At 61.3% G+C, this 57,671-nt stretch carries 37 protein-coding genes, 2 tRNA genes and 1 pseudogene (2 of these 40 cut by a window edge); 22 read left to right on the top strand and 18 right to left on the bottom strand.

From position 1 onward, the window contains the following. The 4 genes in view from FNH24_RS24900 to FNH24_RS24915 are tightly spaced (at most 2 nt apart) and all read right to left on the bottom strand, a layout consistent with a single transcriptional unit that may run on beyond the window. Nucleotides 1-29: the 5' portion of an ABC transporter ATP-binding protein gene (locus FNH24_RS24900; RefSeq protein WP_152364912.1), read on the bottom strand. It extends 862 nt beyond the left edge of the window; 29 of the gene's 891 nt are visible here — the first part of the coding sequence; its start codon is at nt 27-29; its stop codon lies off the left edge, out of view. After that, nucleotides 22-903 (bottom strand): ABC transporter permease, encoded by an 882-nt coding sequence (locus tag FNH24_RS24905; protein WP_152365076.1) that lies wholly within the window; start codon nt 901-903, stop codon nt 22-24. The genes FNH24_RS24900 and FNH24_RS24905 overlap by 8 nt, the downstream gene beginning before the upstream one ends. A gap of 2 nt (nt 904-905) precedes the next feature. Next, nucleotides 906-1,997: an ABC transporter permease gene (locus FNH24_RS24910; protein ID WP_152364913.1), complete on the bottom strand. Its 1,092-nt coding sequence runs from the start codon at nt 1,995-1,997 to the stop codon at nt 906-908. Continuing rightward, nucleotides 1,994-3,820 carry an ABC transporter substrate-binding protein gene (locus FNH24_RS24915; RefSeq protein WP_152364914.1) on the bottom strand — a complete coding sequence of 609 codons (1,827 nt, stop codon included), beginning with the start codon at nt 3,818-3,820 and terminating at the stop codon, nt 1,994-1,996. The genes FNH24_RS24910 and FNH24_RS24915 overlap by 4 nt, the downstream gene beginning before the upstream one ends. Nucleotides 3,821-4,106: 286 nt before the next feature. Here FNH24_RS24915 and FNH24_RS24920 point away from each other — a divergent pair, with 286 nt between their 5' ends. The 3 genes from FNH24_RS24920 to FNH24_RS24930 all read left to right on the top strand — a co-directional run bounded on the left by FNH24_RS24920 (nt 4,107) and on the right by FNH24_RS24930 (nt 5,297). Beyond that, on the top strand, nt 4,107-5,042 hold the full coding sequence (locus tag FNH24_RS24920; RefSeq protein ID WP_152364915.1) for a VanW family protein: 936 nt from the start codon (nt 4,107-4,109) through the stop codon (nt 5,040-5,042). A 30-nt stretch (nt 5,043-5,072) separates the two neighbouring features. Continuing rightward, nucleotides 5,073-5,144: transfer RNA gene (locus FNH24_RS24925), tRNA-Gln, on the top strand. 80 nt (nt 5,145-5,224) lie between these two features. Beyond that, a tRNA-Glu gene (locus FNH24_RS24930) sits at nt 5,225-5,297 on the top strand. Nucleotides 5,298-5,373: 76 nt separating this feature from the next. On the opposite strand, the gene FNH24_RS24935 is transcribed toward FNH24_RS24930, so the two are convergent. Both FNH24_RS24935 and FNH24_RS24940 read right to left on the bottom strand, forming a co-directional pair. Further along, the gene (locus FNH24_RS24935; RefSeq protein WP_152364916.1) at nt 5,374-6,804 is read right to left on the bottom strand and encodes a tyrosine-type recombinase/integrase; all 1,431 of its coding nucleotides are present in this window, start codon (nt 6,802-6,804) and stop codon (nt 5,374-5,376) included. Beyond that, nucleotides 6,801-7,013 (bottom strand): helix-turn-helix transcriptional regulator, encoded by a 213-nt coding sequence (locus FNH24_RS24940; RefSeq protein ID WP_152364917.1) that lies wholly within the window; start codon nt 7,011-7,013, stop codon nt 6,801-6,803. Before FNH24_RS24940 ends, FNH24_RS24935 begins: the two co-directional genes overlap by 4 nt. 589 nt (nt 7,014-7,602) lie before the next feature. On the opposite strand from FNH24_RS24940, the gene FNH24_RS32500 reads away from it, so the two are divergent. The 4 genes from FNH24_RS32500 (at nt 7,603) to FNH24_RS24960 (ending at nt 12,740) form a co-directional block, all read left to right on the top strand. Beyond that, the gene (locus tag FNH24_RS32500; RefSeq protein WP_281351079.1) at nt 7,603-7,734 is read left to right on the top strand and encodes a hypothetical protein; all 132 of its coding nucleotides are present in this window, start codon (nt 7,603-7,605) and stop codon (nt 7,732-7,734) included. Nucleotides 7,735-7,825: 91 nt separating this feature from the next. Further along, nucleotides 7,826-9,586, top strand: a complete 1,761-nt coding sequence (locus FNH24_RS24950; RefSeq protein ID WP_152364918.1) for an ABC transporter ATP-binding protein — start codon at nt 7,826-7,828, stop codon at nt 9,584-9,586. Beyond that, nucleotides 9,586-11,418 carry an ABC transporter ATP-binding protein gene (locus FNH24_RS24955; protein WP_152364919.1) on the top strand — a complete coding sequence of 611 codons (1,833 nt, stop codon included), beginning with the start codon at nt 9,586-9,588 and terminating at the stop codon, nt 11,416-11,418. Before FNH24_RS24950 ends, FNH24_RS24955 begins: the two co-directional genes overlap by 1 nt. 515 nt (nt 11,419-11,933) lie before the next feature. Next, nucleotides 11,934-12,740, top strand: a complete 807-nt coding sequence (locus FNH24_RS24960) for a TrmH family RNA methyltransferase (RefSeq protein ID WP_152364920.1) — start codon at nt 11,934-11,936, stop codon at nt 12,738-12,740. Nucleotides 12,741-12,751: 11 nt separating this feature from the next. Here FNH24_RS24960 and FNH24_RS24965 read toward each other — a convergent pair whose 3' ends face one another. Further along, nucleotides 12,752-13,654, bottom strand: a complete 903-nt coding sequence (locus tag FNH24_RS24965; protein WP_217428497.1) for a phytanoyl-CoA dioxygenase family protein — start codon at nt 13,652-13,654, stop codon at nt 12,752-12,754. A gap of 1,102 nt (nt 13,655-14,756) precedes the next feature. Between FNH24_RS24965 and FNH24_RS24970 the strand changes: the two genes are divergently transcribed. Both FNH24_RS24970 and FNH24_RS24975 read left to right on the top strand, forming a co-directional pair. Continuing rightward, on the top strand, nt 14,757-16,079 hold the full coding sequence (locus tag FNH24_RS24970) for a condensation domain-containing protein (protein ID WP_152364922.1): 1,323 nt from the start codon (nt 14,757-14,759) through the stop codon (nt 16,077-16,079). Nucleotides 16,080-16,670: 591 nt separating this feature from the next. After that, nucleotides 16,671-18,773 (top strand): amino acid adenylation domain-containing protein, encoded by a 2,103-nt coding sequence (locus FNH24_RS24975; protein WP_152364923.1) that lies wholly within the window; start codon nt 16,671-16,673, stop codon nt 18,771-18,773. Between the two features lie 104 nt (nt 18,774-18,877). On the opposite strand, the gene FNH24_RS32705 is transcribed toward FNH24_RS24975, so the two are convergent. Next, nucleotides 18,878-19,126, bottom strand: coding sequence for a phosphopantetheine-binding protein (locus FNH24_RS32705; RefSeq protein WP_152364924.1), 249 nt, complete (start codon nt 19,124-19,126; stop codon nt 18,878-18,880). 661 nt (nt 19,127-19,787) lie between these two features. Here FNH24_RS32705 and FNH24_RS24985 point away from each other — a divergent pair. From FNH24_RS24985 to FNH24_RS32710, 4 genes are all read left to right on the top strand, one after another. Continuing rightward, nucleotides 19,788-28,022, top strand: a complete 8,235-nt coding sequence (locus FNH24_RS24985) for a non-ribosomal peptide synthetase (RefSeq protein ID WP_152364925.1) — start codon at nt 19,788-19,790, stop codon at nt 28,020-28,022. Further along, nucleotides 28,012-33,723 (top strand): type I polyketide synthase, encoded by a 5,712-nt coding sequence (locus FNH24_RS24990; protein WP_152364926.1) that lies wholly within the window; start codon nt 28,012-28,014, stop codon nt 33,721-33,723. The genes FNH24_RS24985 and FNH24_RS24990 overlap by 11 nt, the downstream gene beginning before the upstream one ends. 10 nt (nt 33,724-33,733) lie before the next feature. Continuing rightward, complete coding sequence (locus tag FNH24_RS24995; RefSeq protein ID WP_161606301.1) at nt 33,734-34,423, top strand: thioesterase II family protein; 690 nt, start codon at nt 33,734-33,736, stop codon at nt 34,421-34,423. Nucleotides 34,424-34,541: 118 nt separating this feature from the next. Next, nucleotides 34,542-35,312, top strand: a complete 771-nt coding sequence (locus tag FNH24_RS32710; RefSeq protein ID WP_425486910.1) for a thioesterase II family protein — start codon at nt 34,542-34,544, stop codon at nt 35,310-35,312. Here the strand turns inward: FNH24_RS32710 and FNH24_RS25005 are convergent. Beyond that, a complete protein-coding gene (locus FNH24_RS25005; protein ID WP_343031907.1) occupies nt 35,307-37,226 on the bottom strand; it encodes a JmjC domain-containing protein in 1,920 nt (639 codons plus the stop codon). The two genes, FNH24_RS32710 and FNH24_RS25005, sit on opposite strands and share 6 nt — an antisense overlap. Before the next feature lie 276 nt (nt 37,227-37,502). On the opposite strand from FNH24_RS25005, the gene FNH24_RS32715 reads away from it, so the two are divergent. Then, complete coding sequence (locus FNH24_RS32715) at nt 37,503-38,402, top strand: TauD/TfdA family dioxygenase (RefSeq protein ID WP_425486911.1); 900 nt, start codon at nt 37,503-37,505, stop codon at nt 38,400-38,402. 370 nt (nt 38,403-38,772) lie between these two features. Here FNH24_RS32715 and FNH24_RS25015 read toward each other — a convergent pair whose 3' ends face one another. Further along, nucleotides 38,773-39,030, bottom strand: coding sequence for an MbtH family protein (locus FNH24_RS25015; protein WP_281351080.1), 258 nt, complete (start codon nt 39,028-39,030; stop codon nt 38,773-38,775). Nucleotides 39,031-39,071: 41 nt separating this feature from the next. Between FNH24_RS25015 and FNH24_RS32720 the strand changes: the two genes are divergently transcribed. Together FNH24_RS32720 and FNH24_RS25025 are read left to right on the top strand one after the other, a co-directional pair. Beyond that, complete coding sequence (locus tag FNH24_RS32720; RefSeq protein WP_152364931.1) at nt 39,072-39,710, top strand: 4'-phosphopantetheinyl transferase family protein; 639 nt, start codon at nt 39,072-39,074, stop codon at nt 39,708-39,710. A gap of 220 nt (nt 39,711-39,930) precedes the next feature. Then, nucleotides 39,931-40,575 carry a class I SAM-dependent methyltransferase gene (locus tag FNH24_RS25025; protein ID WP_152364932.1) on the top strand — a complete coding sequence of 215 codons (645 nt, stop codon included), beginning with the start codon at nt 39,931-39,933 and terminating at the stop codon, nt 40,573-40,575. Between the two features lie 291 nt (nt 40,576-40,866). Here the strand turns inward: FNH24_RS25025 and FNH24_RS25030 are convergent, their stop codons facing one another. After that, nucleotides 40,867-42,258, bottom strand: coding sequence for a DUF6271 family protein (locus FNH24_RS25030; RefSeq protein WP_152364933.1), 1,392 nt, complete (start codon nt 42,256-42,258; stop codon nt 40,867-40,869). A 1,093-nt stretch (nt 42,259-43,351) separates the two neighbouring features. Here FNH24_RS25030 and FNH24_RS25035 point away from each other — a divergent pair. From FNH24_RS25035 to FNH24_RS25055, 4 genes and pseudogenes are all read left to right on the top strand, one after another. After that, the gene (locus FNH24_RS25035; protein WP_152364934.1) at nt 43,352-44,665 is read left to right on the top strand and encodes an ATP-binding cassette domain-containing protein; all 1,314 of its coding nucleotides are present in this window, start codon (nt 43,352-43,354) and stop codon (nt 44,663-44,665) included. 26 nt (nt 44,666-44,691) lie between these two features. Next, the gene (gene glf, locus FNH24_RS25040; protein ID WP_152364935.1) at nt 44,692-45,849 is read left to right on the top strand and encodes a UDP-galactopyranose mutase; all 1,158 of its coding nucleotides are present in this window, start codon (nt 44,692-44,694) and stop codon (nt 45,847-45,849) included. A gap of 1,029 nt (nt 45,850-46,878) precedes the next feature. Continuing rightward, nucleotides 46,879-48,039, top strand: a pseudogene (locus FNH24_RS25050) (IS256 family transposase). A gap of 95 nt (nt 48,040-48,134) precedes the next feature. Further along, the gene (locus FNH24_RS25055; RefSeq protein ID WP_152364936.1) at nt 48,135-48,362 is read left to right on the top strand and encodes a hypothetical protein; all 228 of its coding nucleotides are present in this window, start codon (nt 48,135-48,137) and stop codon (nt 48,360-48,362) included. Nucleotides 48,363-48,807: 445 nt separating this feature from the next. Here FNH24_RS25055 and FNH24_RS25060 read toward each other — a convergent pair whose 3' ends face one another. Beyond that, nucleotides 48,808-49,716 carry a hypothetical protein gene (locus FNH24_RS25060; protein ID WP_152364937.1) on the bottom strand — a complete coding sequence of 303 codons (909 nt, stop codon included), beginning with the start codon at nt 49,714-49,716 and terminating at the stop codon, nt 48,808-48,810. 487 nt (nt 49,717-50,203) lie between these two features. After that, nucleotides 50,204-50,977, bottom strand: coding sequence for a YfbU family protein (locus FNH24_RS25065; RefSeq protein ID WP_152364938.1), 774 nt, complete (start codon nt 50,975-50,977; stop codon nt 50,204-50,206). A 139-nt stretch (nt 50,978-51,116) separates the two neighbouring features. Between FNH24_RS25065 and FNH24_RS25070 the strand changes: the two genes are divergently transcribed. Further along, nucleotides 51,117-52,160: a helix-turn-helix domain-containing protein gene (locus FNH24_RS25070; protein ID WP_152364939.1), complete on the top strand. Its 1,044-nt coding sequence runs from the start codon at nt 51,117-51,119 to the stop codon at nt 52,158-52,160. A gap of 239 nt (nt 52,161-52,399) precedes the next feature. Continuing rightward, nucleotides 52,400-53,293, top strand: coding sequence for a hypothetical protein (locus FNH24_RS25075; protein WP_152364940.1), 894 nt, complete (start codon nt 52,400-52,402; stop codon nt 53,291-53,293). Here FNH24_RS25075 and FNH24_RS25080 read toward each other — a convergent pair. The 5 genes from FNH24_RS25080 to FNH24_RS25100 all read right to left on the bottom strand — a co-directional run. Then, nucleotides 53,290-53,916 (bottom strand): hypothetical protein, encoded by a 627-nt coding sequence (locus FNH24_RS25080; protein WP_152364941.1) that lies wholly within the window; start codon nt 53,914-53,916, stop codon nt 53,290-53,292. The two genes, FNH24_RS25075 and FNH24_RS25080, sit on opposite strands and share 4 nt — an antisense overlap. After that, the gene (locus FNH24_RS32725; RefSeq protein WP_152364942.1) at nt 53,913-54,245 is read right to left on the bottom strand and encodes a helix-turn-helix domain-containing protein; all 333 of its coding nucleotides are present in this window, start codon (nt 54,243-54,245) and stop codon (nt 53,913-53,915) included. Before FNH24_RS32725 ends, FNH24_RS25080 begins: the two co-directional genes overlap by 4 nt. A 1,018-nt stretch (nt 54,246-55,263) precedes the next feature. Further along, nucleotides 55,264-55,914 carry a class I SAM-dependent methyltransferase gene (locus FNH24_RS25090; protein WP_152364943.1) on the bottom strand — a complete coding sequence of 217 codons (651 nt, stop codon included), beginning with the start codon at nt 55,912-55,914 and terminating at the stop codon, nt 55,264-55,266. An 11-nt stretch (nt 55,915-55,925) separates the two neighbouring features. After that, a complete protein-coding gene (locus tag FNH24_RS25095) occupies nt 55,926-56,846 on the bottom strand; it encodes an alpha/beta fold hydrolase (RefSeq protein WP_152364944.1) in 921 nt (306 codons plus the stop codon). 56 nt (nt 56,847-56,902) lie between these two features. Next, nucleotides 56,903-57,671, bottom strand: partial view of an ATP-binding protein gene (locus FNH24_RS25100; protein ID WP_152364945.1) — the 3' end only. The gene runs 1,838 nt beyond the window's last position; 769 of the gene's 2,607 nt are visible here — the last part of the coding sequence; its start codon lies beyond the right edge, outside the window; its stop codon occupies nt 56,903-56,905.

Below are 57,671 nucleotides of genomic sequence, written 5' to 3' on the forward strand. Positions count from 1 at the left end.
CCCGGGCGGGTTTCGGTTGACTCAGACACCGGCCACGCTCCTCAGTCGGGGGTTGTAGACCTCTTCCAGCCCGATGTTGATCAGGTTCAGCGCCGCGAACAGCAGGGTCAGCAACCCGATCGGCGCCACGAACATCGGCCAGGCGCCGAGGGTCAGTGCGCCGGTGTTGATCGCGTTGAAGATCAGGTGGCCGAGGTCGATCACGCCCGACGGGCCGAGACCGATCACCTCGAGTCCGATCAGGCCGAAGATCGCGCCGAGCGCCGAGTTGGCGAAGCCGACCCCGATGTAGGGCAACAGGTTCGGCAGCAACTCCTTGACGATGATCTCCAGGTCCCGGGCCTTGCTGACCTTGGCCAGCTCGACGTACGGCCGGGATCTGAGACTGAGCACCTGCGATCTGATCGTCTTAGCCGCGAACGGCCAGGCGAAGATCGACAGCATCAGGCCGACCTGGAACAGCGTCACCTCCCGGGTGTAGGCCGACAGGGCGATCAACAGCGGGAAGGTCGGGATCACCAGCAGGATGCCGGTGAAGGTGGACAGCACCGAGTCGACCCAGCCGCCCTTGTAGCCGGCGATGAAGGCGACGATGACGCCGGCGACGGTGGAGATCACGCCGGCGATGGCGCCGATCTGCAACGACACGCCGGTGCCCTTGACCACCATCGCCAGCACGTCGCGGCCGAACTGGTCGGTGCCGAACGGGTGCGCCCCGGACGGCCGGAGCCACTTCTTGTAGGCCGCGATCTCCACCGGGTCGGCACCCTGGCCGATCGCGCCGACGATCAGCGGCCCGGATAGGGCGAACAACACCATGGCCGCGATGATGATCAACCCGGCCAGCAGCTTCGGACTGCCGGTAATGGTGCGGCCGATCGCGACGAGGAATTTGATGATCATGATCACCGCCAGTATTTGACTCGGGGATCCAACAGGGGGAGCAGCAGATCCAGGATCAGATTCGCGGTCAGCACGAAGAAGATCGAGATCGTCGTCACCGCCAGCACGGTGTTGAAGTCGAGCTGGTTGATCGCGGTGACCAGGGTGAAGCCGAGGCCCGGATAGTTGAACAGCTGCTCCACCAGCAGATTGCCGTTGAAGATGAAGCCGAGCGAGATGCCGAAGCCGGTCACCTGCGGCAGATAGCAGTTGCGCAGCGCGTACCGGGTCAGGATCCGGTTCGGATGCAGCCCCTTGGCCTCGGCGTAGTGCAGGTAGTCCTCACCGAGGATCGGCACCATCAGCATCCGGGTGGACAGCAGCCAGTTGAACACGCCGATGATCACGATCGACAAGGCCGGCAACAGCCCGTGGGTGATCAGGCTGCCGATGAACTCCAGACTGAACCCGACCGGGATGGCGGAGTCGTACGCCGACCGGTTCGGCAGGATGCCCAGCAGGTAGGAGAAGACGTAGACCAGGATCAACGCCAGGAAGTAGAACGGCACGTGGCCGAGGGCGATCGAGGTTGTCGTCGCCACCTCGGCGCCGAGCTTGCCCCGGCGCCAGCCGGCCACGGCCCCGGCGAGGATGCCGAGCACGAAGGCCAGCACGGCGGAGATGCCGAGCAGTCCGACCGTCCACGGCAGTGACTGCGCCACCACCTCGAAGGCCGGCGTCGGGTAGTTGATCAAGGACGGGCCGAGGTCCTGCTCGAAGATCAACCGCTGCAGGAACCGGAGATACTGCACGAACAGGTTGCCGTCGAGACCGAACTCGGCCCGATAGCGGTCGATCACCTCCTGGCTGGCCTGCTGGTTGTAGACGTAGTTCTGTTGCAGCGTCTGGATGAACGTCTGCACCGGGTCGCCGGGGATCAGCCGGAAGAAGAAGAACGCGATCGTCAGCGATCCCCACAACTCGACCAGGTAGAGCCCGAACCGACGGATTCCGTACGCCGCCAGGGGATGCGCGGCGAGGAGGCTCCGAGGGCCGCCGGATTTGGGCTGCTGGGACGGTGTCCGGTCCGGAGCCGAAACCGGGGCAGCCGTCACGGCGCCACCTGACCGGTCGGCTCCAGCCGGCCGATGACGAACATGAAGTGACCCCACCAGTTCAGCGGCACCTGGTAAAGATCTTGATCGGTCGGCCAGCCCTTCCAGAACGTGGTGTTGTAGTACTGCGGGTAGCCGGTCTGGATGATCGGGACCACCGGCAGGTTCTGGAAGTAGATCTCCAGCGCCTGATCCAGCAGCGGCTTCGCCTCGGGCGAGGTCGGGTCCATGTTGGCCAGCTGCTTGGACAGTTGATCAAGCTGCGGGTTCCGGAACCGGGTCTTGTTCTTGTCCACCGCGTTCTTGCCGATCGGCTGGGCGCGATCGCTCTCGAGATCGCGATACAGCTGCTCCGGATCCTGCGAGATGTGGCAGACCCAGTTGTCGGCGATGTCGAACTCACCGCGCTGGAACTTCTCGTCGTGCACCGAGCCACTCAGGCTGCGCATCGTGGTCGGCACGCCGAGCTTGTCCAGCTCCGTCTTGAGCAGGGTGCCGATCACGTACTCCGGACCGTCGACGGCGACCGGAGTGATGATCTCCACGGTCGCCGGCTTGCCCTTGTAGGCCCGCTTGCCGTCCGAACCCTTGGGGGCGATCTCGTCCAGCAGCTGGGCGGCCTTGGCCGGGTCGTAGGTCAGCTTGTACTTGTCCGCGATCGCCGGATTCTTCCACTGCTCGAGGCTCGCGTAGTCGGCCCACGGATATTGGGCGGGCGCGGTCTCGACCGGCCAGACCGAGGTGCCGATCTTGGGCCGGTCCAGCAGGTAGCTGACCACCCAGTGCATCTTCGGCTCCGAGATCAGCCCGCGGGACGGATCGTTGTTCAGCCAGAGCGCGCGGGGGCACGGGTCGTTGAACTGGGTGGTGATCAGGTTCGGGTAGCCCTGCGACCGGAGCTGCTTGGCGTGTTCCTCGTTGACCGAGCCGACGTCGATCTGGGCCCGTTCGAAGGCGAGCGCCGCCGCGTCGGCCTGCTTCGCGGTGCTCTGGTAGATCACGTACTCCGGCTTGGGATCGAGGGCTCCCTTGTTCCAGTAGTCCGGGTTCTTCTTCCAGACGAACATCTTCTGGTTCTGGATCGCGTCCTCCAGCACGTACGGGCCGGTGCGGATCGGCGGGTTGTCCTTGAACTTGGTCGGGTCCTGGTCCTCCCAGATGTGCTTCGGCCGGACGTCGAAGGAGCCGAGGATCGTGGTGATGAAGCCGTAGTGGATCCGCGGGTTCGACTTCTTGAGCTGCAGCACCGCGGTCTGCGGGTCCGGCGTGGCGACGTCCTTGAGGAACTCCGCCCAGTCACCGCCACCGCCGAGCAGGTCCTTCCGGTCGCGCAGCAGGCGCAGCGTGAACTGCAGGTCGGCGGAGGTGAACGGCTCGCCGTCGCTCCACTTGGCCCGCGGCTCCAGCTTGAGCGTGAGCTCGGTGAAGTCGGGGTTGTAGCTGTAGTCCTGGGCGAGCCAGTTGATCCGTTCGCCGGTGGCCAGGTTGAGGTAGAAGAGGTACTCCTTGCAGAAGACGTCGAAGCCCGAGCCGGAGGGCGAGCCGTTCGGGACGAACCCGTTCCAGCTGTTGAAGACCGTGTACTCGGTCTGGGCGACGATCAAGGTCTGCTCCCGCGGCGTCGGGATGTTGGCCTTGGCGATCTTCACGGTGCCGGTGGGTTTCGGCGAGTTCTCTCCGGTCGGCTGGTCGGAGTACGACCCGCCGTCGTCGGTCGAGCAGCCGACCAACCCGGCCGCGGCGGCGGCCGCGCCGACACCGAGCAGGCCGCGGCGGCTGAGTTGGTAGCGGAGGACATCCTGCACATCTTCAGAGCGGGTCATGGCAGACCATCCCTTCGGTCGGGGCGCAACATTGCGGAGATCCGAGACTCCGAGTTGGTTAAATCAATCTCTTTGAGTTGTTCTGGTCAAGAGGTATCTCATCGCCCGCGACTGCGAGTGTCCGAAGTATGGAACTTGTTATCTCGCCGAACCGGGTCCCGGACCGGCCCTGAGGCGGGTCCCGGCCACGGAAATGTGCACCCGACGTGCAACCTCCACCTACGGTCGACGCGTATCTGTCTCAGAAGGGGTGGGGGACCGAGGCACGGCGGGGAGGACGAAAAGTATGCGGGTCGAGTTCGAAACGCCCGGCGGCGGAGCGGTTGCGGCTGCGGACGATGAGTTCGAGCTGCCGCCGGCGCTGCGGGACCGCAGTCCGCGGTTGACCGAACGGGTGCCGGCGCTGTTCCCGGCCGCGGTCGCGCTGCACCGGGCCCGCCGGCGGGTGGCCTGGGCCGCGTCCGGCATCGACTGGGCGACCCGGCAGGCCACCGACGAGCTCCCGGTCCGGGTGAAGCAGCACAAGTCGCTGTTGCTGCGGACCCTCGGTGAATCGGAGATGCGGCTGCAGCACAACAAGGTGACCAACCTGCGAATCGCCGCGGAGCGGATCAACGGCCTGGTGCTGGAGCCCGGGCAGGAGTTCTCGTTCTGCCGGACCGTCGGCAAGGCGTCCCGGCGGAAGGGCTACGTCGAGGGCATGCTGCTGGACAACGGCGAGGCCAAGGCCGGCGTCGGCGGCGGCATCTGCCAGCTGGCCAACCTGCTGCACTGGATGGTGTTGCACACGTCGCTGGTGGTCACCGAACGATCCGAGCACGGCTTCGACCCGTTCCCCGACAACGGCCGGGTGCTGCCCTGGGGCGTCGGCTGCGCGATCTACTACAACTACGTCGACCTCCGGTTCCGCAACGACGGCCCGGGGTCGTACCAGCTCAAGGTCTCGGTCGGCGACCGCTACCTGGAGGGCGAGATCCGGTCGGACCGGGCTCCGGCCCACTCCTACAAGGTGTTCGCCGTCGACGAGCGGTTCGTGCCGCGCGGCGACCAGTGGTTCCGGATGAACGAGATCTGGCGCAACGTGATCGACCGCCGGACCGGCGACTACGTCCGGCGCGAGTTGATCAAGAAGAACTGCGCGCTGGTGAAGTACGTGCCGGCCGGGGTTTCCGATCAGACGCGCCGAGGTTCCGGTTTGAGTGGGGACGAGGTCGTACAGTAATGTTCTTCCTCGTGCCGCCTTGGCGGCCACTGGGGTATGGGGTAATTGGCAGCCCGACTGATTCTGGTTCAGTTAGTCTAGGTTCGAGTCCTAGTACCCCAGCGACGGAAGACTTCCGATTCGCTGGCAGCGGGGGATTTTGGTAGTCTTTCCGGGCTGATCGGCAACGATCAGCAGCTAGGGGCCCCGTTGTGTAGCGGCCTAGCACGTCACCCTCTCAAGGTGGTAGCGCGGGTTCGAATCCCGTCGGGGCTACGAGCGGTAAAACGCCCGTCACCAGGCACAACGCCTGGTGACGGGCATTTCGCAATGTCCGGCTGGAAGCGGGTATCTACGGGTGTTCTCGGTCAATACGCGGTGAGGTTTTCCCTGGAGCTCGTGACGGCTGCCGGCGGGCGAGGGCGGCCTCGATCCGTCTGCGGTTGCTGTCGAGGTCGCCGTCGATGCACTTGGCGTAGATCTTGAGCAGGACGTCGACCGAGTGGCCGGCCCACTCGGCGACCTGGGTTGGTCCGATGCCGCTGTTGAGCCAGGTCGACACCGCGGCGTGGCGGAGGTCATAGGGGCGGGCGGCGATGGGGAGCGAGCGTGCACGGTCACCGAACACTGCGGCGCGGGCCCTGGCCCATGCCCGGTTGACGGTGAACGCAGGCAGGTGGTGAGTTGCGCGCTCTCCGACGAAGAGTCGACCATCGCTGGTGGTGCCGAACTCGTCGAGGTGTCGGCGTAGAAGCGCTGTCAGCTCTGGAGGGCTTGGCACGGGCCGGGTTTCTCCAACAGCGCGCTGCTTCAGGGGCCGGTTGTCGCGTGCCTCCCCAGAGTCCGTCCACTCTCGGCCGACATGCGGTTTGGCTCCGGCGAGGTGGAGCCACCCCCACCCTTCCGCTGGGAGGTCGAGTTGATCTTCGGTGAGCGCCGCTCCCTCTTCAGGCCGAAGCGCGGCATAGTAGAGGCAGCCGAAGTAGGCATGTAGCCGCTCACCTGTGGCTCCCTGGCTGGCCACCGCACCGAGCAGCGCCCAGGCCTGGGTCGGATTCACAACCCGCCGCCGGTCAACGACCATGCTCGTGCGCTGAGGGGCCTTCCGGGCGGCCGTGGAGACAGGGTTCTCGGTCAGAACGTCACGTTCGACGGCGTACTCGGCCAGGTTGCTGATGATCTTGCGCCAGCGAGAGGTCGCGGTGGCGGATCGCACCGTTCCGTCCAATCGATGCGCGATACCGTCGAGAAGGTTCCGCAGGATGTCGGGATCTTCAAGATCAGCTGCGGGCCGAGTGTGGTTCGCGACCCAGCGTAGGGTGTCGGCAACCCATTCGGGCTTGTCTGCGGCGTCGCGGCGAAGTGTGTTGAAACCCCATCGGTTGAGCGCTGCTCGGGTACGTGCACCGTCTTGTTGCCGACCGTCGCTGATGATCATGAACATCGTCGCGGCGGTGAGGGCCTCAGCCACGGTGCGGCGAGTACTCGCCGCCAGGCGTGGCCATTTACGGTCGACGTAGTCACAGGTGAGTTGGTACCAAGTGGTCGAGAAGTCTTGGCGACGCATGGACAGGGGTCGACCGGTGTGATTGGAAAAGGCTTCTCCGTTGCGTGCTGCTGACAGCAGCACTGAGCGGAAGCTCTCTGATTGCGTCTTGTTTCTGAATGGCTCGGTGAACTCGCGGCCATCAACTGCCCATCGGACTGTGTAGGTAGTGCCCCGGGTCCCCTTGTAGACCCTGGTCTTCCAGACACGCACGTTGAATGAGTTGGTCGCGCTCATGTCGTTCGTTCAGTCCGTGCGTCGATCCAGGCCTCGAAGTCGGCGCGGCGGATACGTAGCTGGCCGTTGGGCAGCTTGACGCAGCGCGGGGCCGTCTTCTTGGCGCGCCAGTCGTAGAAGGTGGATCTCGGAACGTCCAACTCGGCGCAGATGTCGGCGATCGTCAGGTGGCGTTTGGGCTCCGCTGGGTCAGAAGGGTTGTGCGACATCGGGTTCTGCCCTTCGTTCCGCCGGCGCGTGTTGATTTCTAGAACTGGAGCCCTGTCCGAGGTCGGCACTCTGACCGAAGGCGTCTTCGGCAGCGCGGCGACGGGCGACGTCGTCGAGGATGAACTGGACGAAGTCCTCGTCGCGGTCTGTGATCGTGCTGTCGTGCCTCGGATCGGGTGGGTCCTCTCCGGGCCAGGTTGTCTGCCGGGTTGGCCGGTCGCGGTCGAGGCGGGTGCCGGAGGCTGCGACCCAGTCGCGGAGTCGGTAGCGGGCGTCGGCGAAGTCGCGGTGCCATCCGATGGGGGCGGATGCATGCTGCTCGGGGTCGTAGGCGGCGAGCCAGTGGAGATGTAGTGCCGAGAGCTCCCAGACGAGTTCGGGGTGCGGTGCCACAGGGGAGGGACGACCGAGGGCCCGAGTCCGTAGGTCCGTCGTAACCAGTTGACCCAGCCGTTGAGCTCCAGCCATAGCCCGGCAGGCCAACGCCACCATCGCCCCGTCCTCGCGCCGCGATCATCGAGGAACTAGGTCAGCGCCGCGGCCAGCTCGGCGGCGAGATCCGCCACCTGCAGGTGGTACAAGGCGACGATGTTGCCCGATCTCGCCGGCCAGCTTATGGTGCTGATCGCTGAGCCGGCGAAGGAATCGACCGTGATGGAGGTCGAGGAGCGCGACCGCGAGCCGTTGGTTGGCCCAGTGCTGGGCTCAGCGCAGCGTTAGCGTGCGTGGAGGCCGCCGACAAGACCCCTCGAGGCCACCTGACTAGAGAACTGCGTTGCCCCGATCAGTCTCAATCCGTACCGTGTCAGCAGTGCACACCGCGCTTGTAGAACCATCGGCCGCGTCCACTCGACGTACCGTCCTTCGCCATCTGCGTCCCAGCTGGCGATCCACATTTGCCCTCGGCACTGCCGTCCTTGCCGCGACGGTCCTGCCGCTGTCCGCCCCTCAGTTCACCCGGAACTTTGTCGATGGCGCGATTGCTGGGAAACCTCTATCAGCACTGATCCTGTTCGCCTTCGGGTATCTCGGGCTGACGCTCGCTGGCCAGTTCGCGCGGTTGGGTACCGCCTGGTTTGCCAGTCGCATGTCGTGGGACGTCACTAACCGACTGCGGGAAAGCCTGGCCAGACACGCTCTGGGGCTTGACATTGCTTACCACCGTCAACGTACTCCGGGCGAGATGATCGAGCGAGTGGACGGCGACGTTGTCGCCATCGCAGAGTTCGTAGTTGCATTTCTCCTCGACGTGGTCGTCAGCTTGCTACTGCTGCTCGGCGTGATTGTCGTCGTACTCTTCGTAGATGCACGGATTGGCGTTGTACTGCTTGTCTACTGCGTCTTGATGGCGGTCGCGATGTTAAACGCGCAGCGTTACGCAGTACCGGCAGCGACCCGTGTCCGTGAAAAGTTTGCAGCATTGTTCGGCAATCTCGAGGAGCGATTGGCCGGTGCGGAGGACATCCGCGCCAACGGCGCCGGTAACCACGTTGTCAATCGGTTCCACCGCGCCAGCGCCGACGTATACCGTGCAGACATCCGCGCGGAGCGGATCGGCGGCGGACTGTTCGCGGCGACAAGCGTCGCCTTCGCGATCGGCACAGCAATCGTCCTTGGCCTCGCAGCTTGGTCACAGCAGCAAGGTGCCCTGAGCGTCGGCACAGCCCTCCTATTGTTTCAGTACACGCAGATGGTGAGAACGCCGTTCGAGCGCCTGATCGACCAGGTACAGCAATACCAGAAGGCGCTTGCAGCGATTGCCCGCATCGGTGGCCTGCTCGCCGAACAGCGGACCTTGCCCGAGCCAGCTAAGCCCGATCCTCTTCCGACGACCGGTCCACTGAGCATCGAACTGTCCAATGTCGGGTTCGCCTATGCTGACAACCACGAGGCGGTGCTCACTGACGTCAGTTTGCTATTGGAGCCTGGTCAAACTCTTGGATTGGTAGGCCGCACTGGCAGCGGCAAGACCACCATCGCACGGATGATCCTCCGGCTGTACGACCCGACCCAGGGGACGGTTCGCATGGGCGGAATCGACGTACGCAATATTGGTTCCGCGTCGATTAGCCGGCGGATCTGCGTAGTTACCCAAGATGTCCACCTTTTCGCAGCGACGGTTCGTGACAATCTGACTCTATTCCGCCCAGGAATGGACGATGACCGCCTCCGCGCGGTGCTCACTGAAGTCGGCCTGTCGACCTGGCTGCGCGGCCTGCCGAAGGGATTAGATACGATGCTCGGCGCACAAGGCAGCGGTTTGTCGGCTGGTGAGGCACAGCTACTCGCGTTCGCGCGCGCGTTTCTGGCCGACCCAGGGTTGGTTGTACTCGACGAGGCATCGAGCCGGCTCGACCCAGCTACAGAGCTCCACATCGAGGAGGCGATTCGCAAGTTGCTTACCAATCGCACAGGGGTCTTGATCGCCCATCGGCTCAGCTCGCTCGCGCGAGTAGACCAGGTCGCGGTGATCGAGGGCGGTCGGGTGGTGGAGTACGGACGCAGGGAAACCTTGAGCCGAGATCCGAACAGTCGATTTGGTCGACTATTGGAAGCAGCGGGGATGGTCTGATGACATCACGATCCCCAATCCTGCGCGTCGCACTTCGCATGGCAAGGGTCGCACCGCGTCGATACGTCGGTGGCGCCTCACTTTGGGTCGTTGTATTAGTGTTGCCCATTTTGACCGGCGTGATACTCAAGGGCCTATTCGACCAGATCAGCGGCCACCGCGCGGCGGGGTTCGACGTAGCGATCTGGTTGTGTGTCGCGTTCATAGGAGTCGAGGTGGCACGCGGTCTGGTACTTTGGCTTGCCATTTCGGTGTGGCCATACTGGTGGAATGCCGCGCAAACCACACTACGGGTGAATGCCTTGCGCTCAATCTTAACGGCCCGCGGATCCGCCGCAAACCGGATTCCGCATTCTTCTGGCGAGGCGGTTTCCCGCTTCCGTGATGACGTACGCGACATTGTTCAGGTCGCCGACAACGCCGTTGATCTATTCGCCGCCGTGATATTCACCGCGGTCGCCGTCGCAATCATGTCAACGATCAATCCGCTCATCACGGTTGTGCTGGCAGGACCCCTCGTCGCGATCCTGATCCTGAACCGTGCACTGAGTGAATTGGTACGCAGGGTTCATCGGCGCGCCCGCGAGCTTGGAGCGATGGTGACCGCCCACATCGGTGAGACCTTCAACGGCGTGCTGGCCATCAAGACCGCCGGCGCGGAGGAAGCCGTTCTGGAGAGGTTGCGCGACCTCAATCGCCGGCGACGGCGTGCCGCGGTCAAGGACCGGTTGGCAATGGATATGATCGACACCGCCACAAGTGTCACTGTTGACCTAAGTATCGGTCTTGTGCTGCTGATGTCGGCAGGTGCCATGAGGCAAGGCGAATTTACGGTGGGCGACTTCGCTCTGTTTAGCAGCTACGCTGGCTGGCTGATGATGCTGCCGCGCGTGCTCGGCCGGATGCTATATCGTGTGCCGCAGGGCTCGGTGGCAGTTGGACGGCTAACCCGATTGATGGCTGACCACGAGACCGACGACGATCTCTCGCGACTGTCCGGCGTCTGGTTTCGTGAGGAGCCTCCGCCTTCGCTGGACCGTGCGCCGTCGCATAACGACCCACTAGCTCTGCTCGAGGTGAAGGGTATGACGGTGCGCCACGACGGGAGCGACCGCGGCGTCCACAACGTCGACCTTCGGATACGCCGCGGATCGTTCACAGTCGTGACCGGTGCGGTAGGGGCTGGCAAGACGACACTCGTGCGCGCGCTGCTCGGCCTGTTGCCAGCCGCTGAAGGCACAGTGTGGTGGAACGGGGAGCAGGTCGAAGATCCTGGTACATTCCTCGTGCCTGGGAGAGTGGCGTACGCAGGTCAAGTTCCGCGGCTGTTTTCAGAGTCCTTGCGCGAGAACATCTTGCTAGGTTGGAGCGTGGGATCGACTGAACTCCAGGACGCACTCGGTCTGGCAGCGCTGGACTCCGACTTGGCCGAAATGTCAGATGGTCTAGACACGGTCGTCGGACCGCGCGGTGTGCGCTTGTCGGGCGGCCAGGTGCAGCGTGCGACGGCGGCGCGAGCCCTGGTCCGATCGCCCGACCTGCTCGTCGTGGACGACCTCTCCTCGGCGCTCGATGCAATCACCGAACAGTCGCTCTGGAATCGCATCGCCGATGCGGCAAAGAGCGGCCGTGGACCCGAGACGCTACTGGTCGTATCACACCGTCGAGCGGTACTCGAACGGGCAGATCAGATCGTCGTTCTTGACCGCGGCGCTGTGGCCGGTTGTGGAAGCCTGCCCGAGCTAATCGACAATTGTTCCGAGATGCGTCGACTTTGGCGCGTCGATGCAATCGACGATGCCGAAGTGCTTCCGCGTGACACGATTCACTAATGTGCCATCCTTCGAAACCTGCTCGAAAGTGACCGTGCGCAGGAGAGTTGTATTCGCACGTTGCGGGGCCCTCATGGCTTGGGTATCCGGACCAATTCAAAGGTTAGCACAATAGAGGTGAGTGGATCTGTCTAGGAATTGATTCACGTCCAAAGAGGCCCACTATCGTCAACGCTGGCGCTCTGACCCCTCGTGCCCGGTCGCGGCTGGCAAGGTTGAGCGTGGGTTGGCCGTGGTCGACATCTGGGCCGCGCCCGCCTCTCTACACCTCCGAGACCGAACACGCGCCAGACCCAGAACCTGGCTGGAGACCTACCTAAGGGAGTCACGTGCGATCGCTCGTCTCAACATTCCATATGTGAGGGTCCGGGGCATCTAGAACTCTATCGGGGCGTAGCCAGACAACCCCACTGCTTCAAGGTACGTCCCCGTCGGGGCGTCATGAGTATCGCCAACATGTGACTGCTCGACGTGTCCCGACATTTTCGGGACGGCTTCCTATAGTATGTGTGAGCATGGATCTGCAGCAGATCGGCTCATCACACCCCCTCATTAGGCAGGCGGTGGCGCTGATAAAGAACTCGGCACCAAATCGCAACATGCTATTTGTTGCAGAGGGACTATGGGCACACAACGCTGTACTTTCCGCTAGTGTGCCAGTCCGGACGTTCTTTTGGTGTCCGGAGGCGATTTACTCTAGCGAGGCGAAGAAGCGTTCAGCGGAGGTTGCTCAGCGCGCTGAACGTGCGTTTCGGATTTCTGAGAAGACCCTGGCTCGAATCTCGGAACGTGACAAGCCGGATGGATTAGTGTCAATTGTACAGATGCCAGCCTGGGATGCCGACCTGATTGAACTAAGTGATGATGCACTGGTGGTTGTCGCTGATGCTATCGAGATTCCTGGGAACCTCGGGACGCTGATTCGAACGATCGATGCCTGCGGTGCTGAATTGCTTATTTTAACGAATCGCCGCACCCGCATGACGCACCCTAAGGTGTTTCGCGGAAGTCACGGGATGAGCCTGACAATTCCATTCTTGGATCTTGATCAGCCTGAAGGAGCTATCTCCTGGCTCAAGCACAACAACTTTTCCGTCTATGTTGCAGATACTGACGATGCTAAGCACTACCGGACTGTCGACTACTCCGGACGAACCGCGATAGTTCTTGGAAATGAGCGATACGGGGTCTCGAATCCCTGGTACCGGCACAATTTCGAACGGGTCTACATTCCGATGCGTGGGCAATCCGACTCGCTTAACGTGTCCATCTCTGCCGCGGTTCTGCTCTACGAGGCGAGAGCACAAAAGGATTCTCGTTAACGGGCCAAGAATTAATCACGCCTCTTGACCGTGCCATCGGCGAGGCGGCGAATCATGCGCTTCGTGAGCTCCAAAGGTTCCTCTGCGGAGCCCGAGACTAGCGATGGATTGTCGTTAAACTGCTTGATCAAGTCGTTCCATGAATCAGATCCTTGAAACGCGATCGACTCCTCGTCATTGTATTCAGGGTACTTCCTATAACGATTAATTCCCGGAACGGTCGCTCCCCTACAAAGAATCGGATCTAGGTAGAGGCCTTCGTTGGAGATACTTGTCGAAGTGGCAATGTAGCCGAGATCCAGGCCACAGCGTCTGGTTGTGGAGGTGTTTGCGTTGGAGGAATGGAGTATATTTGGGTGGTGAATCTCGACATCTCCGGGCTCCAACTCGACATCGACGACTCCGGCTCGTTCAATCCAGTCTTGTACGATTTCATTTTCGGTAGCTGAAGAAAGCATATTCGGGACATCGCTGCGCAGCACGGGAGCCCGAAGCGGCATCCGGTGCGAACCAGGAACCATTCGCAAGCATCCGTTATCGACTGTGCACTTGTCAACGGCAATCCAAACCGTCAGGGCTGACATGGGGTCCAAATTCCAATATGCACCGTCCTGGTGCCATAACACAGCCTGGCCATCGCGAGGACGCTTGCAAACATAGTGTGCAGTAAAACAGGCGAGATCGGGTCCTAAGAATGCTTCCGCGATGTCGAGGAGCCGATCGTCGGAAATAATCCTGACCCAGAAGGCGTCATTTCTGGCAAGCGGGTGATGCCAGTGCTCGGGCCTTAATTCCGGATACCTACTCGCGAGCCACTGGACATGGCGTTGAAGTTCCTCAATGGTAACCGGATCAAGCACGTTTCGAATTACTGCAAACCCTTGTTCTTCGAATTTTGTTCGAACCTCTGCCATGGTCATATCTTGTACTACCCCTAGTCGTCTTCCAATTACTTAGATTGGGAGGAGATTTTACCGTACTCTAGTGTCCTTTTGCAAACATTCTTTCGGGTCCATGGAGAGGCCCGGGACCAGCACGCGGTCGTCATGACGCTGACTAAGTCTTGGGACTCGTTACCTTCTGATGGCTCCCGGATTGCAGGGACCTCAGGCGCCGGGCTGGGCATAGACCTACCGCGCCGGGTGTTGATGGCCCGGACGGCGATCGCATCCGACCAGCCGACAACAGATTCGCGTTATGCGAAGGACAGAGGGCAGTAACGCCATTATGAAGACCGGCCGGTCGTGAGTCTTGCACTCAAGGCCCACCAAGGATGGTAGCGGACCAAAGTGCACCGGCATACGGGGCCCTTCTTGCTTGCTGAACGAAACGCCGCGTCGTTCCAAGTGTATGGCCGCCGCCGTCGACCCAGTCGAGGTGCCAGGAGCATCTGCTTCGCCGAGTCGTCAGCTCATAGCCTTATCTCGGACCGCAACCGGGTCGTGCCCGCCAATCCTGGATGACCCGTTGCGCTCGACGCACGGCTCCATGGCATCGCGTCCTGGCACAGAGGCCTGGGAAGGCCGACGAAGGCTCCGCGCCGCCATGCACCCAGCCACCCATTTACCCTCGCCCGGCCCGGTAGCCCGGTGACCCGTCGCACCAGGTTGTGCCAGCCGCCCACACCTGTCTCGGGCCGAACGCGACGGTATCTGCCAGCCGCCAAATGAACCACCTCGAGCCATGGCTGCACTACTCACGCAGATGGACGAGGGTACTGAGCGTGCCGCGACGCGTGAACCTACCCTAAGCAGTCGGCCGGCCTCCAGTGAACGGTCTGACTGTAGGTAGGTCTCTCCGCTGCGCTATATGAAGCCAGAATGGCAGCCATTCGGGAATGGCCAGCCTTCGCTAGGTGACAGCCCTGTAGACTGTCCAGGACGGGGGCCAAACAGGTCCATAGCGGAGGGATCCCTGTTCTACAGTTATGCAATCACTTGAGGATGTGGCCGTGCAACTGCCACCGACGTGCAAGTTCAGCTTCGATAGTCCATCAACAGTTCCTAGGATGATTCCGTGAACTCTCGTGAAACCGTAGGGCCATTGACATTTGGTCAGAAGTGGCTGGTCGAAGCGGTTCGACAGAGCGTTGTGTCCGGAGGGCTCAATCTTGTTTCGGCAGTGGACTTGCCTTCGGGGACGAAGGTTGCACAAGTTCTTGATGTTTTCGAGGATCTTGCGGCACGGCACGCTGCTCTCCGGACCACCTTTCTGTTCAACGGCCAGGATGTCCCATGTGCCCAGATAGTGTGGCCTGATATCAATGTGCCGTGCATTGTGAGTGATCAATCGGTCGAATCCCTGCCAAGGAGCCGAGACTCTGCAATTCAAGCGCTTGTCACGACCGGATTCGAGTTGGCCCGCAGTGTCGGGTGGCGAGCGCAGATCCTTGCGGTAGCCAGTGTAGCCAAGACCGTGGTGCTTTCGGTGCATCACCTGGTAGCCGACTGTGTGGCACTGGCAACCCTCCGTCGGGAACTCCTGATCATGCTTGATAGGCGGCACGCTTCGCTCAGCCCGACTGAGAGCCCAATCGAATTGGCCACGTCCCAAGCTTCGGGTGAGGTAGTCGAGGCCTCGATAGCGGCAGAGTTCGATTGGACGGGCCTGCTTTCGCGACCAGAGCTGCTGCCGAAGCCTATTCGCCCCCCAAGCGGAAGTGCTCGCCGAGTTGTGAGGATCGACTTCGGTGAGCTCAGTGCATCTCTACATGAGATCGCCCGGGATCGGGGATTCTTTACGTCTGCCACTCTCGTTGCCATGGCGGCGCTATGCTGGACTCAGTTCCACCGGCGGCCGCGCGTTGCCGCCACCCTTCTGTGTACAGGGCGCCCGACCGAGCGACTGGACCGATGCCTAAGTTCACATGTGCAGCCAGTGCCATTATCGCTGGAGGCTGACGAGGGTCTTTTCGTAGATTTCATAGAGAAAGTCCAGGAGGCGATGTTCGAAGCGAACTTTTCTAGCAGCTACGACGTGACATTGATCGAGAAGCAGCTCGGCGGGGATCGTCTTAACGACGTCCTCGACTTTTGGATCAACGTTATGCCGGAGGCCGAGAGCGATCACGAGACGCCACAAACCTGCACCCTTCCCGCCTCGACGACCTTCGGATGGGACGAAAGCGTTTCCCCACTGTGGCCGGGCTTCTATTGCCAGATCACGATCGGTCGACATGTGAGTGTCCGGCTGGCTTTAGACCCGGCACAGGTGACCTTTGTCCAAGCCGAGAAGCTTGCGTGGGCGTGGCACGAGGTCTGCTGCGAGGTCGTGACAAGGCCTGATTGCAGCGTCAGCGATATTGCGGCGCTCTACCTCGGTTCGGCGACACTTCCATGAGCCGGCACTACGCCCGGCTGCCACCGGACACGGGCACGAGACGCGGGTCTGTGGCGGGGAGCTTCGCCTTACCCCAACGTTCACAATTCCTATGCGCCCCAAGACCTAGCGTTCGCATACGTAGAGTGTTACTGCAATGGGCCGCAGATCAGGCCGAGTGTCAACGTACCGGATTTCAATGACCAAGGAGGCGCCGGCGTGGAATTAATGCGATGTCCGGGCAGTCGGCGTTGCCCCGTCAACGTGGAGGCACTGCAAGCTGAGGGCTATCGGCCACGACGCCTCGCGCTCTTCGCTGGAATCTGGTCATCGGGTGTGGTGCTAGCACGCTTGCCCGACACCCAATTCGTCTCGTCCCTCAATGTACTCACCGGGCTCGGAAGGCATGTTGGACACGTGTCGGAATTAATGAACCCGCGAATTCGCTCATTGCCCTCGTTGCGCTCGCGCAGCCACCGACCGACCTGCACATCAGTGAGGTCGGTTTGGCCTGGGCGGCGCCTCGAAGCTGGGCGGCATCGTCTGACTCAGGTCCAGTCATCAATGAGGTTGCCGGGACTTGCTTCGACTGACTGAGGAGTGGACCCCTGTATGAGCACTAAATCACTGAATCCGTTCGACGACGCCGACCGGCTCCACCAAGTGATCCTGAATTCCGCCGGCGACTATTCTACCTGGCCTGAACCGCATCCGGTCCCAACCGGCTGGATTACGGTTCTTCCCGCTACCACCCGTGACGCGGCACTTGCCTACGTCGACAGGTCTGCCTCTGACACGACTGTACAACCGCACGCACGAAGCAGTCCCCTAATGAAAGGCGGGAACGGTAGCGGTCGGCACATTCCGGACAGAGGTTCTGGGTGCAACCGAGGTCCTTTGCCGACTTCCCGCGCCCTTTGCGGTCCGGTCACCGCGCGAACGGACCACCTCGCGCTGGTCCACCAACTGTTTGAGCTACATGCAAACCGTGGACCTGCCGGAATCGCGGTTGTTGCCGACAGGCAGCAGCTCAGCTATGGGGAACTTAATCGCGCTGCAAATCAGCTAGCAAGGCTGCTACTGCATCACGGTGTGCGCCCCGAGACGCGTGTGGCGCTTGCCATTCCCCGCAGCGTTGAACTGCTCATCGCAGTGCTGGCTGTGATGAAGGCTGGCGGCGCGTACGTTCCAGTCGACCTTGACCATCCCGTCAAACGCATTGCCGACCAGCTGATCGACTCCGAGCCCGCCCTGGTTCTCAGTCGATCGGATCTGGACCCGCGCCTTTGCGGTCTTGGCTCCTCTGGCTCGAATCTCTTCGTCGACGACCGGAGCGTTGCCGATGCCGTTGCAGCAATGTCAGCCCACGACCTCATCGACACCGAGCGTAACGCGCCTCTTCGCCCGTCACACGCGGTCTACCTGATCTACACGTCCGGATCGACCGGGCGACCGAAGGCGGTCGTTCTCGAACATCACAGTGTGGTGAACTATCTCACTCGATGCGTCGCTGCCTACCCTGGACTAGCATCGAGCTCATTGTGGCACTCGCCCCTCGCTTTTGATGCCACCGTGACAACTCTGCTTGGCACTCTTAGCGCGGGCGGAACCCTTCATATCCGTGATCTAGTCCCCATCGACGGTCCTGTCTCCGCACCGGATTCGGACCGGCCGACGCGTGTTGACTTCATCAAGGTGACGCCAAGCCATCTGTCTCTTCTTGCCGATCTACCCATTGGCCACTGGCCGGCTCGTGAACTCATGACCGGAGGCGAACCTCTACACGCTGATGCGCTGCCCGCGCAGTTCCACGCCGCCCGCGTGAGACTGATCAACCATTACGGCCCCACCGAACTCACAGTCGGATGTGCTGACTTTACGGTGGCCCCGGATGGGCATCTACCGTCCGGGCCGGTTCCAATCGGTCGACCGATGTCCAACCTCACCATGCACGTCCTAGACGGAACTTTGAGCCACGTCGCACCAGGCCAGGAAGGAGAGCTGTATGTAGCAGGCCCCCAGGTCGCTCGGGGCTACTGGCGACGCCCAGGACTAACAGCCTCTCGATTTGTAGCCAACCCGTTCTCAACTGGTACACGCATGTACCGTACTGGTGACATGGTAGTCGTAGACCAGCGTGGCAACCTCATCTACAAGCGTCGCGCAGACGACCAGGTGAAGATTAGAGGGATCCGAGTTGAGCCGGCGGAGGTCGAGGCTGCCCTGTTAAAGTGTGCGGGTGTGAAGGCTGCCGCAGTGACCATTGCCGATACTAAGCGAAGCGTCGACTCCGTTCTCTGTGCTTATGTCGTTGTTTACCCCGGAACAGACGCGTCGTCAATTAGAGACTTCCTTACCGCGCAACTGCCTACGTATATGATTCCATCGACGATCGAGTTGTTAAGTACGCTGCCGATTTCGACAAATGGCAAACTCGACCGGGCGATACTCCGGCGACGGGAACGAGGGCCGATCGCAGTCGCCAATGAACATGTACTACCACAGACCGCCGAAGCCAAAATGTGTGCCATCTTTGAGGATCTCTTGGGTGTCTCGAATGTCTCCGCTGACGACAACTTTTTCGACCTCGGTGGACAATCGCTCCTCGCGATGCGCCTTGTCGCTAGGCTGCGGTCCGCGTTCAACCTACATGTCACCCTACGTCAAGTGCTGGGTAATCCCACCCCGAAAGGGATCGCGAGCCTCGTCCTCTAGATCGCGGATCTGGCTTAGTTGAAACGAATGAGGCGTTTGCGTTGAATTTCACGTATGCGGCGGATAGCCTGCAATTCTGCGATTCTGCCCGGTATTCGCGATCATTACAGCATGCGAGAATCGTCAGCGAGTGCTGCCTGGGCGGCTACGGTAGGATGCGAGAAGAAGTCCCGAACCCGGAGATCCACCTTCAACTGCTCCCGCAACCGTGCTACGGTCCTCATCACTAACAGTGAGTGGCCGCCTAGTTCGAAGAAATCATCGTCCAAACCAACTCCCTCGATTCCCAGCACTTCTTCCCAAACGGCCGCCACTATCACCTCCGTCGCCGTCCGCGGTCTCAACGTCACCACCTACTCCCTGTGTGCAGCGTCGAACTCGCCGCCGCTCACCCGTTACGTCGATCGGTTCGCTCGCAGATATAATGATGTTACTGCGACCTTCTCATCATCCGTCCGGACGTGGAACGCCCGCGACGATCAGCCTCAGGGTAGTAGCCCCAAGCTGAACTCTCAACCAGCTACTGAGATCTCAACCGCTAAATCTCCACGCAGGGTCATACTGCCACATCGCTCCACAAGGCATGCCTGGCGAGCCCCGGATGTGATCTTCGCATGCTGGGATCTGGGACAGAATCCCTTGGTTTGAAGTCCTTGCCCTGGCGGATGCCAGCGGCATCTGGCATCGACATGTCGAGCCGGCACGCATCTGCGGCTCCTCGGATTCGGGATTGCGTTTGGATGACAGCGAGCCCCGCGTGGGCCCTCGTGGCACCTGGACTGGCCGACCGTGCCGTGTCAGCCTCGCTGCCCACACGAACCCCTCGTTGCCCGGCGGTCTCGTACTCCAAGACAATGTCCCTTGCACGGTCGCAGTCGCACTCGCTCGGCTGATCATCTAGAGGTCGACTGGGGCTCGCGCGTGACGCGATCGAGACGTTGATCGCTATACTTGCGGTTCCTAATACCTTGCCACGGAGGGGAACTCTGAGGCCCAAGGAATGTCTTGTGCGCTGTGCAGTTGGCCACGGTTGACATGCCAACGAAACTGGGGGTGGAAGTGGCGAAAGAGCGTGAGTACGGCGAATCCTTGATCCACGAGCTGGTACTCGCTCGATGTCGTGAGGCGCCGAACCGCGTCGCTGTGGTCTGTGGGGGCCGATCGCTGACCTACGGTCAGCTCGACGACTGGTCGGCGTCGATCGCTGCAGATCTAGCAGATGAAGGGGCTTTCGCTGGGGAAGTTGTCGGTGTTGCTATTAATCGTGATCTGGGAATGATTGCAGGAATACTGGGAGTGTTGCGCGCCGGATGTGCCTACGCGCCAATTGATCCGCTTTATCCAGCAGATCGAATTTCGCATGTTATAAAAAGTACTGGTGCTCGTCTGCTCTTAGCATCCGATGGTGCTCAATATTCTTTCGATAGTTGCCGTATCGTTAGAGTGGAACGTGATTTTGATTCGACGATTCGGCGCCCGCACAGGTCGCGGAGCGGGATGTCTGAAGGCGACGCAGCATACGTAATGTTCACTTCCGGATCGACTGGCGTCCCTAAGGGCGTCGTATGCGTTCACGGCGCGGTTGTGTCGTACTTGATCACCCTAATTGACGCTATTGGCCTCGCGACCGGCGACCGTGTGCTCGCGGTCACGTCATCAGTACACGATCCATCGGTGCGCGACATTTTTGGAACGCTCCTGTCCGGCGCCACGCTCATACTCGCGACGGGCAATGAAATTGCTGATCCGGAGGCCTTAGTCGGCTTAATGGAACGTGAACGACCGACGGCATGCCTGAGCATAATCCCGCGCCTACTGGATGCTCTACTCGAGGTTGTCGAACTTCGGCCGAGAATCGACTGGTCGATTGAGCGTGTCCTAACTTGTGGTGAGCGGCTATATGCTCGCACGGCTGATCGTGCTCGCAAACTATTCGCCGCGGAGGTATGGAATCAGTACGGGCCAACTGAAGTCACGATGGTTGCGACCTTCCATCGGATTGGGTTGGGGGATGCTGCGGGTGGTTGGGTGCCGATTGGTCGGCCAGTTCCGGGTGTGGTTGTTCGGGTTGTTGATCGGTGGGGTGAGGTTGTGCCGGTCGGTGTTGTGGGTGAGTTGGTGGTTGGTGGTTCGGGGGTAGCGAGGGGGTATGTCGGGCAGCCGGGTTTGACGGCTGAGCGATTTGTGCCTGATCGGTGGGGCAGCGGTGGCGGCCGTTTATATCGGACCGGAGATCTGGGTCGGCTGCGTGCTGATGGGGTGTTGGAGTTCGTGGGGCGGGTAGACGATCAGGTGAAGGTGCGGGGATACCGGGTCGAGCCTGGTGAGGTGGTGGCAGTGGTGCGGCGGCACCCGCTGGTGGTGGATGCTGCGGTGGTGCCGTGGGGTGATGGTGCGGCCCGGCATTTGGTGGCTTATGTGGTGGGTTCGGTGGAGGTGGCGAGTCTGCGGGAGTTCGTGCGGGGGGTGCTGCCGGAGTTCATGGTGCCGTCGAAGGTGGTGGTGCTGGAGTCGTTGCCGTTGTCGTCGAATGGCAAGGTGGATCGGCGAGCTTTGCCGGATCCAGGTATGGAGCGTCCTCTGTCGGGAGCGGTTGTGGTGCCGAGGACGGCGACGGAGTCGGTGGTGGCCGGCGTGTGGGCAGAAGTGCTGGGTATCGAGGAAGTTGGTGTGGACGACGATTTCTTCGATCTTGGCGGTCACTCATTGTTGGTGATGGCGGTCGTGGCGCGGTTGCGGGAGCGGTTAGGGGTGGACGTTCGGGTTCAGGACGTGTTCTCGTATCCGACGATAGCCGGGTTGGCGGCATTAGCCGATGAAGCTCGTGCGGTGGTAGATGCCCCGTTGGCGGTGGCGGATCGTGATGGTCCGCTGCCGGCGTCGTTCGCGCAGCAGCGGTTGTGGTTCTTGGATCAGATGGTGCCAAAGTCGGCGGCCTACAACATGGTGGACGCCTACCGGATTCGGGGTGGGCTGGACGTGGCCGCGTTGGAGCGAGCCTTGGCTGCGTTGGTGGATCGGCATGAGTCGTTGCGGACGACGTTCGCTTCTCGAGACGGGGTTCCGGTGCAGGTAGTGGGAGCTGCTGGTGGGGTGCGTTTGACGGTTGAAGAGGTCGTCGGCGGTGGGGCGGGCGAGGTGATGGAGCGGGCTCGTTTGCGGGTCGACGAGGAGGCGGCTCGTCCGTTCGACCTGGGTTCCGGACCGTTGTTGCGTGCGGTGTTGCTGCGGTTGGGCGCGGACGATTGTGTGCTGGTGCTGATCATGCATCATGTGGTGTCTGACGGGTGGTCGATGGGAGTGGTGGCTACCGAGTTGGGTGCCTTATACGATGCAGCGGTGTCGGGGGAGGATGCCGGGTTGCCGACATTGGCCGTTCAGTACGCGGACGTGGCAGTGTGGCAGCGACAGCAGATGCAAGGCCGGCTGTTGGAAGAGCAACTGACGTTCTGGCGGGGGGCACTGGCCGATCTGCCGGCATTGGAGTTGCCCACTGACCGGCCTCGGCCCGCCGTGCAGTCCTTCAGTGGAGCGCGGGTGGAGTTGGTGTTGGACCCTGATACCGCGGCTGGGTTGCGACGGATGTGCCGAGCTGAGGGTGTCACGCTGTTCATGGCACTGCTCGCCGCTTTCCAAATGTTGTTGGCCCGTTACACCTCGACGACCGACGTGCCGGTCGGGTTCGCCGCGGCGAACCGGTCACACAGCGGCATGGAGCGACTGGTTGGGTTCTTTGTGAACACGCTAATCGTCCGCACCCGATTGGATGGCGACCCGTCGTTCACCGATGCGCTCGCCCGAGTGCGGGAAGTCACGCTGGCGGCGTTGCATCACCAGGACTTGCCGTTTGAACGTTTGGTCGAGGAGATGGCGCCGGCGCGCGACTTGAGTCGCAATCCACTGTTCCAGGTGCTGTTTCAGGTGATGAACGCGCCCAACGAGCTAGCTGCCCCCACCTTCACCGGTCTCGAGGTCGAGGATCTGCGACCTCAGCCCGCCTTCAGCGTTTTCGATCTTGCCGTCGAGGTCGAAGACCGCGGCAACGAGATTGCTGTCGGGTTCACCTATGCTACCGATCTGTTCGACCGCTCTACCGTCGAACGCATGGCTGGCCACCTCGCCACTCTCGTCAGCGCTGTCGTCGACAACCCTGCCCTGCAGCTCTCGACTGTTCCGCTGCTTACTGACGATGAACTCGACCTTCTCGCCGCCTGGAACGACACTGCCCGCGCTCCTCAGCCCGGGACAGTCATCGATCTGTTTGATACCCATGTTCGCAACACACCTGACGCTGTCGCTGTTATCGATATCGAAAACGACAACGCTCTCACCTATCGACAGCTTGATGAACGCTCACGAAGGATTGCTGCCCATCTTCGCGACCTCGGTGCGCAACCTGAGCATGTGATAGCAATATGTCTACCTCGCACGGCCGAACTCATTACAGCCGTCATCGCTGTCCTGCGCACGGGTGCAGCCTATTTGCCTCTCGAGCCCAGCCACCCCACTGGGCGCATTCATCACATGCTCGAGGCCACCGCCGCGCGTGCTGCCATTGTTGATCACACCACAGCTCGCCACTTCACTAGCCACTGTCTCCCGACCACCGACCTCGCCGATATCGACCACGCGACGACGTCACCTCTACCAACATTTCCCCCACCACACCCCGACACTCTCGCCTACGTCATCTATACCTCTGGCAGCACTGGCAGGCCCAAAGGAATCGCCATTCCACATCGTGAGCTCCTTCAGTCGGTGGCGGCGCGCCTTGATTTGTACGGCGAGGATCCGATCCGTCTCCTCTGGCTGTCAGCAGTTGGATTCGACACCACCGTCGCCGCCTTGTTTTGGCCTTTGTGCACCGGCGGGTCGATCGCCGTGCCATCTGCGAACTCCGTTCGGGACCCCGTTGCCATCCGGTCTGCCATTGCCAGCGTCGGAGTGACGACACTGCTGATGCTGCCGAGTCTCTACGAGCAGGTGCTCGGCGAAACCGAACATCAACTCGGGTCACTGTGTACCGCCGTAGTCGCAGGCGAGGCTTGCTCTGCGCAACTCGTGTCGCATCACTACGCCGCTGCACCCTGGGCGCGACTCGTGAATGAGTATGGGCCCGCAGAGGCTACCGTCTGGGCGACTGCTCACGTGATTGGGTTGGGGGATGCTGCGGGTGGTTGGGTGCCGATTGGTCGGCCAGTTCCGGGTGTGGTTGTTCGGGTTGTTGATCGGTGGGGTGAGGTTGTGCCGGTCGGTGTTGTGGGTGAGTTGGTGGTTGGTGGTTCGGGGGTAGCGAGGGGGTATGTCGGGCAGCCGGGTTTGACGGCTGAGCGATTTGTGCCTGATCGGTGGGGCAGCGGTGGCGGCCGTTTATATCGGACCGGAGATCTGGGTCGGCTGCGTGCTGATGGGGTGTTGGAGTTCGTGGGGCGGGTAGACGATCAGGTGAAGGTGCGGGGATACCGGGTCGAGCCTGGTGAGGTGGTGGCAGTGGTGCGGCGGCACCCGCTGGTGGTGGATGCTGCGGTGGTGCCGTGGGGTGATGGTGCGGCCCGGCATTTGGTGGCTTATGTGGTGGGTTCGGTGGAGGTGGCGAGTCTGCGGGAGTTCGTGCGGGGGGTGCTGCCGGAGTTCATGGTGCCGTCGAAGGTGGTGGTGCTGGAGTCGTTGCCGTTGTCGTCGAATGGCAAGGTGGATCGGCGAGCTTTGCCGGATCCAGGTATGGAGCGTCCTCTGTCGGGAGCGGTTGTGGTGCCGAGGACGGCGACGGAGTCGGTGGTGGCCGGCGTGTGGGCAGAAGTGCTGGGTATCGAGGAAGTTGGTGTGGACGACGATTTCTTCGATCTTGGCGGTCACTCATTGTTGGTGATGGCGGTCGTGGCGCGGTTGCGGGAGCGGTTAGGGGTGGACGTTCGGGTTCAGGACGTGTTCTCGTATCCGACGATAGCCGGGTTGGCGGCATTAGCCGATGAAGCTCGTGCGGTGGTAGATGCCCCGTTGGCGGTGGCGGATCGTGATGGTCCGCTGCCGGCGTCGTTCGCGCAGCAGCGGTTGTGGTTCTTGGATCAGATGGTGCCAAAGTCGGCGGCCTACAACATGGTGGACGCCTACCGGATTCGGGGTGGGCTGGACGTGGCCGCGTTGGAGCGAGCCTTGGCTGCGTTGGTGGATCGGCATGAGTCGTTGCGGACGACGTTCGCTTCTCGAGACGGGGTTCCGGTGCAGGTAGTGGGAGCTGCTGGTGGGGTGCGTTTGACGGTTGAAGAGGTCGTCGGCGGTGGGGCGGGCGAGGTGATGGAGCGGGCTCGTTTGCGGGTCGACGAGGAGGCGGCTCGTCCGTTCGACCTGGGTTCCGGACCGTTGTTGCGTGCGGTGTTGCTGCGGTTGGGCGCGGACGATTGTGTGCTGGTGCTGATCATGCATCATGTGGTGTCTGACGGGTGGTCGATGGGAGTGGTGGCTACCGAGTTGGGTGCCTTATACGATGCAGCGGTGTCGGGGGAGGATGCCGGGTTGCCGACATTGGCCGTTCAGTACGCGGACGTGGCAGTGTGGCAGCGACAGCAGATGCAAGGCCGGCTGTTGGAAGAGCAACTGACGTTCTGGCGGGGGGCACTGGCCGATCTGCCGGCATTGGAGTTGCCCACTGACCGGCCTCGGCCCGCCGTGCAGTCCTTCAGTGGAGCGCGGGTGGAGTTGGTGTTGGACCCTGATACCGCGGCTGGGTTGCGACGGATGTGCCGAGCTGAGGGTGTCACGCTGTTCATGGCACTGCTCGCCGCTTTCCAAATGTTGTTGGCCCGTTACACCTCGACGACCGACGTGCCGGTCGGGTTCGCCGCGGCGAACCGGTCACACAGCGGCATGGAGCGACTGGTTGGGTTCTTTGTGAACACGCTAATCGTCCGCACCCGATTGGATGGCGACCCGTCGTTCACCGATGCGCTCGCCCGAGTGCGGGAAGTCACGCTGGCGGCGTTGCATCACCAGGACTTGCCGTTTGAACGTTTGGTCGAGGAGATGGCGCCGGCGCGCGACTTGAGTCGCAATCCACTGTTCCAGGTGCTGTTTCAGGTGATGAACGCGCCCAACGAGCTAGCTGCCCCCACCTTCACCGGTCTCGAGGTCGAGGATCTGCGACCTCAGCCCGCCTTCAGCGTTTTCGATCTTGCCGTCGAGGTCGAAGACCGCGGCAACGAGATTGCTGTCGGGTTCACCTATGCTACCGATCTGTTCGACCGCTCTACCGTCGAACGCATGGCTGGCCACCTCGCCACTCTCGTCAGCGCTGTCGTCGACAACCCTGCCCTGCAGCTCTCGACTGTTCCGCTGCTTACTGACGATGAACTCGACCTTCTCGCCGCCTGGAACGACACTGCCCGCGCTCCTCAGCCCGGGACAGTCATCGATCTGTTTGATACCCATGTTCGCAACACACCTGACGCTGTCGCTGTTATCGATATCGAAAACGACAACGCTCTCACCTATCGACAGCTTGATGAACGCTCACGAAGGATTGCTGCCCATCTTCGCGACCTCGGTGCGCAACCTGAGCATGTGATAGCAATATGTCTACCTCGCACGGCCGAACTCATTACAGCCGTCATCGCTGTCCTGCGCACGGGTGCAGCCTATTTGCCTCTCGAGCCCAGCCACCCCACTGGGCGCATTCATCACATGCTCGAGGCCACCGCCGCGCGTGCTGCCATTGTTGATCACACCACAGCTCGCCACTTCACTAGCCACTGTCTCCCGACCACCGACCTCGCCGATATCGACCACGCGACGACGTCACCTCTACCAACATTTCCCCCACCACACCCCGACACTCTCGCCTACGTCATCTATACCTCTGGCAGCACTGGCAGGCCCAAAGGAATCGCCATGCCGCATGGACCGGTAGCCGATCTCGTTGCCTCACACATGGCACAACGAGGCAGTCGGCGCATCTTGCAGTTCTCATCTATCGGGTTTGATGTGAGCTTTCTTGAAATATTCGGTGCATTGACGTCCGGGGCAACTGTCGTGACCGTGTCTGATCCTGTTCGTCACGATCCACAGGCGCTTCTCAAACACATAGCTCTTGCCAACGTCGATACGACCTTCCTACCCCCGACGACTCTTCGTGCTGTGGCTGCCGCAGACGCGGAGAGCGAGTATTCGAGTCCGCTGCGCGACGTAATGTCAGGTGGCGAGGCGATGCATGTGAACGAATCTGTGCGCAGGTTCTTCGACCGAGCAGGCGCGAGCCTCGAGAACTTCTATGGACCGTCAGAAGCACACGGCGTGACGGCGCTGGCGCTGCGGGGCGCTACCAGGGATTGGCCCGACTTTCCCTCTGTCGGAACACCATTGATCAACTGCACCATCCGAGTACTCGATCGATGGGGAAATCAGACACCAATCGGTGTTTCCGGGGAGATATTTGTCGGAGGGACTCATGTCAGCCGTGGGTATATCGGAGGCGGTGCGCTGACAGCCGCTCTATTTCAGCCAGATCCTTACGGATTCCATGGCGCGCGCCGATACAAGTCCGGTGACCTCGGCCGTTGGCGGCAAAACGGCTCACTGGAGGTCCTCGGCCGAATTGATGACCAGGTAAAGGTCCGCGGGTACCGTGTCGAGCCAGGGGAGGTTGCTGCCGTGCTGCGCGAGCACCCTGGTGTTACAGACGCCGTTGTCATGCCATATACGCCAGACAATTCAGGGGAAACCCATCTAGTCGGCTATGTAACCGCCCGCAAGACATCAGGAGTCACTGCCCGGGACCTCCGTGCACACCTACGAACACGACTGCCTGACCAAATGGTGCCATCGCGGATCCTCGTTCTTGAGTCGACTCCGTTAAACCAAAATGGCAAGATTGATCATAGTTGCCTCCCCCGCCCAGAGAGTATCGAGACAATTCCGGATTCCGCGAGTTCATCTCCAAATGTCGGGACTGAATCGGTCGTCGCTGCTGCATGGTGCGAAGTTCTCGGCCTCGATCACGTCAGTGCGGAGGACAACTTCTTCGATTCTGGTGGCACATCAATGTCATTACTCGTCTTGCGATCGAGGCTTACCGAAGTTCTCGGACAGAGAATCACTGTGGTTGACCTATTCGCCTATGCTACTGTCCGCTCGTTCTCCGACTATATAGATCGCAAGCCTACGGGTGACACTGGGACCAAGCCCGACGACCGCGGTGCGAAGCGGGCGGCCGCCCGCCAGCGCCGATCAAGGGGAGAGCGCGATCGTGAGCACTGAGTCAAATGGCATCGCAATCATTGGAATTGCGCTCAGGCTGCCCGGGGCAGATACAGTCGATCAGTTCTGGGGCAATCTCACGAACGGTCTGGAATGCATAACTGTATTTTCCAAGGAGGAGCTTCGTCGAGCAGGCGTTCCCGACGCCGTCGCCGACGATCCATCGTATGTACCGGCCGCGGCTATTCCACGAGATGTGTCCGGATTCGACCTTGACTTGTTTGGTATGAACCGGAGCGATGCGGAAGTGCTCGACCCGCAACATCGGCTATTCATGGAGTGCGCTTGGGAAGCGCTCGAGAATGCCGGCGTAATGGCGGAAGATGGTGATCGGAGAACCGGTGTATTCGGCGCATGTGACATGAACACGTATCTCCCGGCTGTCATTGCACCTCAGCTGCCGGTCGACGCTGGTCCGGCCAGAGCTTTTCAAGTTGAAATCTCCAATGACAAAGATTTCCTTGCAACTCGGACCGCATATAAGCTCGACCTGCGCGGGCCGGCACTTTCTGTGCAAACTGGATGTTCGTCGTCCCTCGTTGCCATTCACCTGGCATGTGAATCACTACTTTCAAATGCTTGTGACACCGCGATCGCCGGTGGAAGTCGCGTCCACGTCCCGCTCACGGAAGGCCATCTTCATCACGAAGGTGGTGTTGCGGCAGCGGAACCACATTGCCGAGCATTCGATGCTGATGCCTCGGGTACCATCCGCGGCAGCGGAGCTGCCGTCGTCGTTCTTAAGCGGACTGAGGATGCACTGGCTGACGGTGATCGCATATATGCCACGATCCTTGGTTCTGCGATCAATAATGATGGCAGTGCCAAGGTGGGATTCACTGCACCGAGTGTGAGTGGGCAGCGCGACGTTATCCGAGAAGCGCTTGCGGTGGCAGGCGTTGCGCCTTCCGCGGTTTCCTATGTGGAGGCTCACGGAACCGGAACAGTGCTCGGAGACCCGATTGAGATCGAGGCACTCTCAGATGCGCTTGAGTTGCGACGGCCCAATCGGATGACTTGCATGATCAGCGCGGTAAAGCCGAATGTAGGGCATCTTGGAAACGCTGCGGGAGTGGTGGGCCTGATCAAGGCGGCGCTTGCAATTGAGCGAGAAGTGATTCCAGGGACGCCGAACTTCTCCTCGCCGAATCCGGAATTTCATGTCAATGGATCGGCGATCGCGTTCTCCGCGCGGCCGACTACGTGGAAGCGGACGGCCACTTCGAGAGTCGCGGGCGTGAGTTCATTCGGGATAGGTGGAACCAATTGCCACGTCGTTCTTGGGGAGCCGCCAATCGTGGCAGATGACCGTCCGGTCGCGAATGGGCCAGAATTGCTCGTGCTATCAGCGGCAACGCCAACGGCCCTTATGACTTCCGCGAGACGGCTCGCCGACAGCCTGGACAGTACTGTTGAGCGAATTGACGACACGTCACACACGCTTCGCCATGGTCGTAGGGCACTGAACTTTCGGTGGTCAACCGTCGTGTCGTCGACAGCGGACGCCGTGACGCAACTCCGCGGTATCCCCGTTGGTCGTGAGGCTGAGGGATCGTCCGTATGCTTCCTTCTTCCCGGACAGGGCGCCGAGCTGGCTGGAATGGGCCAGTTCCTTCGCCAGCGTTTCGAAACATTTGACAGAGACCTGGCTTCGGCAGCTGCGATACTGTCGGAGTTCGATATCAATCTCGACGAATTTCTCCGCACGTGTATTCCACCTGTGGACCTGCCGCGAACAGCAGTCGTACAACCAGCGCTGCTTGCTGTTGGGGTGGCAACAGCACGTCTGTGGATGTCCTGGGGAGTCCACCCGTCGGCAGTCATCGGACACAGCATCGGCGAAGTCGCGGCAGCAGTGGTCGCCGGAATCATGTCCTTCGAGGACGGACTCCGTGTTGCTGCCCTGCGCGGCAGGGCGTTGGGCGCTCTACCAGCTGGCGGAATGGTCGCCGTGCGAGCCTCGCCATCAGTGGTTGCACCCCTTCTTCGAGATCTCTCGATTTCGGCATACAACGGGCCAAACGCCACGGTGGTCGGTGGCCGTTTGCGGAGTCTCGTTGCGTTCGAGGCCGATCTGCACAATAGATCTATTCCGTTCGTGAGATTGGATGTGAACCATGCATTCCACACTGAAGACGCTGGTTCCGCTGACGAACAATTACAGCAGATATTCTCGCAAGTTGCGTTGGCACAGCCGCAGGTGCCGTGCTTTTCGAACATAAGTGGCGCAGCTCTGACCGATGAAGAAGCACAATCCCCGACCTACTGGAGTCAACAGGCCCGCATGCCCGTTCAACTCTCCTCATGTCTCACCTCTGTCGGCGCAACGCTGTTCATAGAGATGGGTCCAGGCGAGACGATGACGGGCGCGGTTCGCGGGCACTCCGGTCTGGCAAAGAGCCTACCGTCTCTCGGCAGGACACCAGCGACCGAGCAGGCTCGAATACTGGCGACTGCTGGCGAGGCGTGGTGCGCGGGTGTCGGCGTCGATGTTTCAACCATGAACCGCAGCAACATTGATCTCCGCACGGTTCGGTTGCCGACCTACCCGTTTGAGCGGACGCCATGCTGGTTCGGAGAACGTAGCGCTGCGAGTGCCTTGCCCCATCCGAGCGGGCCAGGCGCGGCGGAGAACTTGGCCCGTCCGAACGGATTGGGTGCGGCGAAGAACGTGGAGCCTCTGGCGGATTCGATAGAAGAGTGTGTAATAGCCACGGTTTCGGATGTACTCGGAGTGCCCCCTCATGAGGTCTCCGTCGATCTCACATTTGTTGAACAAGGTCTGGAGTCCCTATCGCTACTTGAGATTAGTGAGCGGATTCGGGCGCGATATGGCGTGAGAACGAGTCTCGCAGAATTGCTCGATTCCGTGACTTCAGTGGCCGCCTTGGTGCGCCGCATTTCCGAAACGAGCCCGAATGCCCGAATAGGTAGGGAGGCCATGCCTGTTGGTGCCGACGAGCCAGAGGCTCCAGTGGCGCTCGGGCAGGATCCTGAGCCGCCGTCCCCCTTCGCTTCAATATCCCGCACCATGTCGAAGTCCAGCGCGATGCAGTCGTATCTCGCTGATTTTGTTCCCAGATTTATCGAGAGGACGAAGACCTCTAAGCAGTACAATAGCGTGTACCGGGGGTCGCATGCCGATCCGCGGAATAGCGCTGGATTTCGGTCCGCCTGGAAGGAAATCACATATCCGGTCGTTGCGAGACGATCCAAGGGCGCTTATCTCTGGGATCTAGATGGAAACCGCTACATCGATATCACGATGTCATTTGGTGTGGCAATGTTCGGGCATTCTCCTTCCTTCGTCCATCGCGCCGTAGGAGACCGGCTTGCTCTCGGTCTCTCTCTCGGTACTCAGAGCGATCTCGCTGGACCTGTCGCCGAACGATTGTGTCGCATGGTCGGGTTTGAGCGTGCTGTGTTTACGAATTCTGGGACTGAGGCAGTGATGACCGCGGTGCGACTGGCGCGAGCGGCGACCCGCAGGGATCGGATTGCGATTTTCAGAGGGTCTTACCACGGTGGATTTGATGGTGTGCTTGCTCGCGCCTCGGGTAGCGTGGGCTCTGCCCCAATATCCCTTGGAGTGCCACGGTCGATGGTCCAGGACGTGATAGTCCTCGACTACGGATCTGACGAGGCTCTTGAATGGCTTGAACGAAACGGCGAGAATCTTGCGTGCGTCCTAGCGGAGCCAGTTCAGAGCCGTAATCCGTCACTCCAGCCTGTGCAATTCCTGCGCGATGTTCGACGGATTACGCGAGATACAGGTACTCTGCTGGTTCTCGACGAGATGATTACCGGCTTTCGAGCCGATCAGGGGGGCGTGAATTCGCTCTGGGGAATCGACGCGGACGTGGTCGCCTATGGGAAGGTCTTGGGCGGTGGACTTCCGATTGGAGCTGTGGTTGGTCGTGCTGCGGTGCTGGATCTCATTGACGGTGGCGGCTGGCGTTATGGTGATTCCAGCGTACCGGAGCGCGACCTCATATTCTTTGCTGGGACGTTCTGCAAGCATCCACTGGCAATGGCCGCAGCGAATGCCGTGCTGGAACACCTCGAACGAGAAGGTCCCGAGCTTCAGCGTGCGCTTACGGATAAAACTAAGAATTTGGTCGACCGTATCAAGGCTGGTCTAAGCCCTCTCGGCAGTCCGGTTACTGTGGCCGCGTTCGCTTCGCAGTTCCGACTTACACCTAACGCGCGGGAGAACACTGGCGAGCTGTATAGTAAGGCGCTCGTGCATCGGGGCGTCTACGCTTGGGAAGGACGTACTTCCTTTCTAAGTACGGCGCATACTCAGGAGGACGTCGACTCGATCGTTGATTCAGTCGTCGAGGCAGCGACCGACCTCCACAGTTGCCAGCTACTTCGCTCAGTCTCATTCACAGTCGCGCCGGACCCAGATTGGTTCAGTTTGCGCGATGAGCAGCGACTGTTGTGGCTCGGAATGGAAATGCGTGAGGATGCCACCGCCACATACAACGAGGTCTTGACGATTGCGCTACGTGGGTACTTGCGTGGTGACATCCTACGCGACGCTATACGAGTTGTTGTTAGCCGCCACGAGGCTCTCCGAACGAGGGTTCATCCGGAAGGCGATCGCCAGACTATCGCCGATATTGCCGAGGTAGAGGTCGAAGAGATCGCAATCGGAGACGGCGACCGGCGTTGGGATCGAGCGGCTGCTGCGGTTGCGGGACTTCGCGCCAGACCGTTTGACCTTGTACAAGGGCCGGTCGTCCGAGCTGCGTGGATCACCCTTCGCAATGACGAACATGCTATTGTGGTAGTTGCACCACATCTGGTTGTAGATGGTTGGTCAATTGCAGTGCTTCGTCGGGAGACCGTTGCCGCATACGATGCGCTGGCGCACGGCCGTAGGATGCCGTTGGATCCAGCTCCATCATTCCGCTCGTTCGTCGCCGCAGAGCAATCCCTCGCCACCGATGTCGGGAGTCGGAGCTACTGGCAGAAGCAACTCGACAAGATTGATCCCCAACCGATGTTTCGAACTAGTCGATTGCGCACATATGAGCGGCGCCGGCTGAGCCGCAACCTAGACAAAGTCTTCGCAGCTCGGATTCGGCAGAGCTGTGCCACTCTTTCGATCACTCCCTATAGCTTGGGCTTGGCCGCGTGGTTCGTGGCGATCGCGAGTGCAACCGGTCGACGAGATGTGACGGTCGCGGGGAAGTTTGCGGGACAGCCACGGCAAGGGACGTTGGGTTTGGTCGGATACTGCTTGAAAGTCTTGCCGATGCGCTTGAACGTACCGTTGGACGCCTCGGTGCGTGGACTGGCCAAGGCCGTCGACATCGGAGTACGAGAGGCGCAGGAGCACTGGTCGATGCCTGAATCCGAGATCATCGAGACATACTGGTCGACGCGGGAGCGTGGTTCGGCGCCTTTCGGGGGCGTAACATTCGAGTTCGAACGTCTCGAGCGGCAGTCTGTGCCACATGGAATGCAGGACGCAGGCGTCGACCTCGCCGGGCTCGATCTAACCAAATGGGATGCCTCGATGGTCCTAGTAGACATCGGCGACGGAATGATCGCCGACCTGACCCTGAGCCCAGTGGTGATCACTGACAATGAAGGCGCAGATCTGCTAGCTTCCTATGTGGCCTTGCTCGATGATGCATGTCGTGATCCGGCTCCGGCGATCGGCACTCCGACTCGAACGCCCACCTCGTGATGCGGCGACGATGCTGACACCAATCGAGGAATCATACTCTGATTGTCCGCGTCTGTTCTGCCTCCCATTCGCGGGCGGATCAGGCTCAGGATATCGACATTGGGGCACCCTCACCAACGACGTCACTATCGTGCCCGTACGGCTCCCTGGGCGCGAAGGTCGAATCCTAGAGCCCATTCCGGACCGGGTTGAGACGCTCGTCGAACAGCTAGTTGTTGAACTGCGATCGATGCTTGACGGTCCTTTTGGCGTGTACGGCCACAGTTTCGGCGCTATCGTCGCGTTCGAACTCGCAAGGAAGTTGGAACGGCAGGGGTTTAGTCCACGTCGTCTCATCGTAGCCGGAAGAGCAGTACCTGATGATGCGTCAATAGGCTCCTACGATGCACTCGCCGCGCCAGCAGCCGAGCTTTTCAGGGGTCTCGAACGGGAGCTCGTCGAGGTACTGAGACCTGCGTGGGAGGGAGATATGGTGATGAGTACGGCCTACCGGTACAGTGGTAGCACACAAGTGCATTGCCCGATATCGGCGTACTTCGGCATGTCGGATCCGTGGGATGGCGAATCGTCCATGTCTGGGTGGAAGTTTGCTACAACTGGTGAGTTTGCGATGCGCGGGTTCCCCGGTTCGCATATGTTCGCGTTTGATGAGAGTCCGAAAGCCGTCATTGCGGCTCTTGTCGAGGATATCGGAACGTGAGTGGTTGCGTGCAGTTGCGGAATGGTCATAACTTTCGTGAATGTTGGGACCGGCGTTCGATCGAAGTATTGACGCGCAGTGTGTTGATTGCTCCTGACCTTCATTGTGGACCCCGATGATGCCCAGTAGCTCACCCAGAAGATCCCGGTTGACGACGCCGTGGTTGCACGGGCCCGTGGAACCTGTTGGAGACGGCATCAGGCTCTTCTGTATTCCGTACGCGGGTGGCAGTGCGACACCGTACCTTACGTGGCGCTCGAAGCTGCCGCAAATAGACCTGCAGCCAGTGCGTCTCCCTGGTCGGCTAGAGAGGGCGTCGGAACCTCAGATCCGTCGCCTCCCGGCCTTGGTTAATGCGCTTGCGGAGGCCCTTGCCCCATTTGCGAGCGAGTCTTTTGCAATCTTTGGCCATAGTATGGGAGCACTGGTTGCCCTCGAACTCGCCCGACGGTTCGAGGCGCGGGGTCGGCCTCCGACCCATGTATTCGTGAGCGGTCATCCATCTCCGGAACAGCCATGGCGAATAGAAACAGGGTTGCACCTCGCTCCCGAAGCCAGCATTATTGAATTCCTAAGAGGACTTCTCGGCACGCCAGAGGAATTGCTACAGGATCCAGAAACACGTGCCTTGATTGTATCTTCCATGCGCGGTGATCTTGAGCTCGTTGAGACATACAACTATGTCGTTGAACCCCGGTTAGCGTGTGCGGTTACGACACTATATGGCGCGGATGACGCAACTATAGACCAAGTGGCGGGTTGGAAGGACGTAACTTCAGGACCGTGGTCGTGCTACGCCTTCGCCGGTGGCCATTTCTTTCCCTTCGGCGAGAGTCGCGACGATGTATTAGCAACAATCGCCACTACGCTCAGCAGGCCGGGCTCATAGCAACATCCAAGGTGGCTTGGCGCAGTCGAGGCCAGTCGTCCCCACAACCTCAACGGAGATTGGCGATGGTGTGCCCAACTCGCTCCAACGGAATCGAGCGTACTGGCGCGTGTGTCCAGTTACAAGTTCTCGAGAGTCGGGCCCCGTGAATTCTTCAAGATCGGCGAGGATGTCGGAAACCAATATCTGCGTATCCGCGGGCCGGCCGTCTGGCTCTTTGGCACTTCTCTCGAGGTACTCAACGAGTTCCTTGCCCAGCAGGGTCAGTCCCTGCGGGATCGATCTGGATGCATCTAGTTCGGCTATCAGTGCTCGTAGACTGGGCGAACGGTGGAATGCATTTCCAATTGACAGGTTGTAGCGTGCTATGGCAATTTGAGCCGCGATTCGGCCGAAATCCGTATTGGTGCCGTTCCAGGAGCCTGTGTATGGGCTAGGCGGTCCCGGCGGGACAACGCCAATTCGCTCAAGCAGGTCTACGGATAAACGCGCCCTTTCCCCGACCAGCGCGACCGAAATGTCATCCACGTCCCAATCTGACTGCACGACTGCAATTCCGGCGCGTCCGGCTGCGAGACGCGCCTGTTCGCTTGTCGCAACGGCTGAAACTCCTGTTGCAATGCGAGATATGGAGGCATGGAACCCGGGCATGACTGCCTCAATCTTCTCGATCGCCTGGTGGACCTGGTTCACAAAGTTTACCTCGGCCGGGATGGTGGCGAGCGCATCTCGCCACACCGAAAGTTCTGTAGTGTTGGCGACTGTCCGGCCACAGCTTCGGGCGGCTTCGATCCACGATTGTAGGCTGGTTACTGCATGCCTCCGGTTAAACGCGAGCAGATCCGCCCGAAATCTGGAAGTGGCCTCGACCATCGTCGCATTGGGTGCAGCCTTGAGTAGTTGAGACAGGTCCATCTGGTCGACGCTATCCCGGCACTCGGTCCATTGCGCTCTGTCCGAGGCCATCCACCATTCTCTCGGTCCGAGCGCCAGCAACGCGAGGAACCTCTGAATGTGTACCAGCGCGAAAGCATCAACAATCGAGCCATCTTGGGAAGCTGCCGGGTGTGAGACTTCGCCGATGCTCAGACCGGTGGTGGAAATCGAATGATCGACCGACGCCATGTGCATCGGCTCAGAGGTCGATTCGCCAACCGTATTCTGTCGGAGCAGCACGGCGTGGCGCCTTGACGCTGTGGCAGCGACACCTGTTTGTGCGAGCGTACTGAGTTCGAAACCCGCTCTTGAAGGACACTCCAGTGCTCGGTGAACTTCCGCTGCGCCGAGCCTCATAGCGGCTTCAACACGCTCCTGACTATGTTCCTCCACGGGCAGAGGAAGAGGATCGTGGGATGTTTCTAGATCACCGAGAGATCGCTCGATCCCGGCTAGCAAGGCTTGGCTCGGTAATAGAGCTTTTAAGCTAATGGACAACATAAGCCCGGGACCAGCCGGGCGGACCGCGTGGCCCCAATAGACCGGCAGATAGAGGAGATCTCCAGGTTCAACCGTGACATCAACTACGTTCGAGCCGTCTACCGGTGTTGCAACCTCTCCGTACCCGGGTGTTCGTAACACTCGTCTGCGCAGTTCGTGGGAAGTTAGGTTGGCAGTCGACCAAAGTTTCCATTGCTTGGCGCCCCATAGCTGTGTCACAAAATTGTCGACCTGGTCGAAATGTGGCCCCGAGGTGACCCACGATCCACTTTCTCGATTACGCACGAGCGCAAGTTCAGTGTGGTCCCACTGGAAGTCGCTGCGCAGTCGCTGGCAGAACTCTGCCATCGGCTGATTGAGGCATTCTGCGTTGCCGATGTAGCTCGTGGTTCCGATGCGTCCCACCGAGCCGGTACGCCATGAGGCCGGGACTCGGTCGTTGTCGTTCTCGAATACATCGAGCAGACCTTCGTCCACCAAGTCAGCAAGCTGGCCAGCTGCACCACGCAGGACAAGTGGTTGGCGCCTCCAGTAGTGGCTGAAAAAGTCATCCGGAAGTACATCGCGTACCGAGTAGTCCAATGGTCTCAGCTCCTAGCTGCGGCGGTTGTCGAGCACCCGACTCATGCGTCATCCTAGCGGGTACAGTCAGTGTGGCTCAACGTAGGAGGACATGTGCCGGACGCGACTATTTCCATCGTTGGTGGGCTTCCAGCGGTCGTCTCGGCGCGCGGTGACGCCATTCTTGACGACATGAAAGGCTCGGCGAAGACGCTGGAGCGTCTACTCCTTCGGCATGGCGCGTTGCTGTTGCGAGGTTTTGTCCCAAGTAGTGAGCAAGACGGTCTTTCGGTATTTAGGCGGTTTGTCGAAGCATTTTCCGGACCAATATTGCCATATCGGGAACGGAGCTCGCCGCGTAGCGAGATTGCAGGGAATGTATACACCGCCACGGACCACCCGCCATCGTCCTCGATATTTCTGCACAATGAGCTGTCCTACAGTGAAATCTTCCCATCTCGACTGCACTTCTTCTGTCAGCGGCCAGCAGACTCCGGCGGGTCTAGCTTGCTTGCAGACTCGAGAGAGGTTTTGGCGAGGGTCCCGGAAGATCTGCGAACGCGACTTGTGACGGAAGGATATCGCTACGTCCGTCACATGCGATCTGGCATCGGTCTCTCGTGGCAGGACGTCTTTCAGACGTCGGACCGAGGAGAAGCGGAGAGCTATTGCAGGGACCGGGACATCGAGCTGACGTGGTTGCCGGACGATGAAGCAAAGACCGTTCAAAGAAGGAATGTGACCCTCCGCCACCCGGCAACGGGCGAACTGTCATGGTTCAACCACTGCGCGTTCTTTCACGTGTCGACTCTTGGCGCAGAGAATGCAGCTACACTCCGGTCGCTATTTACTGAAGATGCGTTGCCCAACAATACTGAGTTCGGCGGTGGAGCCAAGATCTCCGACGACGATTGCTATCGGCTTCGCCAAGCATATCTGGAATCATGTGTTGATGTGACGTGGCAACGAGGGGACTTGCTCGTGATTGATAACCTATTGGTTTGCCACGGGCGCACGCCGTTTATCGGTGATCGTCGCATAGCTGTCGCGATGACGGGATCTACGTCGTGGGACGCTCTGCGGGGACTCTAGTGATATGTGTGCCAGGCTCTTTCTCGTCTATGAAGCTGGCACAAAGATTTCGGACAGTAGCCTATTCGATTTCTATGTTGCGTTGTGGGCGTTGTGCTTCTTGCCCGTGCCCGTTTCTTGTCGTAGTGGCCTGGCTATCGGGGTCTGCGCGCAGGGCGACAAATTGGGGGAGGAGGAAGAGATAGCGCGTTTGAAGTGCTTGATATTCGATCGTCGTCGACTGATGCCATCCGGCCCGTCGACAACACTTCCGGCATTATCAATGACGGGGGCAGTAGGTCATACCGTTGCCCGGCAACCGTAGGCAATGCACCCAGGGCCACCAGAAGGGTCACGGGGCGGGGACGTGTTCGCATTCGATAGCGCTCCATCATGGCGGCGCCGAGTGAGCTCGGCCATCACCGTTGCCATCCTCGTGGTCTCCAGTAGCGAGGAATTTCCGAACAGACTTGGGGCGCATGTCCGTCCAGACCACGTCGATATACGCGAGACAATCAGCCTTCGTGCCTCGCTGGTCGGTGGCTTGCCAACCTGATGGTGGGTCCGTTCCCTCGGGCCAGATCGAGTACTGTTCCTCATCGTTAACTACAACCATGTAGTTGTGGTCATCATTCGTGAACCTATCCACTGGCCTAGTCTACAGCATCTCCCATCACGTATCGTGGCGGGGTGATCGGTATCCTTGCACCGGATGGAGTCGTTGTCGAGGAGGCCAGCCCAGGTGATGAAAACGGCTGGTTGTTCGGCAGTGAGTTGTCTGCGATTCAGCGCGCAAACAAGAAGCGCAGAAGAGAGTTTACGATCGGGCGGACGTGTGCTCGACGGGCACTCGGCCGGTTAGGGCGTCATCCAGTCGCAATTGGCATTGGTGAGATGCGTCAGCCCATTTGGCCTACAGGCATAGTGGGTAGTCTCACCCATTGCCATAAATATTGTGCCGCCGCGGTCGCTCCGGCATCTTGTTTTCTGAGCCTTGGCATCGATGCGGAGTATATTAAGGGAGCCCCCTTTGGTGCTTTAGCGCAGGTCGTCTCCAGAGCTGACCTAGTGAATCGATCCGAGATCGGGCCGGATGTCGCTCGCCTTCTTGTCTTTAGTGCAAAGGAGGCGCTATTTAAGGCATGGTACCCACTAGGTGGATGGCTAGATTTCTCCGAGGCTGCGGTTCACATTATTCCAGGTGCCAACTGGCTGTCGTTCGACATCGACAGGTCGGCTCGAATGCGGCTTAGAATTGACGCGAAGTTCTCGGGGACGTGGGGGATAAGTGACTCTCACGTATTCGCTGTTGTGGCGGGTAGTGTGTGAGAACGAACGTCCAGGGATTAGCAAAATGGTCGGTGGTCGTCGGCCTTCCGACTAAAAGGGCCGGGCTAGTGGCAGGTCCACGTTTCTGCTCGCCGACGGCGCGACAGGATCGATGGACCCGGTGAAATGAGATCCCGTCCGTGATTGCTCCCGAACGCGAGCGCTCAATTGTGCCATGGTCACCTCGACGCCGGTTATTTGAATCTGTAAGCTATAGGACATGGACGAGTTGCGTGACTATGTTGAATGGCATCACAAGTACGACGATCCAAACTCGGGCATGTCTTGGCGGTTGGCGACAGTCCAGAGGTGGTTGCGGCGGGAGCTGGATGATCGCGCGGGACCAGTCCGCCTGCTCAGCATATGTGCGGGTGACGGTCGCGACATCCTGGGGGTCCTCGCGGACCGTGACGATGCGAACAGGGTTGAAGTGGTGCTGCTTGAGTTGAACGATGACCTTGCTGACCGCGCCGAGCTTGCCGCCGCTCGGTTGGACCAGGCACGGGTCGATGTGCGTCGCGGTGATGCAGGTAGAACCGCGGCGTATGATGGAATCGGCCGGTTCGACATTGTGCTGTTAGTCGGAATATTCGGAAACATTACCGACCTAAGCATCCGACGAACAATTGAATTCGTCCCTGAACTATGCGTGCCGGGCGCTTTCGTGGTCTGGTCGCGCGGACGTAGTGATGGCGATCGCAATCCGCAGATCCGGACCTGGTTCGCCGAGAGCGGTTTTGCAGAGGTCGAATACGCTACGCGTGAGGATGGATTCCTGCCGGCGGTGGGCTCGGTTCGATGGACTGGCGAATCCCGTTCGGTCGAAGCAGGGGCAGGGATCAAGCTGTTCAAATTTCACTACTGATGGCCCGGTCAGGAATTGGATCAACCAAGGCCAGGGTGTGGTCGGACAGCGAGCCTCCGTCCTCCAGGTGCGTATCTGGCGCGGAGGTGATGGACGGCTGGAAGTCACTGGCCGGATCCACGTGATCGACTTGATGGATTTGGTGGGCGACCAGGGATGTAGGCGACCGGGGCATTTCCGCTGAAACCGGCGCCAACAATGACGATTCGCCTGTCAGGGGAGTACTGATTTCCGTGGGTGCCGGCCGGTCTGAGTCACGTGAGAGGATGGGTGACGTTGCGGCCCGACCGACTATCTACGGGGCGATGCCGGAACAAGTTGGCATGGGGAACTGTCGGATTTGGCGAGTGATTCGAGCAGCGCCGGCCAATGTTCTGTGAGTACCGTGAAATCGTCCACGCCCGCCAGCACGTCGTCAACGAGGGACTGTCCTGCGCTGTCAATTCCCGAGGCCAGCGTTGTCAGCCGACGCTGGACCTGGTCGTCGGTCTTGGGATGGTGGTGCTTGATGGCACGGCGGTACACGTCCCTGATGGCATGCCGCATATCCGTCAGTGTTTGCCTTTCTGAATTACGGACCTCGGTGAATGCCTGCACGTATGCGGGAATGAGGCCATCCTGATATATGGATTGTGGAGCGGTACCGATCGCCTGACGAAATCGAACTCGTTGCTCGCTCCACAGGCGGTTCAGAAGCATTTGTCGTACGTCCCGCAGGCCGTAGTCGATCATCCATGCCTCGGAACGCTGAAGGCGCTCTGGTATGTACCGATGCTCTGGTGCCGCATCGTGGCGGATTACTGGTGATCCAATGCACCGAAGCAAATCGTACACGACGTAGTCAGCCGTAATGGTCGCTCGAGTTGGCAGTTGCGGTAGGAGCTTCCAGGCCGCTGCGTAGCTGGCAACGCACACCTCGATCCGATGGCCGGGTCGACGGTCCGCGATTCGCATCCGCAAGTGCGGCTCGGGATACTCGCGTTCCAGTTCCGGGAAGTCTGATTCAGTAAAGTAGCTTTGCACGAATTTGGCTGACGCTGCCAGATCGGGGTGGCTCGACTCAAGTGCACGGAGCTCGACCACGAAACTTGGGTCCACTTCCATGAGGTCCCGCCTATCCAGTGGAAGGTCCCCACGGGGGCTAGTGCCGGACATCCATACCAGTTCGTCTGCCCACGGTTCATCTTTGACTTCGTCCGGCGAGAGAACATCGCGTGCGCGGCGACCCAATGAGCGAACTTCATTATACAGCGGAAAGGATCGGTAATCGACGGCGGGTCCGGGATCGACCAAATCTGCGTCACGCCGGTGCAATGCGTCATATCCGTGCGCAGCGGCGAACAGCGCTGCCTTGTTCGGGCCTGCGCCGTATGCCGAGTCGTGCGGTGCTAGAATTGTGTAAATCCGTGCGGCGGTGGGTGAGTCCGCAATGGTTGCAAGGTGCGGGACGATGAGATCCGCGATCAGCCCCGGGGTGACGTGGTAAAAGTGAACCCCCGGATGTTCGGTCGCTACCTGTTCGAGAATGGTGCGATTGTGTCGTGAGTTGTAAGAATTATGCTCCACGAGTGCAACGTCGCATTCGGCGATCCCAGCTTTGCGTATCGCGGCGGCTTCTCGGCCGGCTAGCCAGATACCGGAAGCAACTTGACCGAGAACCGGTACATAGATTAGGTGGCGCATTGGTTGATGGTAGCGCAGTCGTCCGCCGTGCGATCTCGGTGATGGCCGTCGGCTCTGTGGTAGGCGACCGAGATTGGTCTCGTCACCATCGGGGATGATGGCAAGGTCGTAAGGGGAACACACGGCCAAGAATCGAAGGTGCGACGGCGTGTGTCTGCTATCCGCGGCTGGCGGCGGGTGGCACCTCGCTGCCGCTACGGGGAAGCCCGGGTGAATGGCAACTGCGTCGTCGTCACCCAGGTGGTTCGTCCTGGGAGAGCTCAGCCGGGCTGAGGTGGGCACGGCATGGTGGTCTGCCAGTTCGGGCTCGCCGTCGCTGTCGGCGAGATGTGCGCTTCGCCCGATTCCCTGGATTGCTTGCTCCGGTCAACCAATCAGTGGTCCCAACCTCGATTGGGTCGGACCCGGGAGTCTCCGGTCCTAAACCCGGCAGCCACGTCGCGCCGTCGGCCGACACGAGATCACAAGCCGCGCTCTGAGAATCGGCGACGGTCGTCGCGGACGCAACTCGGCGGCCGCCAAGCTGCCTGCCGGAGAGCTGCCGCTGGCCCTCGGACGCGCGCACCTGAGCACTACGGCGACCTACCTTGATGAACCCGGCGGTGAGGTGATCTGGCGGGGCTATCATTTCGCCGGTTCCGCGCTCCCAGTGCGCTGGCTTCGGCCGTGGCAGATGGCTACGGCCAGGCGGACCCCTATGCTCTGCTGGGCGGCGGTCTGCGAACAGTCGGCCCACGTGTCTGGATCGGCTTCAGCTGTCGTGACCACCTGGAACGGACCTTCTTGGGTCGCCGGACCTGATGACCTTCTGGTCGCTACGGAGGTTCTTCCTCGTGTTAAGCCATACACCCAGCACAGCATCACGACCACTGCTGAGTGCTGACTGTCCTTTGGTCGGCATGTCCCAGGTTGTCAGCCAATCCACGAACCTGATCGGTCAACGGGTCCGCTTGCGCATGAGCACCGCCTACCAAGTCCGTCTGGCGGCCGCCATCGCGTCGCTCAGTCCACGGGCCTGCGTGATTCGAAGACCTCCGGTACGATCTAGGTCTGTCGGAGATCGCTGTTTGACCTCGGACAACTGGTCAACTCCGTGATAGCGTCGATCGCGTCGCTGGTTACTGCGACAGCCGTGTGCGTGTCGGTCTGGGTGATCAGTCCCGCCGCCGGTGTCGTCGTCTTACTCGCCCTGTTGTCGAGCGTGATCATCTTCGCATGGGAGGCGCGGGTGCAGGACGCCGTCTTCCTCGACGTGGGCCTAGTCGAGCAGCGGTCGACCCACGCGCTTGGGCTGCTGGTGGGCCAGCGGACCGGCATTGAGTTGGCCGGCCTCGGGTCACCGGGAGTCGTCGTGTCGCTGTCGAACGCGGAGCGTGTACAGGCGAACCGGATCATGGATGGACGCCTTCGGACAATCATGAGAGCCGACGCTTTTGGGTGTGCCGCGACGGCCATGCTTCTGGGCGCCGCGCGGGTGGGGGTCGTCAGGGGAGGTGTGGGCGCAGCAGGGTTCGCCGCTGGCGTCGTCGGCGTATTGGCCGGGCTGGAGCCGACCAGAGGCGCGGGATTCGCGTTCGGAGACGTAATCTCGTTTACCCCGAACGTCACCGTCTTTCGCGCTGCAACCTCCGACCTTGAACCGCGTGGCACGGATGTGGTCGCTTGGCGTGCGGACAGAGTGGACAGGGCAGGTGTGAGCGTCCGCTACGAACCCGAGCGACTCGCCTTGGACTCGTTCACACCTACGGTGCGGCGCGGAGAGATGGTGGCCATCGCCGGCGCTAACGGTGGCGGCAAGACGACGGCGGTCGGAGCTCTCGTGGGAGACCTCGCCCCCTCATCCGGATCAATCCGTCTTTCAGACAGGCCGGTCGGCGAGATCGACGGTTCAGATCGGCGCGGCCAGTTCGGACCTCTTGCCCGGGACTTCGGACGATACGAATTCTCGGTCCGGGACGCAGTTCGCCTCGGGCGCGCCGGAGGTGACGCAGAGGATTCGGCGATCTGGGCCGCGGTGAATCGCGCACACCTAGGCGACCTAGTGGCCTCGATGCCCGATGGATTCGAAACCCAGGTCGGCGAACAATTCGACGGCGTAGGTCTTTCGGGCGGGGGATGGCAACGCCTTGCCCTAGAACGTCTCTACCTTCGCGACGCACCAATCTGGATACTCGACGAGCCGACATCGTCCATCGACGCGCTGGCCGAGGAATCGATCTTTGAGGACCTCCGCCAATCGAAGGAGGACCGCGTCACTGTGGTCGTCTCGCACCGGGAGTCAACCTTACGGTCGATGGGCCGCATCTGCGTCCTCGTCTATGGCTCCTTGGCCGGCGTCTGCACATACCACCAGTTCGTAAAGCACAACGCCGCATTCCGCGATCTGTTCGCGGCGCAGCTGGCCTAGTCGGAAAGGCGTGGCAGACCTCAGCGATGAATGCAGATCTGCTGGTAGTGGGCGCAGGTCTATTCGGCCTGACTATCGCCCAACGTGCTGCGGAGAGTCTCGGACTACGAGTCCTAGTGATCGACCGCAGAGCACACATAGGGGGGAACGCCTACAGTGAGATTGAGCCCCTGACCGGAATTGAAGTCCACCGATACGGATCGCACATCTTCCATACCTCGAACCGTCGGGTATGGGAATACGCGAAGCGGTTCACTGCCTTCACGCCTTATGTGCACCGCGTGTTCTCGAAGCACCGAGGCGAGGTCTTCCCACTGCCGATCAATCTCGGGACAATCAACCAATTCTTCCGAGCCGGATTCTCGCCCGACGAGGCGCGCGATCTGATCGCTGCCCAGGCGGCCGCGGAAGCCCGCGCCGGCGAGTCGAGCCTCGAGGCCAAGGCGCTGTCGCTCATCGGGCGGCCACTGTACGAGGCGTTCGTTCGCGACTACAGTGCTAAGCAGTGGCAGGCTGACCCGGCGGATCTCCCCGCCGACGCGATCACCCGTCTGCCGGTGAGATACACCTACGACAGCAGGTACTTTAGCGACCCGTGGCAGGGGCTGCCAGTTGACGGTTATACCCATTGGCTGGAACGTATGGCCGACCATCCAAAGATTGAGCTTCGCCTGACCACCGACTTCTTCGACGGTTCCCAAGAAGCGTCGAAGACGAGGGCTCGCGGTGCCTTGCCAATAGTGTACTCCGGACCGGTGGACCGCTACTTCGATTTTTGCGAAGGTGAGCTTCAGTGGCGGACGCTGGACTTTGAAACGGAGGTGCTGGAAATCCCGGACTTCCAAGGAACTGCGGTCATGAACTTTGCCGATCTCGCCGTTCCATACACCCGAATCCACGAATTCCGTCACTTCCACCCTGAGCGTCGCTATGCCGCCGACGCGACGGTTGTTATGCGGGAATTCTCGAGGAGTGCTTCTCGCGATGACGAACCGTTCTACCCCGTCAACACCGACCGCGATCGGTCCAAGCTCAGTGCCTATCGACGGCTAGCGGAGAAGGAACCACGCGTCATCTTCGGCGGGCGTCTCGGCACATATCAGTATCTCGACATGCACATGGCGATCGGCGCGGCACTCGCTTGCTTCGACAACCGCGTGGCACCGATGTATCGAGTTGGCTAAGCGCCCGCAGACCAGAGCGGATCTGCGTGCGGGGCGAAGCGGAGCGATCCCTGGTGCGCCCGACCCGGTGACACGCGGCCGGCAGTTCGACATCTTCGAGCACTGGCGGCGGCCATTGCGAGGGCTCCCTGACTAATTCGGCAGCGGCGACTTTCGGGGCGATTGCACCTCGGGGATCTGCCGCCTGTTGATGCCGGAGGGACATCGCCCGGTCGAGCATCTCCGGAGGTTGGTTGTGGCCACAAGCAATCTGCCCAAGGTGTCGACCTCGAGAACTGCAGAAATGAGTTGAGCATCCGCCGAATTTTGCCGACGTCATTGCTGGTTGCGCGATCACCTGCGAGAGCATCGACTTCATCGAAGAGGTAGGTCCGGGCGTCACGCAGGGTTGTTACGACTTTGCCCTCGGTGTAACAGACGACGAGATGGCAGGTGTCCGGGTGATGTACCTCGATCGGTAGGGGCCTGTTGCCACCTATCGCCCGCTACCGACCGTCGTGATGCCCTCGGTTTCCAGCGAGTAGTCGATGACACCGATCCGGGATTGAGCGCTGAGGCCGCACTGGGCACTCGCGTGGAGCCCTCCGTCGGGCCAACTGGGCCAACGCGGCTTCTGGGGTCGTCCGCGGGCGGACTGGTGTTGTCTACTGAGGCTCAGAAACACGGGTGTCTGCTGATTGTTGCGCTCTTTTGTCCGGGGTTGTGGATTAGAGGCTGGCAACAGGCCGGGCCTGGCATTAGCGATCCTTACCGCTCGGCTCGAGTTGCCAGTAGTGATTACCAGGGCTCGAGATGCTCCGGACGGACCGCGATCATATCAGCGAGGATTCGATTGGTTTGCACCCGAGCCCACCAACCCGGGAACATGAAGGTCTGAGTCCCTGCAGCAGTCCCGACGGTCAGAAGAACGGTGGGTGCGGTCAGGCCTGAACCAAAGGACGGGTCGGTATGTGTACCGATGTAACACTCGGGCCAGGTCCGCAGGACGACACGGCGTCGATTGCTGCTGGCAGGGATGGCCTCGGCCTGATGCTCAATCCCGTGACTGGTGAGCCGATTGATGAGAAGGAGCTGGCCGAGCGGCTGCTGGCCCAGGCGAAGGCCGAGGGTGTCAGTCTGGTCGGCCCGGTCGGATTGTTGTCGAGTCTGACTAAGCAGGTGTTGGAGACCGCGCTGGAGGCCGAGCTGACCGAACATCTTGGTCATGATCACGGCCAGACACCGTTGGGGTCGAACGTGCGTAGCGGGACCCGGTCGAAGACGGTGATCACCGAGATCGGGCCGGTTGAGATCGAGGCTCCCCGAGATCGTGAGGGCAGGTTCGAGCCGCAGATCGTGAGGAACCGGCAACGGCGGCTGGACGGGATCGATGAGATCGTGTTGTCGTTGACCGCGCGGGCTGACCACCGGTGAGGTGGCCGCGCACTTTGCCGACGTTTACGGAGCCAGGGTCAGCAAGGACACGATCAGCAAGATCACCGACAAGGTGATCGGCGAGCTGGCCGAATGGGCCTCACGTCCGCTCAATGCGGTCTATCCGGTGATCTTCATCGACGCGATCGTGGTCAAGGTCCGTGAAGATAAGGTCCGCAACACCTCGTTCTATGTCGTGATGGGCGTGACCACGGCCGGGGAACGCGACATCCTCGGGATCTGGGCCGGGGACGGTGGTGAGGGCGCCCGGGCCTGGCTGCAGGTGTTCAGCGAGTTGAAGAACCGCGGCGTTGGCGACGTGCTGATCGCGGTCTGTGACGGCCTGAAGGGGGTGCCGGAGGCGATCGCCATGACCTGGGAGCGGACCATCGTGCAGACCTGTGTGGTGCGCCTGATCCGCAACAGTTTCGGCTATGCCGGTCGGCAACATCGCGGACGCCATCGCCAAAGCGTTGCGGCCGGTCTGTGGGAGAACACCTGGGCCGAGTTCGTACCGTTCCTCGAATACGACGTCGAGGTCCGCCGTGTCATCTGTTCGACGAACGCGATCGAGTCGATTAATGCCCGGTGCCGCAGGGCGATCAAGGCCAGAGGCCACTTCCCGAACGAGCAATCGGCGATGAAGTGCCTGTATCTGCTCACCCGCTCCTAGACCCGGCCGGCGGCGGTCGGGCACGATGGATGATGGGGTCGAAACCAGCGCTGAACGCGTTCGCGATCACCTTCGACGGCCGACTTCAAGCGACTACTCACTGATGAACCGGTCGGACCTCACCCACAAAGCGGCGGTTCGGGCTGTACTGTCGCCTCAACCGCGGTCTGCGGGTTCAGGGCGAGCTAGGAGGTTGGCGGTGGACGTTGGGGTCGAGTGGGGCGATGCGACTGTCAGCTATCCGGACTGGAAAGGTACATTCCAGATCGACGAGAAGATGACCGGTCCGACCTCGATCTACGATCTAACCACGATAAACCGTGACGAATGGATGATCATCGGTTTTGACTGGGGCGGCGGGGAGCTACTGGATCACAAGGGCCAGATTCGCAGGAATCCTCACTGGGCGTCCGTGATCGTCGCCTAAGGGGACGAACATAGATGCCGAAGAGGTGCGTGCAACTGAGATCCTTCTGCACGATGTCGATCCGTATGACCTCGTGAAGGCGATTACACACATGGCCGAGTTTCGGATGCGGATCCGGAGCGTTGTCGGGCGCAGAATTCTGGTCGTCGAACAGTTGGACAATCCAGGACAGGATTGAACCTCGAATCGCGTTCGAACGGCTGTTTCGGCACGCTCAGCATTGTCGGCCCGAACAGAGTCGCCGCCTTTTGCCACAGGTGTGCTGGAGGGCGACGGCCATCTGGGCTGGCGGTCAACTTGCGTGTGCTCAGTCAGCTCTAGGGGCCCAGCAGATGAACGCGCGCGGGGGAACCGGGCACTTACTCACCTGGAGGCGGTCACGGCTGCGGAACGACTCTGTGATCATCTGCCGGGGCCGCCACATCCCGAGGGAGCTCCGAGGTGTTCAGCCAGACGACCGTTTGATGAACGGCCAGGAGTTCCCTTCATCGGGCAAGTCGTTGCCAGTGAAGCTGGCATAGTTCGCCTCGACGAATGTGACGATGTCGAGGTAGTCCTTGCGGACGGGCAGGCTTTCCCATGCCGGCGCCGACCCCGGCCGGGGATAGATCCTGACGGCGTCACGAAGCACGATATTCTCCGGCCGCGGCAACTCTGGCGCGTAGACGACGACGCCGACTAGGTCGGCGATCCGGATGTGCGTTACGAGGGTGAGTTCGATGAGCCTCTGCATATCGCCGAGGTGATCCGGTGAGCAGAGCGCTGCGTCCGCCGACTTCTGCACCCAGTCGAAGACGCCATTCTGTTTTTCCGAGCGGAAGAGGTGGACGGCGAATCCGGAGGGGACGCCGGTCGCCAATCCGTGGCGGGCTGGCGCGTTGACGAGCAGCCGGAACGGCTGCGACACGTTGAGGTTGATCGCGGTCTTCGCGAACCACCGGGCGAGGGTCAGCGCATCGTCGCCAGATATGGGTCCCTGCCGAGGATCCAGGGTGAGGAGCGGAGTGACTGCGACCTCGAGAGCGGACATCCAGCCGTTATTGCAGTCGGCGCACACCTCGCCGTTGAAGTGCGCGCGTAGTGGACGCTCACCGCGCTCGGAGGCGACCACGCCGCCAAGCGGAAGGCTGGCCCGGATCGGGTGGACCCGTTCATCCATCGCATTGTGATGCCGGAGGAGCCATTGGGGGAAGATGTGCTCCTTCGACCTCTTGCTTGCCGTGCGATCGCAGAACCAGCAGAACGGGACGGGCTCGACCACGCGGTGGGCGAGACTGTTCCCGGTCTCCATTAGGTTGCGGTCGAACTTCCGGCGGTCGGAGACAGGCGCGGTCGGATCTTGATCTTCTATCATCGCGTCTCCCGTGACGGTGTGAATGGCGCCCTCGTCCGCGATATCGCGAAGAGCTGCTCGTGGGTTCGCTGACCGCCGAATCGAACCTCGCGTCGTCGATCCAGAAGTGCTTGCTTGTGGTCCGCTGGCCCCGCACCTCGGCGCGGTTCAGACGCTGGCCAGATCGGGGTGGGCCGCCGGGCGAGCGTAGAGGACGTCCCTGAGGAGGTCAGCCGCGAGGAACCCCGCCCGGTACACGGCAACAAGGTACTCCTTCTTTTCACGGGGCTCTCGGCAACCTCCTTCCATGCGCTCTTCACCGCGGAGCCGATCTGCGAGGTTGTCATCGGCCGCAGTCGGCTCAGGACGAGGCCGTCCGGCAACTGGTCCGCGAGGCGGTGCCGGTCCCCGAGGATCGTCCACTCGAGGTACGAGACGGAGCAGGTGATCCCACCGATCCGGGCGAGGTAGTTCGTGTCGGGGAGCCCGGCGCGTGATCTGGGCATGCTCAGTCCTCGGCTGCACGACGGTCGGCCAGGTGGACACGAGCCTCGGAGATCCGTACGAGCTCGTCCTCGCTTAGCAGATGGTCGAGGCGGTTGGAACCACGCTTGCGGCCGTCCACGATGCGCCGGTACTCCGCGAGCATGCGCAGGTAGGTGTCGAGCATCAGAGAGTGCGAGTTCCCGTCGTCGTTGCGCTCGATCTGGGGCTGCAGCTCGGTCCACCGTTCGCCGTCGCGCATGAGGAACTTCACGTAGCTCGCCATGTGACCCTCGAGCGCGTCGTTGTGGTCGAAGCCCATGAACTCGAGCTCGTAGACGAGCTGGTCAGCGAGCTCGACGCCCGCCTTGCGGAGGTGGTCGATGCTGTAGGTGCAGATACGGAACATGTCCAGGATGTCCTTCACCCGACCGCAGGCCCGCTTCGACAGCTCGGCCTTGAACCCCGCGGTCTCGTACCAGTACTCGCCGGTGTAACCCTCCTCGACGATCGTCGCTCGCATGAGCTGGTAGTCAAGGTCGCCATCCACGTCATTGGCGTCCTGCGGTAGCACTCGCGCCAGGATCCGATGCAGCAGCGAGAGCATCTGCCGGTCGGCGATGCGCATGCTCTCGGCCGGCGGCTCGTCGCCGTGCTTCAACTCCTGCTCGTGGACGGGGACAACCGCCTCCATGAGCAGGTCGCGGACGTACTCGCTCACCGAGACGCCCTGGTCCTCCGCCAGTTCCCTCAACTGGGCGCGGACCCGGTCGTCGACCCTGATATTCAAGACAGCCATGCTAAGTCCTCCTGACACTGTATGACACACAGCGTAGCACTGTCATACATTTGAATGAATGCAGACTCAGCGAAGCTGCGAGAATATTTCCGCAGATCGAATGTAGAACTTGGTGGTCGTGTTGGGTAGGATTGCAGGCATGTCGTTACTCAACGCGACCGAGGGGCCAGGTCGCATCCTGCTAGGCACTGTGCGCATTGCGCGGGGTATGACGCAGGGTGAACTCGCCAAGGAGGCCGGTATCTCTCAAGGGGTGCTGTCGAAGTCGGAGAGCGGGGCGATCCCGCTTGATGCGAAGAGGCTGGCGACACTGGCGGGAGTTCTGGGTGTTCCGAAGGAGTTGATCGCAACCCCCGTCTCCGAGATCGGTTCATCCCCCTATGTATTCCACCGCAAACGTTCGACACTTCCAGTGTCGAAGGCCAATCAGCTGCGTGCTGAGCTTGATCTCATCCACATCCAGGTTGCAGGAATACTGCGAGAGCAATCCTCTGAAGTTCGACTCCCACGCTTGCCGCTGCCGGAGGATGGCTACGACAGCCCAGAGGACATTGCGCGGAAGGTGCGGCTAGCTCTCGGAATGTCAGGTGGTCCGGCATTGCACCTGGCAGGTGTCCTCGAACAGGCCGGCGTGGTGGTTGTGTCTCGTTCTCTCGGATCGTCTCGAATCGACGCGATAGTGAGCTGGCCGTCAGGTCGGCGCCCGCTGGTCCTGTTGGGCGATCACGCTCCTGCCGATCGCCAGCGGTTCACCCTTGCACATGAACTCGCGCACGCTGTGATGCACCAGGTTCCAACCGAGGAACAGGAAAATGAGGCTGACCGTTTCGCGAGTGAACTTCTTATGCCTGCAGTTGCTGTGGGCCCACAGTTGGACCGGATTACCGTCCCAAGGCTCGCTAAGCTAAAGGCGCAGTGGGGCGTATCGATGGCAGCATTACTTCGGCGTGGTCGCGATCTCGGTCGTGTCAACGACACGCAATACAGGGCCTTGAATATCGAACTGTCGCGTGCAGGGTATCGGACGAATGAGCCGGTGCAGGTGCCACGGGAAGCTCCGTCGCTGCTGTCGCGCATAATCCAGCAGCGCCTGCGGAGTGGGGAAGTGGTCGCCGACCTCGCACGGTCCGCGCGGATGACCGAGGACGAGTTTGTCGACGTGTACCTGGGAGGTGTCGCATGAGCACCGATGAGATTCTTCGGCCTGTCGATCGTCCGTCCGCCGGCGTCCGCGGCGGTCCACATCCAGCAGACACTGATGCGGCAAGGCGTCTTTCCACCCGTGTACTAGTGGTGTCTAGCGTGGAGGCTGAGGCTACAGCGCCGCATGTCGACGCAGCGACCAGCGGGCTCATTCTTGCTGGAATCGCTGCGCATCGGCTGCTGGGGAGGCTGCGATGGACTTACCCAGATCTTGCGATAATGATCGAGCCCACCTCCACAACAGTGTGGGCAACCGAGGACGCTCCATTCGACCTTGATACTTCGGGTCTCTTCCCCCAGGAAATCAATGAGGTGCTCGACGGCCAGATCCAGGCTGGCGCCAGCGTCGCAGTCACGCCCACGCGAGTGTTCCGGGCGAGCGATTCAGCATCGATGAAGGCTGCACTCGAGGTAGCGAACAAACTTGAGCGCGACGACGTCGTCTTCCTCCTACCGGTCCACTACCGGTGGCTAGACAAGGACAACATCAAGCAACTGATCGCGATCGTCCAGCGGAGTCGTCATCCGGCGGCGATCGCCCTGGCGGATAGCTCGTCCAATCCGCTTGCGCACAAGGGCGCAATTTCGTCGTACCGGCGCCTATTTGAGACGGTCCGGTGGGCTATGCCGTGGCGCACGGATCTGGCGGCATTCGATGCACTCGCTCATGGCGCACGGGCGGCGGCAATCGGCCAACTCCCAAGCCTGCGTCGGCTTGCCTTTCCGGACCAGAAGAGCTTCTCCTCCGACAAAAGGGATAAGTCTCCACATGTACTTCTGCGGAGCCTCCTACGTTACCGCCGCAGCAGCTTGATGCAGCAGGAGTGGTTCGCTAGCGCCCTGCCCGACACTTGCCCGTGTCCACATTGCCGTGGGCGCGGTATCGACCGATTCAACGGCTCGGACGAGCAGCGGCTCCAGGCACACCTACACAACCTGCACCAGACGACCAGGATGCGGCAGGAGATCGATGGCTTCTCCAGCGACCAGATAGCGGGTTGGTGGATGGCGTGCCTTCGAGGGGTGGAGTATGAGTGTCAGGCGCTCAAGGGGCGTATCGGAGTCGACGTGTCGCCGACCCGAGACGTTGAAGAGTGGTTACAGGCAGCTTAGTAACCGTCGTCGAGTACGGTCCGTCGTGTAAGCAGTCGCTCGGCGAAGAGCCATGACGCTCCGGTGTATCGAGCCGGAGCGAAGCTAGCAGGCTCGATGATCTGGCGAATGGGCATGTCGGGATCGCTTCCGCGCACAGATACTCCAACACCGAGGTAGTCGGCTTCGAGTCGCAACTGTAGATCGTCTGCTGGCAGGCGCTCGAGGATCAATTCGCGGGAGCTATAGGGTGCGAACCGTGACGCCGTAGTGAGACCGGTGCGCCAATTACGAGTGGTCACAGTCACATGTTGGACCGTCAGCGGCGGTGCTGCGCATCTTGTCGCGGCGAGGTGCCCGTCGACGCTGAAAATGTTGACAACACCCCTGCGGCTTCCAGCTTCCAGAATTCGCCAGTCGAAATCAGAAAAGCTGTCCGCCTGAACCGGCAACCGGAGCGGCATCGTCACCAAGAGGTTGAGCAGGTCAAGGCTGAGTATCGGCAGCGCGCGGTGACGTTCCCGCCGTTCTAATTCCAGCGCATCGAGAACCACATCGGCGAGGATCTGGGGCCGTCCTGGCCTGACAGGCGCATGCACGGCCGGCTGCGCCACCCCGGCATTGTCGAGCACGAGACGAGTCATGCATTTCCTCCTCGCACGTGGGGTGCATAGGCCGTCCCACGTGCACGCTCCCTGATCTGCGACACCGCCATCCAAAATGGCTGACGCTCCCGGTGGTAACGCTGGATGCGCTCGCCAGCCAGCCGAGGAACGCGCGAAACCAAGCCCACCGAGCACAAGACACTCAGAAGTCGGTGCACGCTGCTCGCGCTCAACCCGGTTGACCGCTCAAGCTCAGGCGCAGTGAAAGCGGCACTGCCCACAGCGATCGAGTTAGCTATGTGAAGCATGTGCTGGTTGCCGAATAGTGCCTTCGACCAAGAGTGCTCGATCCTCAGGCTCTCGTCCATCGCACAACCTTATCCCAGATTCCGGAATCTGGAATAGATGTGCTGGAGCAGTCGGGGACTCGCGTGCAACGCTCGGATCTGCTCTGTCGTGTCGTCACCGTCGATGCGTTCGACATGAACGGGTCTCGCCGATATGAGAGGGGTCTCTCTCCCTTCCGGGCTCGCACGCGTGGTCAACTGATACAACGACGTGTCGTACCGGATGCGCCTCGGGTCGTGATCGTGGAACGCCAGCAGACGTCCCTGTTTATCACGCAGGGCGACACCCGGCGCCAGTGGGTCGTCCGGGTGCTGGTCGAAGCTCATCTCGCCATTCGGTAGACGGCGCCGGCACTGACCGCTCCTAGCTGAAACGTCGGCAGAGTGCGCGGTCCTGCTCGGCCAGGAGCGGTTGGGAGGTTCGTCGCAGGCGACTCGGTGTGAAGTCACCTGCGTGGATCGGCCATCCCAGCGCAACCGGGCGCTCGAGACGCGACATTGGTCGCCGTGCGGCTGATCGTTGGCTCGGACTTATCGGTTCGTTCGGCCATCTCCTGCATCACAGCCCACGGGACGCAACGTGATCATCTCGATCGCCAGCTGCTCCGATGAGCCGGTGCCGGTGACCTGTCGCGATCATGCGTGCGACTTCTCGTGCTTCGGCTCGGGTGCCAGTGGCCAACCGGAGCCACGTCGTGGAGGCGTTGACGAACTCTCCTAAATTCTAGCTGGTGCGATCGTCGAACTGGATGCGGCTAATGCGCGGCAAAGTCAGGGTCCTGAATGGGTGCCGGATTGCGTTCTGCCTTGTCAGCTGATGATTGTGCGGAGAAGTGCTCGCACCCTCTCAAGGTGGTAGCGCGGGTTCGAATCCCGTCGGGGCTACGAGCGGAAAACCGCCTCTCACTAGGCTGAATGCCTAGGGGAGGCGGTTTCGGTCTGTCCGGCTGACACCGTCTGATACGGGTGTTGGTCGCGCCGAGCTAGGGCTGCCTCGATCCTCGCCCCGCCTGCCGGCCCCGAGATTGCGGGCCCGCTGCTAGCGCGTGGCCGTGCCCGCGATTTGGGGATTGATGGGGAGGAACGCCGATCGCAGGTCGTAGTGCTGTAGGTCCACCGAGGCGAAGCCGGCATCGCGGATAGTGCGTTCGGTGTCGCGGCGCACATCGCAGCCCTCGAAAAACCAATGCCATGGCCGGGCGGCCAGCTGCTGCACGCGCCCATAGCTACCGTCAGCCCGGACGTGCTCGACGAACAACAAGCGCCCGCCTGGCCGCAGCACCCGCCGGATCTCACGTACGGCAGCAACCGGATCGGGCACCGTGCACAACACCAGCGTGCTCACCACGGCATCCACGCTGGCCTCGGGCAGCACCATCTGCTCGGCGGTCTCGGCGCGGAGCTCCAGGTCGATGCCGCGGCGACGGGCGGCGGCCCGGAGCGGGCGGTGCATGTGGAGGTTCGGCTCGATCGCCACCAACCAGGTGCCGGGCCGGTAGTAGCGCAGGTTGGCGCCGGTGCCAGGACCGATCTCCACCACCTGCTTGGGTAAATCCGCGAACAGGGCATGTTTCCGCCCGCCGATGAGCCGGTGCGCGTAGCCGTCAATGGTCCGCAGGGTGGCGGAGTTCAAGCGGCCCCGGATCGGGTTGCTGAGGAGATGGTTCTCGCTCGCATTCGGCGGGCTCATGCTGCCGCTCCTTAGGTCTCGATACTGGCGGCGAAGTCGCTGATCAGGCCGTTCACCTCGGCGACCCGGGTGACCTGCGGGCAGTGGCCGGCTCCCGGGAGTGGGGCGACGGCTGTGTCCAGCGTTGCGGCGAGTGCGGCCGACCAGGCGGGTGGAACGACGGCGTCCCGATCGCCGTGGATCACCAGGACCGGACAGTTGATGTGTCCCGCCGTTGCGCGGAGCCGGGCTGCCTGCTCGGCGGCCGGCTGGCCCGAGCGGGCGGTGACACCCGCGGCGAGCACCTCCGGCGTGGTGTCCAGTGCCATCCGGACACCGTCCTGGCGTGCCTCGGCGGTGGCCTCTTCGCCCAGAGCCGTGTCGACGAACCAGCGGGCGAAGCCGGGGTAGTCCCGCTGCCAGGCATGCCGGTTGTAGCGGGCCCAGCCGTCGACCCCCGGCAGGTCATCGTCGAAGGTCGCGATCGCGCGTACGAAAGGAGCGTGCTCGTCGCCGGTGAGATCGATGGTCGCGGAGATCAACACCAGCCCGGCCACCCGGTCCGGATGGAGCGCGGCGGTCAGGTAGCCGACCATCCCACCGAGGGAATTGCCGACGAGTACGGCCCGATCGGCTCCGGTCGCGTCCAGTACCGCGATCGTGTCGGCCACCAGCTGGGTGGACTGATAGCGCTCCGGCTCGGTCGGCCGGTCCGAGCGGCCGCTCCCGCGGGCGTCGTAGAACAGGCAGCGGAACTGGTCGCTCAATGCGTCCCGCTGGGCCGCCCACAGCCCGCTGTTGGTGATCATCCACGCCGGTAGGAAGAGCAGGGCGGGTGCCCCCTGCCCCACCTGCTCGTACCCGATCCCCACCCCGTCGCGCTCCACCCGGCCCAGCTCTGTTCCCTGCATGATGATCACCTCGACCTTGTTGTTCGAGCGGCCCGCAGCCACGGATCGCCGAGGCTGAGCTTCGTCGATGCCGCTGGGAGAATTGTGGGAATCGCTGGTTACGGCTTTCCACTCCCGGCAGCCAGCCACTTGGCAGCCTGCTTTCTGGCCTCGGCCCGATTGTGTACGCCGAGCTTCGCCAACACAGCGGCAACGTGATTGCTGGCGGTTCGTACGGAGATCACCAGCCGTTCGGCGATCTCCGCGTCGGTCACGCCTGCGGCAAGCAACTGCAGGACTTCGTACTGCCGAGACGTCAGTCCCTGGGGGTTTGACCGGGTGCTGACGACAGGACCGCGTGGCACGGAGCTGACGCCGTGCTGCCGCAGCTTCCGCCGAACCAGCTGGGCCAGCGGACGTGCGCCCAACGCATGGAGGACGTCGAGAGCCGCGAGTTGATCTTGTGGATCCGGGCTCTCGCTCAACGCCAGCGCGGACTCGTACCGGTAACCCGCCGCGCCCCATCGCTCGGCAGCCTCCTGCCATCGCCCGGCGATCAACAACTCGTACGGGCTGTCGATCCCGAAGGGCTGAACCGGATGACCGGCCTTGGTCAACCAGAAGGCCAGCTCGGGCCAGGGCCAGCTGGACCGGATCCGTAGCCGTCGGGCCTCCTCGTACGGTTCGGCGGCGATGTCCGGGATGGCCCCGAGATCTCCCCGGAGCCAGGCGTCCTCGGCGCTCGCGGCGGCCGCGTAGCCGATCCACAGGGTCTCGCCGATCCGATGGCTGAGTTCCAGCGCCGAGGAGAGGACCGCGGTGGCCTCGGGGTCGCCGGTCCGGGCCTTGACCCGGCCCAGAACGGTGAGGGCGGGGCAGCGGAAGTGC

Origin of the sequence: Microlunatus speluncae (assembly GCF_009299835.1) — a bacterium.
In the GTDB taxonomy this organism is placed as follows: Bacteria; Actinomycetota; Actinomycetes; order Propionibacteriales; family Propionibacteriaceae; genus Microlunatus; species Microlunatus speluncae.

What these genes read in the sequence shown, in the direction of transcription:
- FNH24_RS24965 (WP_217428497.1), bottom strand. Translation starts at nt 13,654, where the DNA reads ATGGCAGAGGTTCGAACAAAATTCGAAGAACAAGGGTTTGCAGTAATT.
- FNH24_RS32710 (WP_425486910.1), top strand. Translation starts at nt 34,542, where the DNA reads ATGCCCAGTAGCTCACCCAGAAGATCCCGGTTGACGACGCCGTGGTTG.
- FNH24_RS24995 (WP_161606301.1), top strand. Translation starts at nt 33,734, where the DNA reads ATGCTGACACCAATCGAGGAATCATACTCTGATTGTCCGCGTCTGTTC.
- FNH24_RS25030 (WP_152364933.1), bottom strand. Translation starts at nt 42,258, where the DNA reads ATGCGCCACCTAATCTATGTACCGGTTCTCGGTCAAGTTGCTTCCGGT.
- FNH24_RS25090 (WP_152364943.1), bottom strand. Translation starts at nt 55,914, where the DNA reads ATGAGCCCGCCGAATGCGAGCGAGAACCATCTCCTCAGCAACCCGATC.
- FNH24_RS24960 (WP_152364920.1), top strand. Translation starts at nt 11,934, where the DNA reads ATGGATCTGCAGCAGATCGGCTCATCACACCCCCTCATTAGGCAGGCG.
- FNH24_RS25080 (WP_152364941.1), bottom strand. Translation starts at nt 53,916, where the DNA reads ATGACTCGTCTCGTGCTCGACAATGCCGGGGTGGCGCAGCCGGCCGTG.
- FNH24_RS24915 (WP_152364914.1), bottom strand. Translation starts at nt 3,820, where the DNA reads ATGACCCGCTCTGAAGATGTGCAGGATGTCCTCCGCTACCAACTCAGC.
- glf (WP_152364935.1), top strand. Translation starts at nt 44,692, where the DNA reads ATGAATGCAGATCTGCTGGTAGTGGGCGCAGGTCTATTCGGCCTGACT.
- FNH24_RS25075 (WP_152364940.1), top strand. Translation starts at nt 52,400, where the DNA reads ATGATCGAGCCCACCTCCACAACAGTGTGGGCAACCGAGGACGCTCCA.
- FNH24_RS32715 (WP_425486911.1), top strand. Translation starts at nt 37,503, where the DNA reads ATGAAAGGCTCGGCGAAGACGCTGGAGCGTCTACTCCTTCGGCATGGC.
- FNH24_RS24920 (WP_152364915.1), top strand. Translation starts at nt 4,107, where the DNA reads ATGCGGGTCGAGTTCGAAACGCCCGGCGGCGGAGCGGTTGCGGCTGCG.
- FNH24_RS24940 (WP_152364917.1), bottom strand. Translation starts at nt 7,013, where the DNA reads ATGTCGCACAACCCTTCTGACCCAGCGGAGCCCAAACGCCACCTGACG.
- FNH24_RS24955 (WP_152364919.1), top strand. Translation starts at nt 9,586, where the DNA reads ATGACATCACGATCCCCAATCCTGCGCGTCGCACTTCGCATGGCAAGG.
- FNH24_RS25065 (WP_152364938.1), bottom strand. Translation starts at nt 50,977, where the DNA reads ATGGCTGTCTTGAATATCAGGGTCGACGACCGGGTCCGCGCCCAGTTG.
- FNH24_RS24975 (WP_152364923.1), top strand. Translation starts at nt 16,671, where the DNA reads ATGAGCACTAAATCACTGAATCCGTTCGACGACGCCGACCGGCTCCAC.
- FNH24_RS25070 (WP_152364939.1), top strand. Translation starts at nt 51,117, where the DNA reads ATGTCGTTACTCAACGCGACCGAGGGGCCAGGTCGCATCCTGCTAGGC.
- FNH24_RS24905 (WP_152365076.1), bottom strand. Translation starts at nt 903, where the DNA reads ATGATCATCAAATTCCTCGTCGCGATCGGCCGCACCATTACCGGCAGT.
- FNH24_RS32500 (WP_281351079.1), top strand. Translation starts at nt 7,603, where the DNA reads ATGTTGCCCGATCTCGCCGGCCAGCTTATGGTGCTGATCGCTGAGCCG.
- FNH24_RS32725 (WP_152364942.1), bottom strand. Translation starts at nt 54,245, where the DNA reads ATGGACGAGAGCCTGAGGATCGAGCACTCTTGGTCGAAGGCACTATTC.
- FNH24_RS25025 (WP_152364932.1), top strand. Translation starts at nt 39,931, where the DNA reads ATGGACGAGTTGCGTGACTATGTTGAATGGCATCACAAGTACGACGAT.
- FNH24_RS25060 (WP_152364937.1), bottom strand. Translation starts at nt 49,716, where the DNA reads ATGATAGAAGATCAAGATCCGACCGCGCCTGTCTCCGACCGCCGGAAG.
- FNH24_RS24935 (WP_152364916.1), bottom strand. Translation starts at nt 6,804, where the DNA reads ATGAGCGCGACCAACTCATTCAACGTGCGTGTCTGGAAGACCAGGGTC.